Genomic DNA, 56,116 nt, shown 5'->3' with positions numbered 1-56,116 from the left:
CTGACGGTGGCCGACATCGACCTGTGGGAACTGAACGAAGCCTTCGCGGTGCAGGTGCTGTACTGCGCCGACACGCTGGGCATCCCGATGGACCGGCTCAACGTCAACGGCGGCGCGATTGCGGTCGGCCACCCGTACGGCGTGTCGGGCCAGCGCCTGACCGGTCATGCGCTGATCGAGGGCAAGCGCCGCGGCGCGAAGAAGGTCGTCGTGACGATGTGCATCGGTGGCGGCATGGGCGCGGCCGGCGTCTTCGAGGTGCTTTGACCGGCGCCTGGCCCGTGGACGCCCTGCGCACCCCGGACGCGCGCTTCGGGAGCCTTCCGGGTTTCCCGTTCGCGCCGCACTGCATCGACGACTTGCCGGCACTCGCGGGTCTGCGCGTGCAGTACGTGGACGAGGGCAGCGACCGGCCGGTCACCGCGCTGTGCCTGCACGGCAACCCGACCTGGTCGTACCTGTACCGCCGCATGATCCCGGTGTTCCGCGACGCCGGGCTTCGCGTGGTCGCACCCGACCTGATCGGCTTCGGCCGCTCGGACAAGCCGCTCGACCCGGCCTGGCACAGCTTCGAGCGCCACCTCGACATGCTGCTCGCGTTCGTCGAGCGGCTCGACCTGCAAAACGTGATGCTCGTCGTGCAGGACTGGGGCGGGCTGCTCGGACTGACGCTGCCGATGGCCATGCCCGAGCGCTTCACGCGCCTGCTGGTGATGAACACGGGCCTGGGCACCGGCCAGGTCACCGAGGGCTTCCGCCAGTGGCGCACGTACTCGAACAGCCAGGCCGACCTGCCGGTAGGCCGGCTGATCCAGCGCGGCAAACCCGACATGACGGCCGACGAGGTCGCGGCCTACGACGCGCCGTTTCCGGACGCGCGCCACAAGGCCGCGCTGAAGGCGTTCCCGAACCTGGTACCCGACGGTGCCGACGCGCCCGGCGCGGCGCTGAGCCGCGAAGCCGGCGAGTTCTGGCGCACCCGCTGGACCGGCGACAGCTTCATGGCGATCGGCATGCAGGACCCGGTCCTCGGCGAAGTGCCGATGCGCGCGCTGCAGGCCAAAATTCGCGGCTGCCCGGCACCGATGGAGGTGGCCGAGGGCGGGCACTTCGTGCAGGAGTGGGGTGCGCCGATCGCGACCGCAGCGCTGGCGCATTTCAAGTTGACGGCCCCATGACGACGATCGATCCGGCCGCGTTCCTGCAGATGGGCCGCGAGGTCATCGCGTCGCAGCCGTTCAGCGTGCTGCTCGGCGCCGACATGATCGCGCTCGAACCCGGGCGCTGCGAACTCGGCGTCGCGCTCACGCCGCCGCTGAAGCAGCAGATGGGCTTCGCGCACGGCGGCGTCGTCAGCTACCTGGCCGACAACGCGCTGACCTTTGCCGGCGGCACCGCGATGCACGTGCCGGTGGTGACGGCGGAATACAAGATCAACTACGTCCGCCCGGCGATCGGCGACCGGCTGGTCGCGCGGGCCCGGGCCGTGCACGTGAGCCAATCGCAGGCGGTTTGCCAGTGCGAGGTGTTCGCGGTCACCGGCAGCGACGAGAAACTGTGCGCGATCGCGCAAGGCACGATCGCCAGGGCGAGCGAGAAGAACGGAACCTCATGAGTTATCGACAGACCCTGGATTTCCTGCTGAACGACTGGCTGGATGTGCCGTCGCTGCAGCAACGCGCGCGTTTTGCCGACCACTCGGCCGAGACCTTCGCGTCGGTATTGGACAGCTGCGAGCGCCTGGCGCGCGACAAGTTCGCGCCGTTCAATCGGCAGGCCGACACCGAGGAGCCGCGCTTCGACGGCGAACGCGTGCACCTGCCCGCGGCCAGCCTCGCGGCGTCGCGCGCCTATGCCGAGTCCGGCATGCTCGCCGCGGCGCAGGACTACGAGATCGGCGGCATGCAGCTGCCGTGCGTGGTGCAGATGGCGGCGAACAGTTTCTTCGCGCGGGCCGGCGGCAACGTCGCCGGCGGCGCGATGCTCACCAGCGGCAACGCCAACCTGCTGATGGTCCACGGCACGCCGCTGCAACAGACGGTGTTCGCGAAGCAGGAGTTCGCCGGCCGCTTCGCCGGCACGATGTGCCTGAGCGAGCCCCAGGCGGGCTCCAGCCTGTCCGACGTGGCCACGCGTGCGACGCCCGATGGCGACGGTTTCGAGGCCGACCCGCTCGGCGCGCGCTACCGCCTGCGCGGCAACAAGATGTGGATCAGCAACGGCGAGCATGAACTTGCCGAGAACATCATCCACCTGGTGCTCGCGAAGATCCCCGGCCCGGACGGCACGCTGATCCCCGGCACGCGCGGCATCTCGCTGTTCATCGTGCCGAAGAAGCTGGTCGGCCCCGATGGCGAACTCACCGGCGAGCGCAACGACGTGGCGCTGGCGGGCCTGAACCACAAGCTCGGCAACCGCGGCATCCCGAACACGCTGCTGAACTTCGGCGAAGGCAAGTTCCCGGTTCGGGGTGATGGGTCGGGAGGCGGCCTGGACGGCCGCGGGGCGGGCGCCATCGGTTACCTCGTCGGCCAGCCGCACGAAGGCCTGCGCTGCATGTTCCACATGATGAACGAGGCCCGCATCGCGGTCGGCATGGGCGCGACGATGCTCGGCCAGGCCGGCTACGAAGCCTCGCTCGACTACGCGCGCAATCGCCCGCAAGGCCGACCGACCGGCATCGGCGGCAAGGACGCCGCGAAGCCGCAGATCCCGATCATCCAGCACGCCGACATCAAGCGCATGCTGCTCGCGCAGAAGAGCTACTGCGAGGGCGCGCTCGCGCTCGAGCTGTACTGCGCGCGCCTGGTCGACGAGCAGCGCACCGGCACGCCCGAGGCCTCCGCCGACGCGAGCCTGATGCTCGAGATGCTGACGCCGATCGCCAAGAGCTGGCCGAGCGAGTGGTGCCTGGAGGCCAACAGCCTCGCGATCCAGATCCACGGCGGCTACGGTTACACGCGTGACTTCCCGGTCGAACAGTACTGGCGCGACAACCGCCTGAACATGATCCACGAGGGCACGCACGGCATCCAGGCGCTCGATCTGCTCGGCCGCAAGGTGGTGATGCAGGAAGGCGCCGGGCTGGCGCTGCTGATGGTCCGCATGCAGCGCACGCTGGAGCAGGGGCGCGATGTGCCGGCGCTGGCCGCGCACGCGAGCGCGCTGGCCGATGCGATGGCGCAACTCCGCACAGCGACCCGTGGCGCCTGGTCGACCGGCCAGCCCGACGAGGCTCTGGCCAACGCGACGCCGTACCTGCAAGCCTTCGGCCACCTCGTGCTGGCCTGGATCTGGCTCGATGTCGCACTGTGCGCGCAGCCGAAGCTGGCTGGCGCGTCGGCCGACGAGGCGGCGTTGCTGCACGGCAAGCTGGCCGCCTGCACGTATTTCTTCCATTACGAGCTGCCGAAGATCGGCGCATGGCTGCAGGTCGTCGAAGTGCGCGACGCGACCTGCCGGACGATGGACGAGGCCTGGTTCTAGATGACCACCCCCGCGCAGCGCATCGAGAAGTGGTGCTGGATCCTGATCTTCCTCGGGATGATCCTGCTCGCGCTCGGCCTGTCGGTGCAGCGCAGCGACGTGGCGCTCGGCTGGGGCATCGCCGCGCCGGGCATCCTGATGATCGTGGCCGGCATCGTGCTGATCTGGATCCGTTCGCGCATGAAGAATTCCAAGGAGACGTTATGAGTACATCGATTAAGAAGCTTTTCGACCTGACGGGCAAGACCGCGCTGATCACCGGCGGCTCGCGCGGCCTGGGCCTGCAGATGGCGCATGCGCTCGGCGAGGCCGGCGCCAAGATCATGCTGAGCTCGCGCAAGGCCGAGGACCTGGAGCAGGCCGCCGCCGAATTGCAGGCCGCCGGCATCGACGCGCGCTGGATCGCCGCCGACTGCTCGAAGGAGGACGAGACCCGGCGGCTGGCCGATGAGACGCTGCAGCGCATGGGCGCGATCGACATCCTCGTCAACAACGCCGGCGCGAGCTGGGGCGCCCCGGCCGAGGACCACCCGGTCGCGGCCTGGGACAAGGTGATGAACCTGAACGTGCGCGGCTACTTCATCCTGTCGCAGCAGGTCGCGCGCGGCTACATGATCCCGAAGAAGCGCGGCTCGATCATCAACATCGCGTCGATCGCCGGCCTCAACGGCAACCCGCCCGAGATGAAGACGCTGGCCTACAACACCTCGAAGACCGCGGTGATCGGCTTCACCCACACGCTCGCCGCCGAATGGGGCAAGTACAACATCAACGTCAACGCGATCTGCCCCGGCTTCTTCATGACCAAGATGGCCGCCGGCCTGATCACCTCGCTCGGCGAGGAAAAGATGGCCGCCAAGGCACCGCTCGGTCGCCTGGGCGACGAGGACGACCTGAAGGGCATCACGCTGCTCTACGCCAGCGAGGCCGGCAAGCACATCACCGGGCAGTGGCTCGCGGTGGACGGCGGCGTCAGTGTGGTGCTCGGAGCGGCCTGAGATGAGCATCCCGTTCGGGGTCACCATCCCGTTCGTCGAACTGCTCGGATTCACCCTCGAGCGCTTCGAGGGTGGCGAATCCGAGCTGCACTACGCCGCGAAGCCGGAGCATTCCAACAGCTTCCAGGTCGTGCACGGGGGCGCGTGCATGACGTTTCTCGATGTCGTGATGGCCACCGCGGCGCGCAGCGCGAACCCCGAGATGGGCGTCGTCACGATCGAGATGAAGACGACCTTCATGCGGCCCGCGGTCGGCGCGCTCGTGGGCAAGGGGCGGCTGATGCACCGCACCGCCACGATGGCCTTCACCGAGGGCACGATCTACGACGCGCAAGGCCGTGCCTGCAGCCATTCCACCGGCACCTTCAAGTACGTGAAGCGTCTGCCGGTGAGCCCCAGCTCGACCAATCCGCTGCAACAGGCGCCGTTGTCGACCGATTGATCGAACGAATACCAGGAGACCCACCATGACGATGAACCAGCAGATCCACCTCGTGTCCCGCCCCGACGGCGAGGCCCGCGCCGACAACTTCAAGCTGCTCGAGGCCGAGGTGCCCGAACTGAAGGACGGCCAGGTGCTCGTGCGCCACCACTTCATGAGCCTCGACCCGTACATGCGCGGCCGCATGAACGACGCCAAGAGCTACGCCGTGCCGCAGCCGCTGAACGCGGTGATGCAGGGCGGCACGGTGGGCGAGGTGGTCGCGTCGAAGAACCCGGGCTACGCGGTCGGCGACAAGGTCGTCGGCTTCGGCGGCTGGCAGCAGTTCAGCGTCGTCGATGCGAACACGCCGGGCGTGCTGCGCAAGGTCGACACCACCCACATCCCGCTGTCGGCCTACCTCGGCGCGGTCGGCATGCCCGGCGTGACGGCGTGGTACGGCCTGACGCAGATCTGCAAGCCCGCGGCCGGCAAGACGATCGCGGTCAGCGCCGCCAGCGGTGCGGTCGGCAGCGCGGTCGGCCAGCTCGCGAAGGCGCGCGGCTGCCGCGCGGTCGGCATCGCCGGCGGCAAGGACAAGTGCGACTACGTGGTCGGCGAGCTCGGCTTCGACGCCTGCATCGACTACAAGGCCCACACCGACCCGAAGTCGCTCTACGAGGCGATCAAGGCGGCGACGCCGGACGGCGTGGACGGCTACTTCGAGAACGTCGGCGGCGCGGTGCTCGACGCGGTGCTGCCGCGCATGAACGCGTTCGGCCGGATCGCGCTGTGCGGGATGATCAGCGGCTACGACGGCGAGCCGATCCCGCTGAAGCAGCCGCAGCTGCTGCTGACCAACCGGCTGATGCTCCAGGGCTTCATCGTCAGCGAGCACATGGAGTTCTGGCCGGAGGCGCTGAAGGAACTCGGCACGATGGTCGCCACCGGCAAGCTGAAGTACCGCGAGTCGGTCGCGCAAGGCCTGGCCGCGGCGCCCGAAGCCTTCCTCGGTCTGTTGAAGGGCCGGAATTTCGGCAAGCAGGTCGTCAAGCTCGTCTGAGGCCGGCACGATGATCGCGCCGCTGGTCGGCTACGAGTTCAGCGACGGCATCGCCACGCTGACGATGGACGACGGCAAGGCCAACGCGATGAGCGTGGCGATGCTGCAGGCCCTGAACGACGCGCTCGACCGGGCGCAGGCCGACGGCGCGGCCGTGCTGCTGACGGGCAGGGCCGGCATGTTCTCCGGCGGCTTCGACCTGGCGGTGTTCAAACGCGGGCCGGACGAGCTGTTCCGCATGCTCGAGGCCGGCGCGCGCATGACCGAGCGGCTGCTGTCGTTCCCGAAGCCGGTGGTGGCGGCCTGCAGCGGCCACGCGGTCGCGATGGGGCTGTTCCTGCTGCTGAGCACCGACGTGCGGATTGGCGTCGACGGCGGCGCGCGCCTGCAGGCCAACGAGGTGCAGATCGGCCTGACGCTGCCGCACTTCGCGATCGAGGTCTGCCGCCAGCGGCTCGCGCCCGCGCACCTGCATCTCGTCGCCGCGACCGCCGCGCCGTACACGCCCGAACAGGCGCTGGCCGCCGGCATGCTGGACGAACTGGTACCAGCCGCGTCGCTCGCCGCTGTCGCGCGCGAGCGCACTGCGAAACTGCTGATGCTGAATGCCGAGGCCTTCACGGCCACCAAGCTGCGGCTGCGCGCGGACTCGCTGACCGCGCTGCGCGCCGCGATCGACGCCGACCTTGCCGACTGGTCGCAACGTTTCCGGCCCACCTGAACCATGCATACGACCGCCACCCACGAGGTGCTGAACCAGAGCGAGCCTCTCGCCGGGCACAACCTCTACACGACCGACCGCGCGCTGTGCGACGCGCTGCAGTTCCACGCGCCGCAGGCCGACGCGGCGCGGCGCACCGAACTCGGCGGACTCCTTGGCGATCCGGCGATGCAGACCCACGCGCGCCTCGCCAACATCCACAAGCCGAGCCTGCACACGCACGACCGCTTCGGCCACCGCACCGACACGGTCGAGTTCCACCCCAGCTACCACGCCCTGCTGGGCGCGGCCGTCGGCGCCGGCCTGCACGCCACGCCGTGGGCGCAACAAGGTCCCGGCGCGCACGTCGAACGCGCCGCCGGTTTCCTGATGTTCACGCAGCTCGAACCGTCCGTGCTGTGCCCGGTCTCGATGACCTATGCGGTCACGCCCGCTTTGCGCGGCAACGGCGCCGTGTTTGCCGACTGGTTCGACAAGCTCGCCAGCACCGACTACGACCCGCGCCTGCTGAACGTGCGCGCCAAGCGCGGCGTGACGATGGGCATGGGCATGACCGAGAAGCAGGGTGGCTCGGACGTGCGAGCCAACACCACGCGCGCCGAGTACGTCGAGGACACGCCCTGGGGGCGCTGCTACCGCCTCGTCGGCCACAAGTGGTTCTTCTCGGCGCCCATGAGCGATGCGTTCCTGGTGCTCGCGCAGACGCCGGCCGGGCTGTCGTGCTTCTTCCTGCCCCGCGTGCTGCCGGATGGCAGCCTGAACGGAATCGCGATCCAGCGCCTGAAGGACAAGCTCGGCAACCACGCCAATGCGAGTTCCGAGGTCGAGTTCAACGGGGCGCTCGCTTGGCTGGTCGGCGAGGAAGGCCGTGGCGTCCCGCAGATCCTCGAGATGGGCACGCTGACGCGGCTCGACTGCGCGCTCGGCACGGCCGGGCTGATGCGCGGCGCGGTCGCGCTGGCGCTGCACCATTCATCCCAGCGCCATGCCTTCGGCAAGCCGCTGATCGAGCAGCCGCTGATGAAGAACGTGCTCGCCGACCTGGCGCTGGAGAGCGAGGCTGCCACCGCGCTCGCGCTGCGCCTGGCGCGTGCGATCGACAGGCAGGACGACCCGTTCGAGGCGCTGATGCGCCGGGTGCTGACGCCGGTCGCGAAGTTCTGGGTCTGCAAGCGCGGCTCTGCGCTGGCGCAGGAGGCGATGGAGTGCCTCGGCGGCAACGGCTATGTCGAGGAGCACGGTGAGGGCACGATGGCCCGCATCTACCGCGAGATGCCGCTGAACTCGATCTGGGAAGGGGCCGGCAACATCATGGCGCTCGACCTGCTGCGCGCGATGAAGAAGCGCGACGCGAAGGGCGGCGACGTGGTGGGCGCACTCGCCACCGAGCTGGACACCGCGCGTGGCGCACATCCGGCCTACGACCGATTCACCGCGGCGCTGCTTGCGCGCTTCAACGACGCCGCCGACGGTGGCGGCGACGAAGGCGGCGCGCGCAGGCTCGCGCAGGACATCGCACTGGCGGTGCAGGCGTCGCTGCTGCAACGCCATTCGCCGGCTGCGGTGTTCGACGCCTTCTGCCGCTCGCGCCTCGGCGGCGACGGCCCGCAGGTGTTCGGCACCTTGCCGTCGACCGTCGATGTCGATTCCATCATCCAGCGCGCCCTGCCGCGCTGAACCCAAAGGCTTCCCATGTCCGACCTGATCCTGCACCACTACGCCGGCTCCCCCTTCTCCGAGAAGGTCCGCCTCATTCTCGGCTTCAAGGGCCTGCCGTGGCGCTCGGTGATCGTGCCGAACATGCTGCCCAAGCCCGACGTCATGGCGCTGACCGGCGGCTACCGCCGCACGCCGTTCATGCAGATCGGCGCCGACGTGTACTGCGACACCGCGCTGATGTGCCGCGTGATCGATGCGCTGAAGCCCGAGCCGCCGCTGTACCCGATGGCCACCAGCGGCATCGCCGACATCGTCGCGCAGTGGGCCGACACCACGCTGTTCTGGACCGCGGTGCCGTTCACGCTGCAACCGGCCGGCGCTCAGCATGTTCTGAAGGACGCCACGCCGGAGATGCTGAAGGCCTTCGGCGCCGACCGCGCCGCGATGAACCCGAACATGCGCCGCGCGACCGTGCCTGACGGCGCCGCCGCGCTCGGCACCTACCTCGCGCGCCTCGAACACATGCTGCACGACGGCCAGCCGTTCCTGCTCAGCGCGTTGCCGTCGATCGCCGATTTCTCGGCCGCGCAGTCGATCTGGTTCATCCGCCTCGCGCCGCCGGTCGCCGCGCTGCTCGAGGCCTATCCGAAAGTCCGCGCGTGGTACGAGCGCGTCAACGCGTTCGGCCAGGGCCGCTTCACGAAGATGACCGGCGCAGAGGCGATCGCCGTCGCGGCGCAGGGCGCGCACGCGCCGCTGGCGTTCACCGCCGAGCCCGGCCTGGCCGAAGGCGACGAGGTGACCGTGACGCCGACCGACTACGCGCACGACCCGGTGGCCGGTCGCCTTGTCGGCCTGAGCCGGCAGGAGGTCGTGGTCGCCCGCACCGACGAGCGCGCCGGCACCGTGCACGTGCACTTCCCGCGCATCGCCTTCCAGATCAAGAAACCGCAACCCGCCTGAAAGAGACCCGACAGATGAAGACCTTCAAGGGCCGCACGGCCGTGATCACCGGGGCCGCGTCCGGCTTCGGCCTCGAGGCCTCGCGCATCGCCGCCCGCCTCGGCATGAATATCGTGATGGCCGACGTGCAGCAGGACGCGCTCGACACGGCCGCGGCCGAGATCCGCGGACTCGGGGCCGCGGTGCTGCCGTTCCGGCTCGACGTGTCGAAAGCCGCTGAGGTGGAGGCGCTCGGCGCCGCGGCGTTCGCGCGCTTCGGCGCGCCAAACGTCGTGTTCAACAACGCCGGCGTCGGCGCCGGTGGGTTGATCTGGGAGACGACACTGAAGGACTGGGAATGGGTCGTCGGCGTCAACCTGATGGGCGTGGCCCACGGCATCCGCGTGTTCACGCCGATGATGCTCGAGGCCGCGAAGAAGGACCCGACCTACGAGGGCCACATCACCAACACCGCGTCGATGGCCGGCCTGCTGAACGCGCCGAACATGGGCGTCTACAACGCGACCAAGAGCGCGGTCGTCGCGATGAGCGAGACGCTCTACCAGGACCTGCGTCTGGTCACGGACCAGATCAGCGCCTCGCTGCTGTGCCCGTTCTTCGTGCCGACCGGCATCACCAAGAGCGACCGCAACCGTCCCGCCGAGATGACCGACACGGGCCGCAAGCTCACGCGCAGCCAGCTGATCGGCCAGGCGATGAGCGACAAGGCGGTCAGCAGCGGCAAGGTCAGCGCGGCCGAGGTCGCGCAGTTCGTCTTCGACGCGATCGCCGAGCGCCGCTTCTACGTCTACAGCCACCCCAAGTCGCTGGGCAGCGTGCAGGTGCGGCTCGAAGACATCATGACCCCGCGCAACCCGACCGATCCGTTCGCGCACAAGCCCGAGCTGGGCGAGAAGCTTCGCGCCCAACTGCGCGAAGCCGACTGACGACGCGCGGGGGCGCTGCGCGCCAGTTCCTCCAGTGTCCAGGCATGAGCGGGGCGCTCGTGCAGCTCGCTCGGCGCCTTGCCGACGATGCGGTCGCCGACGCCGGCGAGCCAGCCGGTGCGCTCGGTGTCGGGCGCGTTCATGCACAGGCGCAGCACTTCGATGAACAGCACCTCGGCCAGCTTGGCGAGCACGCCGCACGTTGACGCGCACGATCGGCGGCAGGCCGGTCAGGAACAGCCGCGCCAGGCGCGCGTCGCACGCCAGGTAGCCGCAGACGAGCCGCGTCGCCGCACCGCCGCCTCCGCAGGCGATCTGGCGCGGCGGCGCGCCAGGATCGCGTCGAGCTTGGCGCCGCCGCGGGCTGGCGGGACGCCGGGTTCAGAGGCCATGTGGTACGCGTCGCCGCGCGGGAAGACGATCGCTTCGCCCGCGACGAGCTGCATCGGCGGCTGGCCGACCCGTCGCGGCGACGGCCGCCGTGTAAGGGCTCAGCAGCCGAGCTTGAGCGCCTGCACCGGGCGACCGGTCTGCGCATCGACGACGACCAGGTTCACCTCGCGCGGATGCGCCGGGTCGGGCGCGGCGCCGGGCTCGAACGTCAGCGTCGCCGGGGCGTCCGCGCGTGCGGCCCACGCGGCCACGGGCAGGTACTCGCGCACGACGAAATCGTGCTGCAGCGTCGCGCCCTGGTTCTCGCCGGCCTGCACCGCGCTGCGGTGGCCCGATTCGGTCACGGCCCAGTACGCGGCCAGCCGCGGCGGCGCGTTCGACATCACGGCGATCGACGCGGTCACGCGCCGGCCGTCGCGCGCGAGCTCGACCTGCACCGGCGCGGTCGAACGGCTGCGGCTCGTGGCGGTCGTCGCGCGCGGCCAGTCGGGCCGGTCGGCGCCGTCGATCACGACCTGCGGGGTGTAGCTGAAGCGCGCGCCGGTGCTCGCTTGCTGCTGCGCCTGGCGCTGCGTGTAGGCGGGGCTCGCGAACCGGTCCTTCCAGCCGAGCCGGTCCCAGTAGTCGACGTGGAACGCGAGCGCGATGGCCGACGGATCGGCCTTCAGCCGCGACAGCCAGCGATCGGCCGGCGGACACGAGCTGCAGCCTTCCGAGGTGTAGAGCTCGATGACCGCCGGTGCGACGGCGCTGCTCGCGGCACGGCAACTCGGCGCGGCGATCGAGGGGACACTGGCCGCGGCAAGCGCGGCCAGCAGCGTGGCGGTCATCAGTAGGCGGTCGGCAGGCATCGGGCGCGCTCCAGGCTTCGGGTATCGACAGGGTGGGGTCGCCGCCAGGCCGGACTTCTTACGCCGCGCCTGTGCCACACTGCGCCGCCTTCGAACCCCACCCGCGCACGGACCGACACGACATGACCCTGAATTCTCCTCGCCGCGTCGCCGTCGTCGGCGGCGGGCCGGCCGGGCTGATGGCCGCCGAGGTGCTGGCCACCGGCGGCGTGCGCGTGGACCTGTTCGATGCGATGCCGTCGGTCGGCCGCAAGTTCCTGCTCGCCGGCAAGGGCGGGCTGAACCTGACGCACAGCGAGCCGCTCGACCCCTTCCTCGATCGCTACGCGGCGCGCCGGCCGGCGCTGGACCCGCTGCTGCGCGGATTCGGCCCGGCCGAACTGCGCGCATGGGCGCTCGGCCTGGGGGTCTCCACCTTCGTCGGCAGTTCGGGCCGCGTCTTTCCGACCGACCTGAAGGCCGCGCCGCTGCTGCGCGCCTGGCTGCATCGCCTGCGTGCGGCCGGGGTGGTGTTCCACATGCGGCATCGCTGGGTCGGGTGGGTGCAGGGCGACGCGAGCCCGTCGCGGCTGCGCTTCGCGACGCCGGCGGGCGAGGCGGTCGCCGAGGCCGATGCCGTCGTGCTCGCGCTCGGCGGCGGCAGCTGGGCGCGGCTCGGCTCCGACGGCGCGTGGATGTCGTGGCTGCAGGCCCGTGGCATCGATGTCGCGCCACTGCGGCCGTCCAACTGCGGCTTCGACGTGACCCCGGCCTGGACCGAATTCTTCCGCACGCGCTTCGCCGGCCAGCCGCTGAAGAACGTCGCGCTGTCGCTGGTCGGTCCGAACGGACCGGCGCATCGGCAGGCCGGCGAGTTCGTGATCACCGAGGGCGGCGTGGAGGGCAGCCTGGTCTACGCGCTCTCCGGCCCGGCGCGCGACGCGATCGCGGCGCACGGTGACGCCCTCGTGCACATCGACCTGCTGCCGCAGCGCGATGCCGCCTTCGTGCAGGCCGAGGTCGCGCGGCCGCGCGGCTCGCGCTCGCTGTCCACGCACCTGAAGAGCCGCCTCGGGCTCGATGGCGTGAAGGCCGCGCTGCTGCACGAGCTGCTGCCGCGCGAGGTCATCGCCGATCCGCTGCGATTGGCGCAGGCCATCAAGGCACTGCCGTTGCGCCTGGGCGCCGCGCGGCCCCTCGACGAGGCGATCAGCAGTGCCGGCGGGGTCCGCTTCGAGGCGCTCGATGCGGGGTTGATGCTCGGCGCGCTCCCCGGTGTGTTCTGCGCCGGCGAAATGCTCGACTGGGAGGCGCCGACCGGCGGTTACCTGCTGACGGCGTGTTTCGCCTCCGGCGTCGCCGCTGCCCAGGGCGCGCTGCGCCACCTGCGGGTCTGAGTGCGCCGGACGTGTCCTACAGCCGATTCGGCGGCGATAGGTTCGGGTCGCGCTGGCGTCCGACGTGGCCCTGACCCCATCGTGACTAGAGTCGGGCATCGATCACTCGACCCAGGACATGCCATGAACAAGACCCGTCAAACGACCCTCCGTGCCACTGCGCTCGGCTTCGCGACCGCGCTGATCTGCGGCACGGCGGCTGCCGCCGGCGCGGCGTCGGCCGACGTGCAGGCCCGCTACGAACAGGAGCGCGCGCGCTGCCTCGCCGGCCAATCGGGGCAGGTGATGGACGCCTGCATGAAGGAAGCCGTCAATGCGCGCGATGCCGCGTTGAAAGGCCAGCTCAGCGACGGCGATGGCCACCTGCGGAAGAACGCCAAGGAGCGTTGCGACGTGCTCACCGGCGCGGAGCAGCGCGATTGCGTGCTGCGCGCACGGGTGCGCGAAGGCAGCATGACCAAGATCGATCCGTCGGGCTCGACCAAGAGCGTCACGACCACGACCAGCGGCAGCGTCAAGGGCGGCGGCATCCTGCGCGAGACCGTCACGCGCGAGACCACGGTCGGTCCCGCGATGCCGGCCGCGTCGGCCCCTTGAACTGACGGGCGGTCCTCCGGCGCCTGAAGCCGCGTCGGGGGTGAGGGGGGTGTGGCACACTGCGCCGCTTCGTATTCAGCCCCCCGCCTCTTGGACAAGATCCTTCTGCAGATTGCCGCCGAACTCAAGGTTCGCCCGGCCCAGGTTCAAGCCGCCGTCGAGTTGCTCGACGGGGGTGCCACCGTCCCCTTCATCGCGCGCTACCGCAAGGAAGCGACCGACAACCTCGACGACATCCAGCTGCGCGAGCTCGAAGTCCGCCTGTCTTACCTGCGTGAGCTGGAGGAGCGCCGCGCCGCGGTGCTCAAGAGCCTTGACGAACAGGGCAAGCTGACGCCCGCCCTCAGAGCTTCAATCGACGCCGCGCCGACCAAGCAGGAACTCGAGGACCTGTACCTCCCGTACAAGCAGAAGCGCCGCACGAAGGCGATGATCGCTCGCGAGGCCGGCATCGAACCGCTGGCGGACCAGCTGTTCGCCGACCCGTCGCTGGTCCCGCTCGATAAGGCGGCCGCGTTTGTCAACGCGGAAGGCGGTTTCGCCGATGCCCATTCCGTGCTCGACGGCGTGCGGGACATCCTGTCGGAGCGCTGGGCCGAAGACGCCGCGCTGGTGCGCAAGCTGCGCGACTGGCTGTGGGGCGAGGCGCTGTTCCAGAGCAAGTTGATGGAAGGAAAGGACGGCACGCAGCCGGACGCCGCCAAGTTCCGCGACTACTTCGACTACGCCGAGCCGATCCGCACGGTGCCGTCGCACCGCGCGCTCGCAGTGTTCCGCGGCCGCACGCTCGAACTGCTCGATGCGAGGCTGGTGACCGACGAGGAAATCGTCCCCGGCAAGCCGGTCCTCGCCGAAGGCCACATCGCTGTCCACCTGAAGTGGAGCCACGCCAAGCGCCCGGCCGACGACCTGATCCGCAAGTGCATCGCCTGGACCTGGAAGGTCAAGCTCAGCCTGAGCCTGGAGCGCGACCTGTTCGCACGGCTGCGCGAAGATGCCGAGGCCGTCGCGATCAAGGTCTTCGCCGAGAACCTGCGCGACCTGCTGCTGGCCGCGCCGGCGGGCCCGCGGGTCGTGATGGGGCTGGACCCCGGCATCCGCACCGGCTGCAAGGTGGCCGTGGTCGATGCGACCGGCAAGGTGCTGGCCACCGACACCGTCTATCCGCATGAGCCGCGCCGCGACTGGGAGGGTTCCCTGCATTCGCTCGCGCGGCTGTGCGCGACCCACGGCGTCAACCTGATCGCGATCGGCAACGGCACTGCGAGCCGCGAGACCGACAAGCTGGCCGGCGACCTGATCAAGCGCATCCACAAGCTCGCGCCCGACACGAAGATCGAGAAGATCGTCGTCAGCGAGGCCGGCGCGTCGGTCTACTCGGCCAGCGAGTACGCGAGCAAGGAACTGCCCGATCTGGACGTGAGCCTGCGCGGCGCGGTCAGCATCGCGCGGCGCCTGCAGGACCCGCTGGCCGAGCTGGTCAAGATCGACCCGAAGAGCATCGGCGTCGGCCAGTACCAGCACGACGTGAACCAGAGCGAGCTCGCGAAGAGCCTGGGCACGGTGATCGAGGACTGCGTGAACTCGGTCGGCGTCGACCTGAACACCGCGTCGACGCCGCTGCTCTCGCGCGTGTCGGGCCTGAGCGGCGCGGTCGCGGCGAGCATCGTGCGCTGGCGCGACGCGAACGGCGCGTTCCGCAGCCGCAAGCAGCTTCTCGACGTGAGCGGGCTCGGTGCGAAGACCTTCGAGCAGAGCGCGGGCTTCCTGCGCATCCGCGGCGGCGACAACGCCCTCGACGCCACCGGCGTGCATCCCGAGACCTACCCGCTGGTCGAGCGCCTGCTCGCCGCGGTCAACAAGCCGGCGGCCGAGGTGATGGGGCGCAGCGACGTGATCCGTGCGCTGAAGCCGGAGGCCTTCGCCGACGAGAAGTTCGGGGCGATCACGGTCAAGGACGTACTGACCGAACTGGAGAAGCCGGGCCGCGATCCGCGTCCTGACTTCAAGGTCGCGCGCCTGACCGACGGCATCGAGGACATCAAGGACCTGGTCGCCGGCATGACGCTCGAGGGCACGATCACCAACGTCGCGCAGTTCGGCGCGTTCGTCGATCTCGGCGTCCACCAGGACGCGCTGATCCATGTCAGCCAGCTCGCGAACAAGTTCGTCAACGACGCGCGCGAGGTCGTCAAGACCGGCGACATCGTGAAGGTCAAGGTGCTCGAGGTTGACCTCGCGCGCCAGCGCATCTCGCTGACGATGAAGCTCGACGCGAAGCCTGCAGCGGGCGGCGAGCGCGGCGGCAATGCGTACCGCGCGCCGGCGCGGGGCGAGCGTGCCGCGGCACCGCACCGCGGGGCGGCCCCGGTGCCGGCCGGCGGCTCGGCGATGGCCGACGCGTTCGCGCGGCTGCGGACCAAGCGCTGAACGGGCAGGCGGCGCGGCCCGCCGCGCGGCCCTTACAGTGACGACATGAGAGCCCTGTGTGTCCATGCCGGCCCGCGCGCGCTGAAGGCGCTGCGCGAGCACGGCCTGCAGCCGCGCCACGTGCGCGCGATCCCGGCCGCCGCAGGGGGGCCGAAGGGCCTGGTACTGAATCCGCTCGACCAGTACCTGTTCGGCGAGTGGCTCGCGCCGGCGACGCAGACGATCCACCTGCTCGGCGCCTCGATCGGTGCCTGGCGCATGGCCGCGGCCTGCCTCGACGACCCGGCGACCGCGCTCGCCCAGATGGCGCACGACTACATCCACCAGGACTACGAGCACGCGCCCGGCAAACTGCCGACGCCGCGCCACGTGTCCGAGGTGTTCGGCGCCAACCTGGCCGCGCGCTTCGGCCACCGCGTTCCCGAGCTGCTGGGCAACCGGCGCCTGCGTCTGCATGTGTTCACCAGCCGCGGCCGGCACTTGATCCGGCGGCACGGTCGGGCCCTGTCGTCGGTGAGCACGCCGCTGAGTTACGCGAGCGCCTTCGCCGCCAACGCGTTCAGCCGCCGCGCGATGGGCGGCTGGTGGGAACGGGTCATCTTCTCCGACCCGCGCGACCCGTTGCCGATCCAGCTGCAGGACTACCGCACGCACACCGCGCGGTTGTCGGCCGAGAACCTCGCGCCCAGCATCCTCGCGAGCTGCTCGATCCCGTACTGGCTGGATCCGGTGCACAACATCCCGGGCGCGCCGCCAGGGGCCTACCAGGATGGCGGGATCACGGATTACCACCTGCACCTGAACTACGCGTCGATGGCCGATGCGTCGCCCGACGAACCGGCGCTGGTTCTGTACCCGCATTTCCAGCCGAGCGTGATTCCCGGCTGGCTGGACAAGTTCCTGACGCACCGGCACCGTGCGACCGCGCAGCTGTCGAACGTGATCGTGCTGTCGCCGAACCCGGCGTGGATCGCGACGTTGCCGAACGGCAAGCTGCCCGACCGCGCCGACTTCAAGCTGTTCGGCGAGGACACCGCCGGCCGCGTCAAGGCGTGGACTCGGGCGGTCGCCGAGAGCGCACGGCTGAGCGACGAGTTCGCCGACTGGGCGCGTGCCGGCCCGGGTCTTGCTGCGCAGCCGCTGGCCTGAACGGAGCGACCGATGAACCTGCCGAAACACGAATTGACGATGACCGTGCTGATGACGCCCGACATGGCGAATTTCAGCGGCAACGTGCACGGCGGCACCGTGCTGAAGCTGCTCGACCAGGTGGCCTACGCGTGTGCCAGCCGTTACGCCGGCCGTTACGTTGTGACACTGTCGGTCGACCAGGTGATGTTCCGCGAGCCGATCCACGTCGGTGAGCTGGTCACCTTCCTCGCCAGCGTCAACGCGACCGGCAACACCTCGATGGAGATCGGCATCAAGGTCGTCACCGAGAACATCGTCAGCCAGACGGTGCGGCACGCGAACAGCTGCTTCTTCACGATGGTGGCGATGGGCGAGGACCGCAAGCCGGTGGCGGTGCCGCCGCTGGCCCTGCTGACCGCCGATCAGCGCCGCCGCGACGCGGCCGCGCGCACGCGACGCGAGTTGCGCCAGGAGTTCGCGCAGCGGATGAAGGCCGCCGCCGCGCCCGGTTGAGCCCGCGCGCACGGAAATCTTCCTTTGCACTGCATCCAGTCCGGAAGGGCTGGCGTAAGGGGCTGCAGACGCGACGGGCCGAGTGCCATGCGCGTCGAGACAAGTCGACCGCAGCCGGGCACACGCCCGGCGGGCCGTGCCCAACACTTCAATCAAAGGAAGACGACATGACTGCTCAACGAACGGGCCATCCCCGCCTGCTGCCGCTGCTCGCGGCCCTCGCCACCGCCTACGGCATGGCGTCGCTGCCGGCGCAAGCCTCGAGCCACCGCGAGGCGCCGTCGATCACCGCGATGCCGAAGGTCGATGCCACCGACTTCTACATGTTCAACAGCTACGAGCCGGGCCGCACCGGCTTCGTCACGCTGATCGCGAACTACCTGCCGCTGCAGGACGCCTACGGCGGCCCGAACTACTTCAAGCTCGACCCGAACGCGATGTACGAGATCCACGTCGACAACAACGGCGACGGCAAGGAAGACATCACGTTCCAGTTCCAGTTCACGAACACGCTGAAGGGCAAGACCCTGTCGGTGGGCGGCAAGGATGTCGCGATCCCGCTGACCCAGTTCGGGGGCGTGACCGACCCGAACGCCGCGACGCTGAACGTCAACGAGAGCTTCACCGTCAACGTGGTGCGCGGCGACCGTCGCGGCGGCACCAAGGGCGCGGTCACCAACGTGACCGGCGGCAGCGCCACGTTCGACAAGCCGTCGGACAACATCGGCACCAAGACGATCCCGAACTACGCCGCCTATGCGGCCAAGCACATCTACAGCGTCAACATTCCGGGCTGCGCGACGCCCGGCAAGGTCTTCGTCGGCCAGCGCAAGGACCCGTTCGCCGTGAACCTGGGCGCGATCTTCGACCTGGTGAACGTGCCGAGCGCGGCGTTCCTGCTCGACAACAACAACCGCGATGCGGGCGAGGACTCGCTGAAGTACAAGAACGTCACGTCGCTCGCGGTCGAGGTGCCGACCAGCTGCCTGACGGCCGGCTCCGATCCGGTGATCGGTGCGTGGACGACCGCCAGCGTGCGCCAGGGCCACCTGATGAACGGCGCGCCGAAGAGCGGCTACGGCACCGCGCAGGTCGGTGGTGGCGCGTGGACGCAGGTCTCGCGCCTGGGCATGCCGCTGGTCAACGAAGTGGTGATCGGCCTGCCTGACAAGGACAAGTTCAACGCCTCGAAGCCGAAGGACGATGCCCAGTTCGCGAACTACGTGACCAACCCGACGCTGCCCGCGCTGCTCGAGATCGCGCTGGCGACGCCGAACATCGCGCCGACCAACTTCCCGCGGACCGACCTGGTCACGACCTTCCTGACCGGCATCAAGGGCGTGAACCAGCCCGCGACGGTGACGGCGTCGGAAATGCTGCGCCTGAACACCGCGATCGCCCCGACCGCCTACGCCAACCAGAACCGCCTCGGCCTGCTCGGCGGGCTGCTCGGCCCGGCGCCGCAGGACCTGGCCGGTTACCCGAACGGTCGCCGTCCGAACGACGACGTGGTCGACATCTCGCTGATCGCGGTGATGGGCGGCCTGTGCGTGGCCAACGGCGACTCGGACGCGTTCAAGCTCGGCGCGACCTGCAAGCCCTCGGCCGTGCCGCTCGGCGCCGCGGCGTACGGCCTGCACGACGGCGTCGACCAGGCGGGCGCGAAGGTCAAGGCCGCGGGTCCGCTGCTGCCGACCTTCCCGTACATCGGCACGCCGGTGCCGGGCGCGCAGTGATGCCACGCAAGGAGCACGACATGAACAAGTCATGGATGATCCTGGCGCTGGTCGCCGGCGCGGCCCTCGCGGGCTGCGGCGGTGGTGACGACACGCCGCCGGTGACCGAGGCGGTGCCGGCCAGCGCGAGCGAGTCGAGCGCCGGCTTCATGAGCTACGTGAAGGCGTTGGTCGCGTCGTCGGCGGACGATCTCGAGCCGGTCGACGTCAGCAATGTCACGCCGCCGGCCGACGACACCGGTGAGCCAGTCGCCGTCGAGTGACGTAGTCGAGGAGGGCGGCGCGCATCGCGTGCCGCCCTCCCTTATTCTTGGCCCGATGCCAATCCTCCGAATCCTGTTGTGCGCCGCGCTGCTCGTTGCGCTCGTGCACGACGCCACCGCCGCGCCGATCACGCCCAGCCGTGACGACGAGGTGATCGAGGTCCTGCCCGCGTTGCCGGGTGGCCGAGCCGAGGCCCGGCGCGTGCGACAGCAACTGGCGCAGCGGCCGAACGACCCGGCCCTCGCGCTGGCCGCGGCGAATGCCTACCTCGACCAGGCCCACGAACAGGGCGACCCGCGCTTTGCCGGCATGGCGATGGCCGCGATCGATGGCTGGCGCGACGCCGCATCGACGCCTGACGATGTGCTGATGATGCGAGCGACCCTGCAGCAATACCTGCATGACTTCGACGCGTCCGTCGGCACGCTGACGACACTGATCGCCCGCGACGGTGCGCCGCGCCCGCAGGCCTGGCTCACGCTCGCGACGGTGCGCCGGGTGCAGGGGCGGTATGCCGAATCCGATGCCGCGTGCGCCGAAGTGCTGCGCGCCGGCGCGGCCCTGCACGGCAACGCCTGCATCGCCGAGAACGCGGCCTTGCGGGGCGACCAGACGCGTGCGCGCGCGATGTTCGCGGCGCTGCTGGCCGACGCGCGCCAACCCGCCACGACCCGGGCCTGGCTGACCACGAGCCTGGCGGAACTGGAGCAGCGCGCGGGCCGCCCGGCGGCAGCCGAGGCCGCGTTCCGCGCCGCGCTGGCGCTCGATGCGGATCCGTACACGACGCTGGACTACGCCGATTTCCTGATCGAACAGAAGCGTCCGGCGCAGGCGCTCGCGCTGCTGAAAGGGCAGGCGCGCAGCGACGCCGTGCTGCTGCGGCTCGCGATCGCCGGGACCCAGGCGCGGGCGCCCGACGCCGCCGCCGATGTCGCGGAGATGCGCGAGCGCATCGCCCTGGCCAACGAGCGCCCCGACGCCAAGGTGTTCCACGGCCGCGAGCAGGCGATGTTCGCGCTGCAGGTCGACGGCGACGCCGCGCGCGCCCTCGAACTCGCGCGAGGCAACGCGGCGAAGCAGCGCGAGCCGCTCGACCTGGTCGTGCTGGCGCAGGCCGCGCGCGCCAGCGGCCGATCCGAGGCGATCGATGCGGCGCAGAAGCTCGCCGCCGACATCGGCCTGGTCGACGCGCGCATCAAGGCGCTGCGATGAGCGCGCTGTTGCGTCTGGTGCTGGTCTGCGCGGCACTGCTCGGGCTCGCGCTGCCGGCGCAGGCGCACAAGTCGAGCGACTCGTACCTGCAGATCGACGCGGGCCCGGCGGCGACCACGGTGCGCTGGGACATCGCGCTGCGCGACCTGGACGTGGCACTCGTGCTCGATGCCGACGACGACGGCCGGCTGACCTGGGGCGAGGTCAAGGCCGCGTGGCCGCGCATCGAGGCCTACGCGCTGCCGCGCCTGACGCTCGACGGCTGCGCGCTGCGGCCGACCGGCCAGGCGCTGGAGCGGCGCAACGATGGCGCCTACGCGGTGCTGCTGCTGAGCGCCGACTGCGTGCTGACGGCGCAACCGGCCATCGGCTATACGCTGTTCCGCGAGGTCGACCCGACGCATCGCGGCATCGCCCGCATCCAGATGGCCGGGCAGCCGCTCGCGCTGGCGCTGCTCGATCCGTCGCGCGGCGTCACGCTGCAGGCGGCCACCGCGACGACCGCGGCGTCCGGTCAGCCTGCATCGGCCGCGAACGCCGGCCCCTGGGGCTTCCTGCGCGAAGGCGTGCACCACATCCTGACCGGCTACGACCACGTGCTGTTCCTGCTGTGCCTGCTGCTGCCGTCGGTGATGCGTCGCAGCCCGCAGGGCTGGCAGCCTGTCGGCAAGCTGTCGGAGGCGATCTGGCCGGTGGTCGGCATCGTCTCGGCGTTCACGGTCGCGCACTCGATCACGCTGGGGCTGGCGGCGCTGAAGATCGTCTCGCTGCCGTCGGCGATCATCGAGCCGGCGATCGCGGTGACGATCATCCTGGCGGCACTGGACAACGTCTGGCCGATCTTTCCGGTGCGGCGCGTCGTCGTGACCTTCCTGTTCGGCCTGATCCATGGCTTCGGCTTCGCCGGCGTGCTGGCCGAGCTGAACCTGCCGACGGCGGATTTCGCCTGGGCGCTGCTGCAGTTCAACGTGGGCCTCGAACTCGGCCAGCTGATGATCGTCGTCGGCGTCACCGCGCTGCTGTTCGCGCTGCGCCAGTGGCCGCGCTACCGGCCGCTGGTGATCCGCGGCGGCTCGTTCGCCGCGCTGGTGATCGGGCTGCTGTGGCTGATCGAGCGCACGGCGAATGTGTCGATCCTGCCGATGTAGAATCGCACACCCAACACACAAGGACGAGAAAGGCAATGATGGTTATGACACCGCGAACTACCACCTTCTCCACGGAGGTCTAGTCGGCCGCGCGTCTCGACCTGCATTCCCATTCCCTTTCTCGAACAAGGCGCGGCTCAGTCCGCGCCTTTTGCTTTTCTGGAGTTTCAAGATGATCGCCATCCAATTGCCCGACGGCTCGAAGCGCGAGTACCCCGGACCCGTGACGGTGGCCGAAGTGGCCGCGTCGATCGGCACCGGCCTGGCCAAGGCGGCGCTCGCCGGCCGCGTCGGGCAGGGCGCCGATGCGAAGGTCGTCGACACGAGCTATCTGATCGAGCACGACTCGCCGCTCGCGATCGTCACCGACAAGGACCCGGCGGGCCTGGACGTGATCCGCCATTCGACGGCGCACCTGCTCGCTTACGCGGTGAAGGACCTGTTCCCCGACGCGCAGGTCACGATCGGCCCGGTGATCGAGAACGGCTTCTTCTACGACTTCTCGTACAAGCGCCCGTTCACGCCGGAAGACCTGGTGGCGATCGAAGCCAAGATGACCGAGCTCGCGCGCAAGGATGAAAAGGTCGAGCGCCGCGTGCTGCCGCGCGACGAGGCGGTGGCCTACTTCAAGTCGATCGGCGAGCACTACAAGGCCGAGATCATCTCGAGCATCCCGGCCGGCGAGGACGTCTCGCTGTACCGCGAAGGCGCGTTCGAGGACCTGTGCCGCGGCCCGCACGTGCCGAGTACCGGCAAGCTCAAGCATTTCAAGCTGATGAAGGTGGCCGGCGCCTACTGGCGCGGCGACCACCGCAACGAGATGCTGCAGCGCATCTACGGCACGGCGTGGGCCACGAAGGACGAGTTGCAGCAGCACCTGCACATGCTGGAGGAGGCCGAAAAGCGCGACCACCGCAAGCTCGGCCGCGAGCTCGACCTGTTCCACATCGACGAGTTCGCCCCGGGTCTGGTGTTCTGGCACCCCAAGGGCTGGGCGTTGTGGCAGCAGGTCGAGCAGTACATGCGGCAGGTCTACAAGGACTGCGGCTACCAGGAGGTCAAGGGCCCGCAGATCCTCGACAAGGGGCTGTGGGAGAAGACCGGCCACTGGGAGAACTACCGCGACAACATGTTCACGACCGAGTCGGAGAAGCGCGAGTACGCGCTGAAGCCGATGAACTGCCCGGGCCACGTGCTGATCTTCAAGTCGCAGATGCGCAGCTACCGCGAGCTGCCGATCCGCTACGGCGAGTTCGGCCAGTGCCACCGCAACGAGCCCAGCGGCTCGATGCACGGGATCATGCGGGTGCGCGGCTTCACGCAGGACGACGGCCACATCTTCTGCACCGAGGACCACATCCTCGAGGAGTGCGTGGCCTACACGGCGCAGCTGCAGGCGGTCTACAAGGACTTCGGCTTCGGCGAGATCATCTACAAGGTCGCCACACGGCCCGAGCACCGGGTCGGCTCGGACGAACTCTGGGACAAGGCCGAGCACGCGGTGATGGAATCGCTGCGCCGTTCGGGCGTCGAGTTCATCGTCGCGCCGGGCGACGGGGCGTTCTACGGCCCGAAGATCGAGTACACGCTGAAGGATGCGCTCGGCCGGCAATGGCAGTGCGGCACGATGCAGGTCGACTTCAACACCGCCGAACGCCTGGGCGGCGAATACGTGACCGAGTCCAGCGGCCGTGCCCACCCGGTGATGTTGCACCGGGCGATCGTCGGCAGCTTCGAGCGTTTCATCGGGATGCTGATCGAACACCACGCCGGCGCGCTGCCGGCCTGGCTGGCGCCGGTGCAGGTGAGTGTGCTCAACATCACCGACCACCAGGCCGAATACGCTCGCGAAGTGGTCAAAACGCTGCAAAAACAAGGACTTAGGGTGGTGTCCGATTTGCGCAACGAGAAAATAACCTATAAAATCCGCGAGCATTCCTTGCAAAAGGTTCCGTACATCCTCGTCGTGGGTGACAAGGAGAAGGCAAACGGAGCCGTTGCGGTGCGCGCCCGGGGCAACCAGGACCTCGGTGTGATGCCACTGGCCGACTTCGCACAGAAGATCGCCGCTGACATCGCCCAGAAGACTTGAAGGCGCCACTCCGGTGGCGTTGCAAGCCTGAAGACCGGCCGCACATGGGTATTTGTCGGGCTCCGCTGCCTTGGAGCCTATTGAAGGGTTTTGACCATCGCTACTTTTGCTGACCGCCGTACTCCGAACGCAGAGCGCAAGCACCGCCTCAACCGCGAGATCATGGCGCCCGAAGTCCGGCTGAACGGACCCGAGAACGAACCGCTGGGCATCGTGAGCATCACCGAGGCATTGCGCCTGGCAGGTGAGGCGGACGTCGATCTGGTCGAGATCGTCGCCCAGGCCGATCCGCCGGTGTGCCGCCTGATGGACTACGGCAAGTTCAAGTACCAGGAGCAGAAGAAGGCGGCCGAGGCCAAGAGCAAGCAGAAGGTGGTCGAGGTCAAGGAAGTGAAGTTCCGGCCCGGCACCGACGAAGGCGACTACGCGATCAAGATGCGCAACCTGCGCCGCTTCATCGAGGAGGACGGCGACAAGGGCAAGGTCACGCTGCGCTACCGCGGGCGTGAGATTACCCACCAGGACATCGGCATGCGGCTGCTGGAGCGCATCCGCGACGAGCTGGCCGATGTGTCGGTGGTCGAGCACATGCCCAAGCTCGAAGGGCGCCAGATGATCATGGTGCTGGCGCCGAAGCGGAAGTAAGAATTATCGAGATGCAGTGCGCTGGTCTGGTCGCCAGCGTGTTGTCAGAAGCCCCTCATGGCCTACAAGACGGCAAGAGCTTTGCCGGCGCCATGCAGGAGCAACCAAGAAGGAGCATCACATGCCCAAAATGAAGACCAAGAAAAGCGCCGCCAAGCGGTTTCGCGTTCGTCCAGGCGGCACCGTCAAGCGGGGCCAGGCGTTCAAGCGCCACATCCTGACCAAGAAGACCACGAAGAACAAGCGCCACCTCCGCGGCGCCGTCAACGTGCATGAGACCAACATGGGGCACATCAAGCAGATGATGCCCTTCGCTGGCCTCTAAACCGCTTCAAGGAAAGGACACAACATGCCTCGCGTCAAACGTGGTGTAACGGCTCGCGCCCGTCACAAGAAAGTTCTCGCACTCGCCAAGGGTTACCGCGGCCGCCGCAAGAATGTATTCCGCATTGCCAAGCAAGCAGTCATGCGTGCCGGGCAGTACGCATACCGTGACCGCCGGACCAAGAAGCGCGTCTTCCGTCACCTGTGGATCGCCCGGATCAATGCCGGCAGCCGCAGCCATGGCGTCACCTACAGCAAGTTCATGAACGGCCTGAAGAAGCTGTCGATCGAGATCGACCGCAAAGTCTTGTCGGACATGGCCATCCACGATCCGGCCGCGTTTGCCAGCATCGTCGAGAAGGTGAAGGCCCAGCTCGCTTAAGTCGCCACGGTGCGGTGCTCGCGCGCTGCACCTCGCGGCCAGCCCGGCCGGCAGTGATGCCGTCCGGGTGAGCTTCCAAAGGCCGACCTCGTGTGCGGCCTTTTTTGTTCCTGCCAGCAGCAACCCAGATGAACGACCTCAGCCCGTTGGTGCAAGAAGCGCGAGCCGATTTCGAGCAGGCGACCGCGCCCGCCGATCTCGAGAACGCCAAGGCCCGCTACCTTGGCAAGACCGGCCGCATCACCGAGCAGCTCAAGGCGCTCGGGGGCCTGTCGCCCGACGACAAGAAGGCCCGCGGCGCCCTGATCAATGCGGCCAAGCAGCAGATCGAGGCGGCGCTGAACGCGCGCCGTGACGCGCTGGCCGACGCCGAGTTGCAGACGCAGCTGAAGAGCGAAGCGCTCGACGTGACCCTGCCCGGCCGCAAGCGCGGCGCAGGCGGCGGCCTGCACCCGATCTCGCGCGCCCGCGAGCGCATCGAGGCGATCTTCGGCTCGATGGGCTTCGACGTGGCCGACGGCCCCGAGATCGAGACCGACTGGTACAGCTTCACCGCGCTGAACAACCCAGAGAACCATCCCGCGCGCTCGATGCAGGACACGTTCTACGTGGACATCAAGGACGCCCACGGCGCGTACCTGAACCTGCGCCCGCACACGTCGCCGATGCAGGTGCGTTACGCGCAGGCGCACGCAAGACGGTACGCCGGTCAGGCGACGATGCCCGACATCCGCGTGATCGTGCCCGGACGAACCTATCGCGTCGACAGCGATGCCACCCATTCGCCGATGTTCCACCAGGTCGAGGGCCTGTGGATCGGCGAGAACGTCAGCTTCAAGGACCTGAAGGTGATGTACCTGGAGTTCATCCAGGCCTTCTTCGAGACCACCGAGCTGAAGCTGCGCTTCCGCCCGAGCTACTTCCCGTTCACCGAGCCGAGCGCCGAGATCGACATCATGTTCGAGCGCGGCCCGCTCGAGGGCCGCTGGCTCGAGGTCTCCGGTTCGGGCCAGGTGCACCCGAACGTCGTGCGCAACATGGGGCTCGATCCGGAGCGCTACGTCGGCTTCGCGTTCGGCTCCGGCATCGACCGGCTGGCGATGCTGCGCTACGGCATCAGCGACCTGCGCGCCTTCTTCGAAGGCGACCTGCGCTTCCTCGCGCAGTTCAACTGACACGTTCCTTCCGACACTGACGAGTCGACAACGACATGCAATTTCCCGAGTCCTGGCTGCGCGAGTTCTGCAACCCGCCGATCAGCAGCGCACAACTGGCCGACACGCTGACGATGGCCGGCATGGAGGTCGAGGAGGCACGCCCGGCCGCGCCGCCTTTCGCCGGCGTGGTCGTCGGCCAGGTGCTGTCGGTCGAGCGCCATCCGAATGCCGATCGGCTGAACGTCTGCCAGGTCGATGCCGGTATCGGCACGACGCTCAACATCGTCTGCGGTGCGCCGAACGTGCGCGCCGGCATCAAGGTGCCGTGCGCGCTGGTCGGCGCGGCACTCCCGCCGGCGGAGGAGGGCGGTGCACCGTTCGCGATCAAGCGCGGGCAGCTGCGCGGTGTCGAGAGCCAGGGCATGCTGTGCTCGGCCCGCGAGCTGAAGTTGTCGGAGGATCACGGCGGCTTGCTGATCCTCTCGGACGACGCGGTCGTCGGCCAGGACATTCGCGAGCACCTGCGGCTCGACGACACGCTGCTGACGCTGAAGCTGACGCCCAACCTGGCCCATTGCCTCAGTGTCTACGGCGTCGCGCGCGAACTCTCCGCGCTGACCGGTGCGCCGCTCAAGACACCGAGCTTCCCCCGGTGTTGCCGCGCTTCGACGACAAGCTCCCGGTGAAGGTCGAGGCGCCCGACCTGTGCGGCCGCTTCTCTGGCCGGATCGTCCGCCGCGTGAACACGAAGGCGACAACGCCGGCGTGGATGGTCGATCGACTCGCGCGCTGTGGCCAGCGCTCGGTGACCGCGCTGGTCGACATCTCGAACTACGTGATGTTCGAGTACGGCCGGCCGTCGCACATCTTCGACCTCGACAAGATCCACGACAGGCTCGTCGTCCGCTGGGGCCGCGCCGGCGAGACGCTGAAGCTGCTGAACGGGTCGACCATCACGGTCGACGAGCAGGTCGGTGTGATGGCCGACGGGGTGGGGGAAACGCAGAGCGTCGAGTCGCTCGCCGGCATCATGGGCGGCGACGCGACCGCGGTGTCGGACGACACGAAGAACGTCTATGTCGAAGCCGCGTTCTGGTGGCCCGAGGCGGTGATGGGCCGCTCGCGGCGCTTCAACTTCTCGACCGACGCCGGGCATCGCTTCGAGCGCGGCGTGGACCCGGCGCTGACCGTCGAACACATCGAGCGCATCACGCAGTTGATCCTCGACATCTGCGGCGGCGAGGCCGGTGCGATGGACGACCAGGTGCTGAACCTGCCGCAGGCGAAGCCGGTCACGCTGCGCGTCGCGCGCGCCGCCAAGATCATCGGCATGCCGGTCTCGCAGGCGCAGTGCGAAGGCGTGATGCAGCGCCTGGGCTTCGCGTTCACGAGCGCACCGGGGACGATCACCGTCACGCCGCCGAGCTGGCGCTTCGACCTGAAGATCGAGGAGGACCTCATCGAGGAGGTCATCAAGGTCATCGGCTACGAGCGCCTGCCGGTCGCGCCGCCGCAGGCGGCGCTGGTGCCGCAGGTGCGCAGCGAGTCGCAGCGCGGGCTCGACGCGGTGCGCCACCGGTTGGCGGCGCTCGACTACCAGGAGACGATCAACTTCAGCTTCGTGGACGCGCGCTGGGAGCATGAGCTCGCGGGCAACGCCGACCCGATCAAGCTGGTCAACCCGATGGCCGCGCATCTCGCGGTGATGCGCTCCAGCCTGCTGGGCAGCCTGATCGGCGTGCTGCGGCTGAACCTGTCGCGCAAGGCGACGCGGGTGCGTGTGTACGAAGCCGGACGCACGTTCAGGCGCGATGCGAGCGTCGTCGACGGGCCGGTCAGCGTGGCGGGCGTCGGCCAGACCCTGCGCATCGCCGGTCTGGCCTACGGCGGCGCCGACGCGCTGCAGTGGGGGACGAAGGACCGCAGCGTCGACTTCTTCGACCTGAAGGGCGACATCGAGGCGCTGCTGGCGCCGCGCATCGCGCGCTTCGTCGCGGCCGAGCACCCGGCGCTGCATCCGGGCCGCTGCGCCCGCATCGAACTCGATGGCGTGGTGATCGGCCATGCCGGCGAGCTGCACCCGAAGTGGCGCCAGGCCTACGAGCTGCCGCACGCGCCCATGCTGTTCGAACTCGACGCGGCGGCGCTGACGGCACGCCAGCTGCCCAGCCTGACGCCGGTGCAACGGCAGCAGTCGGTCTGGCGCGACCTGTCGCTGATTGCCGGCGAGCTCGTCACGCACGACGCGCTGATGCAGGCGATCGGGGCTGCCAAGAGCGCCCGGCTGATCCGCTCGACCCGCCTGTTCGACGTCTACAAGCCGACCACGCCCAGCGGCGAGATGAAGGCCGGCGAACGCAGCCTCAGCGTCCGCCTGGAACTGCTGGACGACGAGGTCACGTTGACCGACGAGCGCATCGACGCGGCGATCGCCGAGGTCCTGTCCACGCTGGCGCAACGCCTCGGCGTGCGGCTGCGCGCCTGAGGCTGCCGATGAACGCTGCAGATCCGCACGAGCGCATCGACATGATCAACGATCCCGGCGACGACGAGCCCCCGGTCAGCCGCGTCGCGCTGCCGACGCTCGAGACGCCGACGCTGACCAAGGCCGAGCTGGCCGAGCTGCTGTTCGAGCGCCTCGGCCTGAACAAGCGCGAGTCGAAGGACATGGTCGAGGCCTTCTTCGACCTGATCCACGCGACGCTCGTGACCGGGGCGGACGTGAAGATGTCCGGCTTCGGCAACTTCAACATCCGTCGCAAGGCGCCGCGCCCGGGGCGCAATCCGCGCACCGGCGAAGCGATTCCGATCAAGGCGCGCAACGTGGTCACCTTCCACGCCAGCCACAAACTGAAGGGTGTCGTGCAAGGCGACATACCGCCCGAGGAGGAGTTCGAGTAGAGTCTTAGCTTTCTGCCCAAACCTCGTTGATTTTCATGGAGAAAGCGCTCCCAGCCATCCCCGCCAAGCGCTACTTCACGATCGGTGAGGTCAGCGACCTGTGCGGTGTGAAGCCGTATGTGCTGCGCTACTGGGAGCAGGAGTTCACCCAACTCAAACCCATGAAGCGCCGCGGCAACCGGCGCTACTACCAGCACCACGAGGTGCTGCTGATCCGGCGCATTCGGGACCTGCTGTACGAGCAGGGCTTCACCATCAGCGGGGCGCGCAACCGGTTGACCGAAGGCCCTTCCGGCCGGGCGATCGCCGAGCCCGAACTGATCGACGACAGCAGCGTCGTCAGCGCCGATGCGATCGACCTCGAGGACGTCATCGTGGCGTTGCAGTCCGACGGCGCCGCCGCGCGGCCCGACATTCCGCAGCCGGAGGTCTCGACCGTCGCGCTGTCACTGCCGCAGATGCGCCAGGAGTTGATCTCGATCCGCGGGCTGCTCGTGGTCTGACCTTATAATCACGGCTTCATCGGGGCGTAGCGCAGCCTGGTAGCGCACTTGCATGGGGTGCAAGGGGTCGCGAGTTCGAATCCCGCCGTCCCGACCAATGAAAAGACAAGGCCCAGCAGGCGATCCCTGCTGGGCCTTTTGTCCTTCTGGCTTGCCGCGGTTCAGCGTGCGGTGATCTCGACGCGCCGCGCTTCTGCATCGGCACCGCCGGCGCCGATCTCGACGAAGATCGGTGGCCGCGTCGCGATGCGGTCGGTGCCGACGCCAGCTGCCACCAGAGCGGCTTGCACGCCAAGCGCGCGGCTCTTCGCCAGGTCCTGGTTCGCCGCCGCGTCGCCGGTCTTGTCGGTGTAGCCGGTCACGTCCACCCGCGTCGTCTTTTCCCTGGCGAGCAAGCCGGCGACCGCCTGGACCACTGCGACGCCCTCCGCGCCGATCGCCGACCTGCCGGTCTCGAAATACACCTTGGCCGGCACCTTGAGGTCAAACCCGACGGCCGGCGGCGATGCCGTGGCGCCGGTCGCCCTGCCACCGGCGCCAAGCCAGGACCACAGCGCGCCGATCGCGAGCAGCGCGGCGACCAGCCACAGGAACCATCGCAACCCTCCGCCCGATGCGGCGGAGCCCGCCGGGGCGGCACCGCCGGCAGGCGCCAGTCCGGCGAGCAAGGCGGACGGCGCGGCGAGGCCGAGTGCCTTGGTCAGTGCGGGGTCGAGTTGACCGGCAAGGTGATCCCGCTGGCCGATCAGCAACTCGGCGGTGCGCGTGGCGTTCAGGCCGCGCTCGCCGATCAGCTTCTTGAGCCAGCCGAACAGCGCCGGAACGACCAGCGTCGCCAGGCTACCAGCGTTGCCCGGTTTCATGCCGGTGATGCCGGCCAGCGCCGTGCCGAGGCCGACCGCTTTGTCCGCCCCGAACACGCTGGCCAGCAGCGCATTGCCGATGCTGCCGACGTTGGCGATGGCGCTGCCGCGACCGGAGACGAGCAGCGAACTCAGTGTGCCGAGCAGGTCGGTGTCGACCCGCGGCTCGGTCAACGCCGAAAACACGCTCGACGCGCCTGCCGGGGTCGATGCTTTGGACGCCAGGCCGCCGAGCAGGCTGGGCAGCAACAGCGCAAGGCCGCTCTGTACGCCGGCCTGCGACTCGCCGAGGTGATCCGACACGGACTTCGTCGTCGCGGGCGTGATGGCGCGCATGAGCATTTCGAGCAGGTTGGTGGCCATTCGGGGTCTCCTCCAGAGGCGTCCCGACATGGGACCGGCCGCAATGTAGCGAGCCGGATCGGTGCTGGCATGCAGGTTCTGAGGGGTGGCGTGCGTCAGTTCCAACCCGCTCCCACCGAGCGTCGGATCGTCACCACGTTCGCGTGACCAGAGGCCACCGGCCGAGCGGAAAGGACAAAGGCCCGGGCTCTTGCGAACCCGGGCCTGAGCCGCGGAGGGTGCCGCGCGACTACTGCAGCGCGACTTCCACGCGCCTGGCTTCGGCGTTCCCGCCGCTTCCGGTCATCACCTCGGGCTTCTTCAGCTCGACCTTGTCGTCGGCGATGCCGGCAGCCTTCAGCGCGGCGCTGACGGCCATCGCGCGCTGCTTCGCGAGTTCCTCGTTCTTGACCGCGTCGCCGGTGGAGTCGGTGTAGCCGCTGACGACGGCCTTCTTGCCCGCCGCGACGCCCTTGGCCACGTCGGCCAGCGCCGCGTCGGCACCGGTGGCGAGATCGGCCTTGCCGCTGGCGAAGTAGAACTTCACGACGCCGTTCTCGACCTTGAACGACGCGCCGTCGGCGGCGGCCATCGGCGCGGCCGATGCCGCCATCGCGGTGGTCGTCGCCGGCGCCGCGGTGACGGCGGTGCCCGCGGGCAGCAGCGGCACGATCAGCAGCGCGACGATGTTGATGATCTTGATCAGCGGGTTCACGGCCGGGCCGGCGGTGTCCTTGTACGGGTCACCGACGGTGTCGCCGGTCACCGCGGCCTTGTGGGCCTCGCTGCCCTTGCCGCCGTGGTGGCCGTCCTCGATGTACTTCTTCGCGTTGTCCCAGGCGCCGCCGCCGGTGCACATCGAGATCGCGACGAACAGACCGGTCACGATCGTGCCCATCAGCAGGCCACCGAGCGCCGCGGCGCCAAGCAGCAGGCCGACGACGATCGGCACCACCACCGGCAGCAGGCTCGGCACGACCATCTCCTTGATGGCCGCGGTCGTCAGCATGTCGACCGCTGCGCTGTAGTCGGGCTTGCGTTGGCCGGCCATGATCGCGCCGTCCTGGAACTGACGGCGCACCTCGACCACCACCGAGCCGGCGGCACGGCCGACCGCTTCCATCGCCATCGCGCCGAAGAGGTAAGGGATCAGGCCGCCGATGAACAGGCCGACGATGACCTTCGGATCACTCAGGTCGAAGTTCACGCTCATGCCGCGGCCTTCGAGCGAGTGGGTGTAGTCGGCGAACAGCACGAGGGCCGCGAGGCCGGCCGAGCCGATCGCGTAGCCCTTGGTCACCGCCTTGGTCGTGTTGCCGACCGCGTCGAGCGGGTCGGTCACGTCGCGCACGCTCTTTGGCAGCTCGGCCATCTCGGCGATGCCGCCGGCGTTGTCGGTGATCGGGCCGTAGGCGTCCAGCGCGACGACGATGCCGGCCATGCTCAGCATCGAGGTGGCGGCCACGGCGATGCCGTACAGCCCGCCGAGCGCGTACGACGCGAGGATCGCGACGCAGACGAACAGCACCGGCCACGCGGTCGAGCGCATCGAGACGCCGAGGCCGGCGATGATGTTGGTGCCGTGGCCGGTGGTCGAGGCCTGCGCGATGTGCTGCACCGGGCTGTACTGCGTGCCGGTGTAGAACTCGGTGATCCAGACCAGCGCCGCGGTCAGCACCAGGCCCACGGCGCAGGCGCCGAACAGCTTCATGTGGGTGCCCGCACCGAGCGCGTCGGCCGGCATGAACATCGTCGTGACGAAGTAGAACGCGATCAGCGACAGCACGCCCGCGACCGCCAGGCCCTTGTAGAGCGCTGGCATCACGTTCTTCATGCCCGGCGAGGCCTTGACGAAGAAGCAGCCGATGATCGAGGCGATGATCGACACGCCGCCCAGCAGCAGCGGGTACAGCACCGCCGACATTGCCGCGTTCTTCACGACCAGCGCGCCCAGCGCCATCGTCGCGATCAGCGTCACCGCGTAAGTCTCGAACAGGTCGGCGGCCATGCCGGCGCAGTCGCCGACGTTGTCACCGACGTTGTCGGCGATCACCGCCGGGTTGCGCGGGTCGTCCTCCGGGATGCCGGCCTCGACCTTGCCGACGAGGTCGGCGCCGACGTCCGCGCCCTTGGTGAAGATGCCGCCGCCCAGGCGCGCGAAGATCGAGATCAGCGAGGCGCCGAACGCGAACCCGAGCATCGGCTTCAGCGCGGCCGACAGCGCGGACGCTTCGGGGCTGGTGCCGCCGGTGAGAAACAGGAAGAACAGCGCGACGCCGAGCAGCCCGAGCCCGACCACCAGCATGCCGGTGATGGCGCCGCCCTTGAACGCCACGTCCAGCGCGGGCCCGATGCCCTTGGTGGCGGCCTGCGCGGTGCGCACGTTCGCCTTGACGGACACGTTCATGCCGATGAAGCCGCAGGCGCCCGACAGCAGCGCGCCCAGCACGAAGCCGATCGCGCTGAGGCGATCGATGAACACGAAGATCAGGATCGCGAGCACCACGCCGACGATTGCGATGGTCTTGTACTGGCGGGCCAGGTACGCGGCCGCACCTTGCTGGATCGCGCCGGAGATTTCCTGCATGCGCGCATTGCCCGCATCCTGGCTGAGGATCCAGCTTCGTTGCACGAAGCCGTATATGACTGCAGCGAGGCCGCAGGCCAGCGCAAAGTAGAGCGCCATCGATGTCGTGATCAAGGGAAGTCCTTCCTCGTCGATTGCATGGTGGGGTTCGAGGCCGACTTCGAGCGTCGCGCACTGGGCGTTTATCCGTGGCCCGGCCTCCGCGGCATGCTGCCAGATGGAGGGTGACAAAGCAACGCTGGCGACATGGTGTTTTCCAGCGGTGCGCCGCGATGGGTCGAGCGTGTCAGGCGCGTGAAACGTCTGCGCCTAAAATCCGGGTTTCCCCGCGCACCGAAAATCCCATCATGAGCCTGCACAACGTGACCCCCGGCGCCAAGGCGCCCGACCAGTTCAACGTGATCATCGAGATCCCGATGAACGCCGATCCGATCAAGTACGAGGTCGACAAGGAAAGCGGCGCGCTGTTTGTCGACCGCTTCATGACCACCGCGATGCACTACCCGTGCAACTACGGCTACGTCCCGCAAACGCTGGCCGACGACGGCGACCCGGTCGACGTGCTGGTGATCACCCCGTTCGCGCTGTCGCCGGGCGTGGTCGTGACCTGCCGCCCGATCGGCGTGCTCAAGATGGACGACGAGGCCGGCGGCGACAGCAAGCTGCTCGCGGTGCCGATCGACAAGGTGCTGCCGATCTACACCCACTGGCAGAAGCCGGAGGACATCAACCAGATGCGCCTGAAGGCGATCCAGCACTTCTTCGAGCACTACAAGGACCTCGAGGCGGGCAAGTGGGTCAAGGTGCAGGGCTGGGAAGGCCCGGAGTCGGCGAAGAAGGAAATTGTCGACGGCATGGCTGCCTACCGGAACCAGAAGGCCTGAACGCAGTCGTAAGGCGTCCTCCGCCTTCACCGATTGCCTTCATGCACGCCACGCTGCGCTCGTTCCTCACCGCCGCTTTCCTTGTACTGACCTGCGCGGTGGGGGCGCAGCCCGCCGCCACTGCGGCGCTGCCGAACGGTGTGCGGGCCGTGATGTCGGTCGAGGGGGTCGACGAGTACCGGCTGCCGAACGGCCTGCAGGTGCTGCTGGTCGCCGACGACTCGAAGCCGACGACCACGGTCAATCTCACCTACCGCGTCGGTTCGCGCCATGAGAGCTATGGCGAGACGGGCATGGCGCACCTGCTCGAACACATGCTGTTCAAGGGCACGCCGACCCATCGCGACCCCAAGGCCGAGCTGTCGCAGCGCGGCCTGGCATTCAACGGCTCGACCAGCTTCGACCGCACCAACTACTTCGCGAGTTTCGCCGCGAGCGACTCGAACCTGAAGTGGTACCTCGGCCTCCAGGCCGACGCGATGGTCAACAGCAACGTGGCTCGCAAGGACCTGGACACGGAGATGACGGTGGTCCGCAACGAGATGGAGTCGGGCGAGAACAACCCGGCGCGCATCTTGTCGCAGCGGGCGCTGGCGCTGATGTTCGACTGGCACAACTACGGTCACTCGCCGATCGGCGCCCGAGCGGACGTCGAGAACGTCGACATCCCGAGCCTGCAGGCCTTCTACCGCCGCTACTACCAGCCCGACAACGCGACGCTGGTCGTCTCCGGCCGCTTCGACCCGACCCGCACGTTGGGCTGGATCGTCGAGTCGTTCGGCGCGCTGCCAAAGCCGTCGCGCACGCTGCCGGTGCTCTACACGCTCGACCCGACGCAGGACGGCGAACGCAGCGTGACACTGCGCCGCGTCGGCGGCACGCCGCTGCTGCTGGCCGGCTACCACGTGCCGTCGGGCTCGTCCGCGGACGATGCGCCGATCGAACTGTTGACCATCATCCTGGGTGACACGCCGTCCGGTCGGCTGCATCAGCGCCTGACGCAGAAGCAACTCGCCTCGGGCGTGTACGCCTACAGCTACGACCTGGCCGACCCGGGCGCGCTGTTCGCCGGCGCATCGCTGGCGCCGGGGCAGGACGTGGACAAGGCGCGCAGCGAGCTGCTCGCCACGCTCGAATCGATCGCGCGCGAGCCCATCACGGCCGCGGAACTGGAGCGCGCCCGGGCCAAGTGGCTGAATGACTGGGACCAGTCGTTCACCAATCCCGAGCAGGTGGGCGTGGCGCTGTCCGGGCCGATCGGCCTGGGCGACTGGCGCCTGTTCTTCCTGACCCGCGACCGCGTGCGCGACGTCAAGCTGGCCGATGTGCAGCGCGTCGCCCAGCAGTACCTCGTGCCGTCGAACCGCACGCTGGCGACCTACGTGCCGACCGAGGCGCCGGTACGCGCGCCGGCCCCGGTGCGCACCGACATCGCGAAGGAATTGAGCGCGTTCAAGCCGCAGGCGGCCGCGGCCAAGGTCGAGGCCTTCGAGGCGACGCCGGCGAACCTCGACGCGCGCACGCAGACTTTCGCCGTCGGCGGCGTCAAGGCCGCGCTGCTGCCGAAGGGCACGCGGGGCCAGGCGGTCAGCGCCGTGTTGATACTCCACTTCGGCGACGAGAACAGCCTGGCGGGACAGAACGCGACCGCGCAAGCCGTGGCGTCGCTGCTCGACAAGGGAACGACCACGCTGAGTCGACAGCAGGTGCAGGACAAGCTCGACGCGCTGAAGACCGAACTGAACATCACGAGCACGCCGGGCCGGGTGGTCGTGACGCTGCAATCGCGACGCGACCAGTTGCCGGGTGCGATCGAGCTGGTGGGCGACCTGCTGCGGCACCCGGTGTTCGCGCCCGACACGCTCGACGAATTCAAGCGTGCCGTGCAGACCGGCATCGAGCAGCAGCGCAAGGATCCGGGTTCGCTGGCGCGCAACGCGCTCGATCGGCTCGGCAACCCCTATCCGCGCAATGACCCCCGCTACAAGCCGACGTTCGACGAACTGGCCGAGGACTACCGCGGGCTGACGGTCGAGCGCCTGCGGGACTTCCACACCCGCTTCTACGGGGCGGGCCACGGCGAGTTTGCGGCGGTGGGCGATCTCGACCCGGCCCAGGTGCGCACGGCGCTGCAAACGGCGTTGGCCGGCTGGCAGCCTGGCGCGCCGTTCACGCGCGTGCCGCTGCCGTTCGTGGACGTCAAGTCCGCGCAACTGCTGATCGCCACGCCGGACAAGCCGAACGCCAACATGCTGGTGCGTCTGGCGGTGCCCTTGAACGACCTCGATCCCGACTACCCGGCGCTGACCATGGCGAACTTCCTGCTCGGCTCGGGCAGCAACGCGCGGCTCTGGAAGCGCATCCGCGAAGCCGAGGGGCTGTCTTACGACGTGCGCAGCCAGATCGACTGGTTCAACATCGACCGCAACTCGACCTGGCAGGCGAGCGCAATCTTCGCGCCGCAGAACCGTGCCAAGGTCGAGGCGGCGTTCCGCGAGGAACTGGCCCGCGCGCTGAAGGACGGTTTCACCGACAAGGAACTGGCCGAGGGCAAGGCCAGCCTGCTGAGCCTGCGGCAGTTGTCGCGCGCCCAGGACGGCGGCGTGGCGTTCGCGCTCGCCAACAACCTGTACCTGGATCGGACCTTCGCGCTCGCCGCGAAGGTGGACGCGGCCATCGGTCAGCTCACGCTCGAGCAGGTCAATGCCGCGTTGCGCAAGTACGTGACACCGGACAAGTTCGTCTCGGTCTTCGCCGGCGACTTCAAGCCTTGAACGGCAGGCGGTCGTTGAGCTCGCTGATGTAGTTCGCGACGCCGGCGCCCTCGCGTTCGAGGAAGTCACCGACCGCCTGCGCGAACTGCGGATGCGCGAGCCAGTGGGCCGACCAGGTCTGCACCGGGAGCAGGCCGCGCGCCATCTTGTGCTCGCCCTGCGCGCCGCCCTCGAAGCGTTGATAGCCGTTAGCGATGCACCACGCAAGCGGCTGGTAATAGCAGGCCTCGAAGTGCAGGCAGGGAACGTGCACCACGGCGCCCCAGTAGCGGCCAAAGGCGGTGCCACGTTCCGGGTCGATGCAGATCAGCGAGGTCGCGATGCGTTCGCCGTCCTTCCAGGCGATGAACATCAGCCAGTTCCGCGCCATCGTGCCGGCCATTCGTGCGAAGAAGTCGCGGGTCAGGTAGGGCGTGGAGCGGTGCTCGCGATAGGTCTGCGCGTAGCAGCGGTAGAAGAAATCCCAGTCGTCGGGTGTGATCTGTTCGCCCTGCAGTTCGGTGAACGTGACGCCGGCGTCCGCCACCTTGCGACGCTCCTGCTGGATCTTCTTGCGCTTCTCGCGTTGCAGGCTGGCGAGCAGGTCCGTGAAGTCGGCATACGGCCCGCCCTCGCGCTGCATCCAGTGGAACTGCACGGTGCTGCGCATCATCCAGCCCTCGTCGCGCGCGGCCTGCTGGTCCGCCTCGTCGAGGAACAGCAGGTGGGCGGACGAGAGCTTGGCGTCGCGCGCGAGCTGCTGCATGGCGCGCAGCAGCACCCGGCGAGCCGTCTCGTCGCGCGCGAGCAGGCGCGGACCGGGCACCGGCGTGAACGGCACCGCATCGAGCAGCTTCGGGTAGTAGTGCAGGCCGTGGCGCTGGTAGGCATCGGCCCAGGCCCAGTCGAACACTTATGTCGTCAAGCCGAATTCCCGGTACTTGTGTCCAAGTGAGGGTCAACGCGTGTCTGGCAGACGATGACGGTATACGTCCGGAACTGCTTTGTTTCCTGTCTTGGACTTACTTTCTCAACGTGGTGGGGCAAGCCCGCGAAGCGGGTGCGTCAGGGTATTTGTTGAATTGGGGGTGGCCAGGAGGGGGGCGCAGACTGTGGATATCTCTGTGCATAACATATGGACAACTTTTCGACGTGTTAAGGTCGGTACCAAGACGCGGCCGCAGGCCCTCTCGCAAACGCGCATCACGATTTGACCGAATGCGAGCCCCTGGCAAGCTCGCCGCCGCCGACACGCCCCCTACCGCAGCAAGCTAGGCCTTCAGCAGGTCAGCAACGTGAACGCCGAGCGCGACGGCAATACGTTCGATGTTGTCGATGGAGATGTTGCGAGCTTGTCGCTCGACGTGAGCGATGAACGTGCGATGCAGGCCAGCCTCAAACGCCAACGCCTCTTGGCTCCAACCTCGCTCGTTCCGCAAACGAAGTACGTTGACGGCCAAGAGCGCCCGCGCGCTTTCCACTTGGTATTTTTTAGTTGTCGCTGGTGAAGTCACACACCAGTCTCAACGGATGCTGCTTTTAAGTCAGCCGTGTTTGAGTCACAATCTAGGTTGAGCAGCACGTTTCCAGTCACTTTGTTCGACTCGGATTCCGAGTTCTCGCCCCCTTGCGGAAGAGGAAAAAGTCGATGAGCACAAAGAGCAGCATCAAGGCGCGTCACAGCACGAGCGAACAACCAGGTTTCCACCTCTACACCGATGTGCTCGACTCCTTGCATGTAAGAGACGGAGACCCGGAGCCGCCCGTCTACTTGCGCCTCGATGGAGTGGCGGCCCAACTCGAGACGCTGAACAACGGCGGAGCCACGGTCACCGTCGTTCTGCCAAGGGGGATGGCGCGTGAGTTGGGTCTTCTGCCTTTGGAAGACGACGTCGCATGACTCGCGACATCTAACGGCTACGACTCAGCATGTTGACCTTGCAATTGGTCTGTCGCGACGCTCGACGCGGGACGGTACGAACGCTTCGGGGCCTGATTGCCTCATCTGCCAACCATGGAGAGGTGTCCGACTACTGGGTGTCTCTCCTCGACTTCCGCCATCGACCGCTGCACCGCGCATTGCTGCGTGGATACCCAAGGTGGGCCGAAACAACAAGGGCCTTCCTGGCGCGCTGCCTAGACGCGGTGCTGGTCACGTCCGACGATTCGGCATGGTTCCCAACGGACAGCTGCGAGTTGACTGTCACCGAGTGGAGTACCCAGAGCGTCGTCGACTTAGTTTCGTTTGGCGACTTGCGCCGCGCGACTCCTGTAGCTCGAACGGCAAGCGTTCGGGGGCGAAGCGGGTGGCAGCTAGTGAGGTGGATTTGCGCTCAAGAAGCCTTTGGGAGACAAGAACTCCCGGAACCTCCTATGCCCGTGAAGCCCACGATTTACGAGCGTTCAGGAGTCAAGTACTGCCGAACGAGCGAGCTCCCGATTGAAGCGAGGGTGACATTCGAGCAATTGCAGAACCGCCTGGACCGACCATTTGTGCCAGCCGTTCCCGATGCGGTTTATCCATGGTGGCTCGATTGCTTCCTTCGAGGCGAGCTGCCTCGACACGAGTTCCCGCGCGAGCTGCGCCTAACGTGGGGTTAGGTCATGACGCTACCAATCGAGAGAACGCAAGCAGTCTTGCAGACGCGTTGCTTTCTACAGCAACTTCAGAACTGCAAAGCGTTGCCCGGTGTGCCGGAAGGCGTACGCCGGGAAGCACTAGCTTTGCTTCGACATTTTCCATCTTTGCATGACATGGAGCTAGCGCACCAAGCATGCCCAGAATGGTTCGGTTGTCCAGGGAGGGACGAGTGACGTTGCATCAGGGGGCCGCACTGACGCCACTTTCGAAATTCTTCTCGCAGGCTCAAGTACTGACCGACGCTTGGTCGACGCTCACGAGTCGCGGCAGGTCTCGAGAAGCAGAGCGAATCGTGCAAGAGCTCCGTCGCGGGGCTACGCTCCAAGAGTTCCTGCTCGTGCGCCTCGTCATCATGGAGTTGGATTCACAGTTGACGCGACTTATCGACAAGCGGCGCGAATGGGGGCCGAAGGGAGACGGTGATAAAGCTGGTCGGTCAAAAAACTTGCTAGTCACTTCTTCCAAAGACGGGCGGCGCTAGGCGTCTCAGACCCGGGCCCGGAGAGCCGGCCCGCCGCAGCGCTCGACTACGCACCTTCGAGCTGAACTTGCTGGTGGGTGCGAGCGCTACTAGCGGGGTCGTCACCGGCTCCCGCCGATGTGCTTCGCGCGCGTCGCTGCGCCCTTTACGGTTCACCCCGAACCGAAGGTGACCCTCCGGCAACCAGGACCGCGCGCTTCGCGTCGAGCGCGGCTTGAAGGCGCGCAAACACTTCGTCAGCAGGCACGGACAGACCTGTCTTCAGATAGTCCTGCCAAGCGGCCTCACCGCGACGCAGGAACTCTGTCTGAGCCTTCCTTTCCAATGCTTCCCGACAGTCGGGGTTGGGGCTTTCGTTTGATGCCATGCGCTGACTTTACAGGCGGGAGTTGCCATCCGCTAGTCCCGGCGCAACCAACGAGTTCGACGAACCAAAGGGTCGTGGTGAGCCCGAGTGCAATTCTTGGCGACCGCTGGTTCGCGCACGCCGTGTGGTCGTGGCTGTCATGACTTTGCTATCGGTTGTGGTCTTCGCTCATCCTGGCTTCATGCTCAAGCTGGTGGCTGCGACCGGAAGCTCATCTTCGTCCCGCCTGTGCGCGAGCCGATATAGGACAGGCAGCACCAACAGGGTCAGAGCGGTTGACGACAGGATGCCGCCGATAACGACTGTCGCGAGCGGGCGCTGCACCTCGGCTCCTGTACCGGTCGCTATCGCCATCGGGATGAAACCCAGCGACGCAACAAGCGCTGTCATTAGCACCGGCCGCAGGCGCGTCAGAGCACCTTCCCAAATGGCATCGTCCAGGCTCTTGCCCTGGTCGCGGAGGCTACGGATATACGACAGCATCACGAGCCCGTTCAAGACCGCGACCCCCGACAACGCGATGAAGCCGACTGCCGCGGAGATGGACAGCGGGATGCCTCGTGCCCAGAGCGAAAGCACGCCACCCGTCAGGGCAAAGGGGATGCCGGTGAACACGAGAAGTCCGTCCTTGATGTTGCCAAACATGGTGAACAAAAGGACGAAGACCATCAGCAAGGCTAGTGGCACCACCAGCTGAAGTCGCTTCGTTGCGGATTCGAGCTGCTCAAACGTTCCGCCCCACGCCGTCCAGTAGCCACTCGGCACGGACACCTTCGCGATAGCAGCCTGCGCGTCGCTCACGAACGAGCCGAGGTCGCGGCCGGTCACGTTTGCGCTGACTACGACTCGGCGCTTGCCGTCCTCCCGAGAAACCTGATTCGGACCGGGCGTCAATTCCAGGGTGGCCAACTCGCCAAGCGGCACGTAGGCGGTGGGGCTGGTTCCCTTGGGCAGCGCAATCGGCAATCGACGCAGTGCTTCCACGTCCTGTCGGACCGACTCCGGGAGCCGGACCAGGATGTCGAAGCGACGGTCCCCTTGGAAAAAAGTACCCGCCTCCCGTCCGCCGAGGGCCGTGGCCACCGTCTCCTGCACCTCATTCATGTTGAGGCCATAGCGCGTCGCCTTCGCTCGGTCCACGTTGACCGACAGCATGGGTAGCCCGGTCGTCTGTTCGACCTTGACTTCCGTCGCGCCCGGCACCTTGCCCAGCGCCTCGGCGACCTCTGCGGCGGACTTGTTGAGAATGTCGTTGTCGTCGCCGAAGATTTTGACCGCAACGTCCGAGCGCACACCTGAAATCAGCTCATTGAAGCGAAGCTGAATAGGCTGCGAGAACTCGTAGTTGTTGCCGGGGACCAGGGCAGCTTCTTCGCGCACAGCAGCGAGCAGCTCATCCCGGGTTTTGCGGGGCTCCGGCCACTTGTCGAGTGGCTTGAGCATGATGTAGCCGTCCGAGATGTTGGGCGGCATCGGGTCGGCTGCAATCTCGGCGGTCCCGGTACGGGCAAAGATGCGCTCGATTTCCGGAAACTTGGCCTTCAGACGAGCCTCGAGTTGCTTTTGCATCTCGACCGACTGGGTCAGGCTGGTCCCGGGAATGCGGAGTGCCTGGATGGCGAAGTCGCCTTCGTTCAGGCTCGGGACGAATTCGCTTCCAAGCCTGCTGGCCACGGCGACCGAGAAAACGACCGCGACGGCAGCAAACGTGAAGACCACGGGCGAGTTGTTCAAAGCGCTCTTGAGCGCAGGCTGATAGCGGCTCTTGGCCCACTCCATCAGCCGGTTCTCCTTCTCGGCGACGCGATTGCCGATGAAGAGCGAAATGGCCGCGGGAACGAAGGTGACCGACAGCACCATGGCGCCGAACAATGCCAGCAGCACCGTGTACGCCATCGGGTGAAACATCTTTCCTTCGACGCCCGTGAGCGCCAGGATGGGAACGTAGACCACCATGATGATGAGCTGACCAAACAGCAGGGGTCGTCGGGACTCTCGGGCCGCTTCATAGACCTCGTGAAATCGCTCTGAGCGCGTCAGCGGTCTTCCTCGATGGGCCTGCGCATGCGCAAGGCGCCTGATGGCGGCTTCGGCCGAAACGAGCGCGCCATCGGCGATGACGCCAAAGTCCAAAGCGCCAAGACTCATGAGGTTGGCACTGATGCCGTAGCCGACCATGCCCGTGAATGTGAACAGCATCGAGAGCGGGATGACCATCGCGACGATAAGTGAGGCTCGGAAATTGCCCAGCAGGGCGAACAGCACGACGATGACCAAGACCGCGCCCTCCAGAAGATTCTTCTGAACGGTTGCGATGGCCTTGTCGACAAGCACCGTGCGGTCGTACACCGTGACGGCCTTGACGCCCGCAGGGAGGGTCTTGTTGATGGCCTCCATCTGCTTGTCGACGGCGTGCGAGACCGTGCGACTGTTTTCGCCCATCAGCATGAACACGGTACCGAGCACGACTTCTTTACCGTTCTCGGTGGCAGCGCCAGTGCGCAGTTCGCGGCCCAAGTCCACGTCGGCGACGTCACGGACACGAATGGGCTGGCCCTGCGCCGTGCCGACAATGATGTCGCGGATGTCGTCCATGGACTTCACCTGTCCCGGAGCGCGAACCAGGTACTGCTCGCCACGCCGCTCGATATAGCCTGCGCCATGGTTCGAGTTGTTCTTCTCGAGCGCGCTCACTACGTCCGACAGGCCCAACCCGTAGGCACCGAGTCGCTCCAAGTTCGGCGCGACGACGTACTGTTTCTCGAAGCCACCGATGGAGTTGATTTCGGTGACGCCCTTGACGTTGCGCAGTTGCGGCTTGATGACCCAGTCCTGAATCTCGCGCAAGTCCGTCGACGTGTATGCCGTGCCATCAGGCTTCTTCGCGCCGTCCACCACCTCGACGGTCCACAGGTAGATTTCCCCGAGACCCGTGGAAATAGGCCCCATGCTCGGCGTGATGCCCGTGGGCAGGCGGTCGCGTGCCTCCTGCACCCGTTGGTTCACGAGCTGGCGTGCGAAGTAGATGTCGGTACCGTCCTTGAAGATGACGGTGACCTGCGACAGGCCATAGCGAGAGAGCGAACGGGTCTGTTCGAGCCCGGGCAGGCCGGCCATCACGGTCTCGATGGGATAGGTGATGCGCTGCTCGGTCTCCAGCGGCGAATAGCCCGACGCCTCTGTGTTGATGACGACCTGAACGTTGGAGATGTCGACGACAGCGTCGATGGGAAGACGCGAGTAGTTGTAGACCCCTAGCCCGGCCATGCCAAGCACAGCCAGCATGACCAACCAGCGCTGCTCGATGCAGAAGCGAATGATGCGTTCGAACATGGTTCGTCCCTGCTCAGTGACCGTGCTCGGCGCTGGCTTTGCCGAGCTCCGACTTCAGGACGAACGTGTTGGTGGCAGCGTACTTGTCGCCCGGTTTCATGCCGCCGAGGATTTCAACCGCACGACCGTCCGACCGGCCGACCTTTACAGGCCTAGCAACGAACCCCCCCGGAGCGGCCATGAAGAGCATTGGCTGCTCGTCAATGGTCTGGATAGCGTCCGCGCTGACGGTTAGGGGAACGTCCTGGTCCTCGCCGAGAACTGCGACCGTCACAAAGAGACCTGGCCGCCACGCACCCTTGGGGTTGGTCAGAGTCACGCGGGCACGTGCCGTGCGAGTTTGCTCGCCGAGCAGCGCGCCGACGTACGAAATGGTCCCCTCGGCTTTGCTGTCGAAGGCCGTCGATGAAACGATGACCCGTTGACCCACGCGCACGGCGGCCAGGTCCTTCGGAGACACCGCGAACTCTGCCCAAACGCTTGACAGGTCAGAGACCGTGAAGATGCTCGCGTCTTCCTTAACGGCTTCGCCCAGGCTCAGATGCTTCTCGACGACAGTGCCTGCGAACGGTGCCCGGATTTCGAAGCGATTGAGGCCCGTGGACGAACTCGGCGCGCCAATAGCCGCCAGCTTCTGTGAAGCGTTCCGGACGGCAATTTCCGCTTCCTGCAGAGCGCTCTGCGCCTGCTGGTAGTCCTGCTGCGCGGAAATCTTGTCTTCCCAGAGCTTCTTCTCGCGCTCGTAGGTCGATTTCGCGAGGTCCCGCCGCTTCTGCGCAGTCAGGAGTTCGCTGCGCTGCTCCGACAAGGATGTGCTCGCGACAACCGCCAACACCTGTCCCTTTTGGACCAGCTGCCCGAGATTGGCGTTCACGGACTCGGCAACGCCAGCCAGTCGGGGAACGACGTGAGTGGTCCGGTCTTCGTTGAAGCGGATTTCGCCTTGGAATTGGACAGCTGCTTGGAGCTTCGCCGGACCTGCGTCTTGCACCGTGATGGCCGAGGCCTTGAGTTGCTCCTCCGTCAGTTTGACCTGACGTTCCTCATGTTCTTCCTTCTCGCCCTCTTTGTGGCCGCCCTTCGGTTCGGCTTTGGCCTCGTGCCCGTGTTCATCCTTCTCGCCCTCTTTGTGGGCAGCTTTGCCGTCGGCAGCGTGCTCTTCCTTGTCGCTGTGGCCGGCTTCGGAGTGCCCGGCTTCATCACCGCCGGTCTTCGCGCGCTCGGACATGAGGACGGCCCCGCCGCCTAAGACGCCGACGAGCACGATGACCGCCATCGCGATGCGTTGTTTGTTGCTGATTGCCATGATGTTTGATGTGTTCGATTACCGACCGAGCAAGCGGTCGATGGCCGTGGCGGCCTGGTTGGAGGTCGACAACGCGGTCAGGTAGCGCGCGCGTGCCTGAAGCAAGGAGCGCTGAGCGTCGATGACGTCGAGAAAGCCGAACTTGCCGGCCGCGAAGCCTTTGGTGGCGGCGTCGTACGCCTGCTGCGCCGCGGGCAAGACAGTCGACTTCAGCGTGCGGGCTGAAGCGCTGGCGACCCCCAGCTGGTTCGATGCCTGCTGCAGTTCCGTCAATAGGCGGATGCGCGCGGCCTGGTACTCGTCGCTGGCCTTCTCGGCTCGCTTCAGAGCCTCGTAGGTCGCGCCTTGGTTCCGGTCGAAGAACGGCAACGGGATGGAGATGCCGACGATGGACTGGGTACGGCCGAGCTCGTTGTCGCGCTTGGCGCCGACACTCACGGTGAGGTCCGGGACGCCCTTGCTGCGTTCGATATCGACAAGCGCCCGGCGCCGGTCGACTTCGATACGACTCGTCAGCAACCCAGGCGAAGCGTCGAGTTCCCTGACGAGTTCGGAGGCAGGTGCTCGAAACGGCATCAGTTCGATGTCGCCTTGCACAGTGCTGAACAGCGGCTCGGGGTCGCCCCAGAGCGCGGCAAGCGTCTGCCTGGCGTTTTGCAGCTCGGCCACCGCCTCGGCCGCTTCGAGCTGTGCGTTCGCCTGGTCGACCCGAGCACGGGTTTCGTCCACCGGCGAGACCTTGCCGGCGGCCACCCGCTTACCGATGGCGTCAGCGCCGCGAGCCGCCAGGTCAGCGGAATTCGCCGTCAGGGCGACCCGTTCCTGCGCGACCAGCACGCCAAAGAAGGCGCGAACCACATCAGCCCGCAGGCCAGCCCGGACGTTGCCGAGTTCCGCCTGCGCCAGTTCGCGCGCCCGGCCGGCCGCGCCGACGCGAGCGGCACGCTTTCCGCCGAGCTCAATCGGGAAGTCCACCGTCGCGGTGGTCGTGCGGGTCGCTCGTTGGGTGTCCTCGACCGAAGCGCTCAGCTCGGGGTTTCGCCAGGCGCTTGCCTGGCGCACGGCGCCGTCATTGGCATCGACCTCGCGCTGTGCCGCGGTAATGGCGAAGCTCTTGGAGGCTGCGAGCGCCTGGGCCTGTTCAAGGGTAAGGACCGACGCGGGCTGTGCCTGCGCCGGAGAGAAGCAAAAGGGGCTGAGCAATATCGCCGCCAGCCCGAGCGGCAGAACGTGTTTTCGCATCGAATCTCACAAGGTTGAAACCAGGGATTCGGCGAAACGTCAGGACAGTTGGAGTTGTGTGAGCGTCTCGCCGTTCAGACGAGACGAAGCCACTGAGGGCGGTCGGGCGCTCGGGCGAGCGCCGATGTGAAAGGTGGGGAGGGGACGACCTCAGCGGAAAGCGATGTGGCTCCGAAGTCGCACCCGTCGAGCTGGGTCAGAAATGCGGCTGACGCACTCGCGTGGCATGACGCGCAGTCGGAGTCGGCCATCAGCTTGCTGTCGGACGCCTTTTTCACCTCGCCCTTGTGGGCGTGGAAGTGGTGGCCGAAGTGCTTGCTTTGCTGTTCGGAGGTTTCGTGCTGGCAATACGCTGAAGCCGCCGACCAGGCGAACTGGAGCGGCAACAGCAAAGCAACGAAGATGAGGAAGGTCCGTAGCATTGGCTGCCAGTATAGGCGCGGGTTTACGCGAGGGTCTCTGGGGACGGCGGCGCTTCAGGCTACTTTGCGCAGGAGCCGCAGGCCGTTGAAGACCACGAGCAAGCTCGCGCCCATGTCGGCAAACACGGCCATCCACATCGTGGCGTTTCCGAAGATGGCGAGCGTGAGGAACACGGCTTTGATGCCGAGCGCCAGCGCGATGTTCTGCCAGAGGACGGCATAAACGCGTTTCGAGAGTCGAATCGTCTCGGGCACGCGGCGCAGGTCATCGTTCATGATGAGGACGTCTGCTGCCTCCATCGCCGTGTCCGTGCCAGCGGCGCCCATCGCGATGGACACGTTGGCTGTCGAGAGTGCAGGGGCGTCGTTCAGACCGTCACCGACCATGCCCACTGCTTGGCCTGACGCTGCCAGTGCTTTGATGGCTTCGACCTTGCCTTGCGGCAGCAGGTTGGCGCGAACGTCGGTGATGCCGACCTGGTCCGCAATCGCCTTGGCCGTCGCTTGGTTGTCGCCGGTCAGCATCACCGAGGCGACGCCCATTCGAAGTAGCTCAGCGACCGCCTCCTTCGACGAGGCCTTGGCAGTATCTGCCACGGCGAACAATGCAAACACCCCTTGCGAGTTGGCCAGAACCGTGACCGTGCGACCCAGCACTTCGTGCTCCTGCATCCGCGCTTCGAGCTCAGCGGAGCACTGCTTGCGGTCTTCAATCCAGCGGTGGTTTCCCAGAACGTAGTCGTGCCCGTCGATGGAGCCTTGGACCCCGCGTCCGAGCTCGGCAGCGAAGCGCTCGACCACCAAGGGCTCCCCATCAAGGCCTGTCGCGATGGCCTTGGACACCGGATGGTCAGAGCGCGCCGCAAGACTGTGCGCGATGCGCAGCACCCTGTCTGCGGGCACAGCGTCGGTCAACACAACCTGGGCCACCAGCTTGGGTTTGCCTTCAGTGATGGTCCCGGTCTTGTCCATCGCAATGGTCTTGAGCTTTCGCGCTTCTTCAAGGTAAACGCCGCCCTTGATGAGGATGCCTCGCCGCGCGGCCGCAGCCAGACCACTGACAACGGTGACTGGCGTCGAAATCACGAGCGCACACGGGCACGCGATGACCAGCAGGACCAGCGCCTTGTAGATGGCGGCCATCCACGCCCAGCCGAAGAGCAGCGGCGCACCGACCGCGACGGCCAGCGCGAGCACGAAGACTGCCGGTGTGTAGACGGCGGCGAAGCGGTCGACCAAGCGCTGGGTCGGAGCACGTTTGCCTTGGGCTTCCTCGACCGCGTGGATGATGCGGGCGAGCACGGTGTCACTGGCCGGCGCGGTGACCTCGAACTCCAGCGAACCGTTCTGGTTGATGGTGCCCGCGAAGACCTCGTCGCCGGGACCTTTGTCGACGGGAACGCTCTCGCCCGTCACGGGCGACTGGTCAATCGCGCCTTGTCCTGTCTTCACCCGTCCGTCCAGCGCCAAGCGCTCACCGGGGCGCACGCGAACAATGGCGCCGACTTCCACGCTCTTGGCAGGGACAGTTGTCCAGCTGCCGTCCGCCTGCAGTACCGCCGCCTCCTGCGGCGACAGCGCGAGCAGGCCGCCGATGGCGTTGCGCGCGCGGTCGACGGCGCGGGCCTCGATGAGTTCCGCCAAGGAATACAGCGCCATCACCATCGCGGCTTCCGGCCATTGGCCGATGACAAAAGCCCCGGCGACCGCGACCGACATCAGGGCGTTGATGTTGAGCTGACCCCGAAACAGCGACGACATACCCTTGCGAAACACTGACGTGCCGGCGAGCGCAATCGCTGCTGCGGCGACGCCCATGCCGACGGCCTTCCAGACAGTGGTCTCAGGGGCAAGGAAGTTGATGAGCTCGGCCGCGACCGCAACCACCAGCGCGCCGACCAAGCGAAGCTGCTCGGTATGCTGGGCACGCGCGGTGTGTTCGGGCGCAATCGGCGCCGAAAGGGTCTCCGTTTTGAATCCAGCGGCGTTGATGGCGCCCACGATTTCCGGCCAGTCCGTAGGCGGCGCATCGACCGCGAGCGTTCGGCCGGGCAGGTCGAAGCTCAGGCGGCGGATGGTCGCGATGCTTTCGAGCGCGGCGCGAATTTGGCCTTCTTCCGTCGGGCAGTCCATCGACGGGACGCGGAGTTGCAGTGCGTCACCGGAGGAAGGAATGGTGGCCGCTGGCTGCGTCACTGGCGCTGCAACGCTGCATGCCGACCCGCAGCAGCTATCCACGGGCGCCTTGGAGGCTGCCTCCGGATGCGGGTTTTCATGACCGTGGTCATGGTCGTCGTGCTCATGTTCGGCAGAAACGTTCTGGATGCTTGTCATGGGTATCTGTTCTTGTGTGAGGACATTAAGCAACCTGTAGCTACTCCAGAGTCAAGGGCCTAGACTTAGCCTTCTGTGACCAAGGACATTCGATGAAAATTGGCGAGCTTGCTGTCGTGTCGTCGACCCCAGTCGAGACCATCCGCTACTACGAGCGGGAAGGGTTGCTGCCTGCGCCTGCCCGCACCTCGGGCAACTTTCGGGTCTACGAGGCTGTGCACCTCGACCGTCTGCAGTTCATCCGGCACTGTCGCGGGCTCGACATGTCACTCGACGAAGTGAGAGTTCTCCTGCGATTCAGGGACGCTCCGAGCGATGATTGCGGGGACGTGAACACGTTGCTGGATGAGCACATCGGGCACGTCAGCCGACGCATCAAGGAACTGCGAACGCTGGAGAAGCAGCTGAAGGAGCTTCGGCAGCAATGTCCCGCGGCGCACACTGCGGACCAGTGTGGCATCTTGGCTGGGCTGTCGGACGGTTCGAGGGGGTCGCCATCCCGCAAGCCGTCGACGCACCTTCGCTCGGTTCATTCGAGTTGACGGATGTCGTTCCTGTCAACGGTTCGCGTATGGGCCAAACGCATCAAGCGCGACGCGGTCACGCTGTGGTTCGCCTACCGGCATCCCGACACGCGTTGGCCTGTGAAGGCGCTTTGCATGTTCGTGGTGGCGTATGCGCTGAGCCCCATCGACCTCATTCCAGACTTCATCCCCGTTCTGGGGTATGTGGACGACGCGTTGCTTCTGCCGGGACTCATCTGGCTAGCCCTTCAACTGCTCCCTGATAGCGTGGTCGGCGAAAGCAGAGTCCAGGCTGACCAATGGATGACCGAACAAGGCAAACGCCCCAGGAGCTACGTCGGTGCAGCTGTCATCGTTGCACTGTGGCTGCTGCTTGGGTATGCCGGGTGGCGTTGGTGGAGTCGGTAGGTGAGCCCCTGGCGCTTACGAGTAGGCTGACCACTTTGAGGCTGAAATGAGTAGCAGCTAACGTATTAGGCGAGGTTGAAGCGCGGTATGCGTTCGGCTCCGTTCAAGGGAGGTAGGAGACCATGGAAGACGATGAAAGTGCGAATCGCACCGAGCCACGACAGCCACCGGTTGACACGTTCCCCGGCAGCAACGCAGGCGGTGGTGGCCCAGGCTTGACGCAGGGCAAGCCGCCCGACAAGGCGCTGAGCACGCCACTCCCACTTACCGACGCCGAGGTAGTCCAGCTGCAGATTCGAGTCATTGCGCTGGAGAACCTGGTTATCGCGCTTCTAGCCAACGCGCCCCAGGCGACGCGCGGCCAAGCGAGGGAACTGGCCGACTACATTTCGCCAAGACCAGGATTCACGCAACATCGGTCGACGCTCCACGCAGCCAACCAAATGGCGCATCTGATTGAGCGGGCACATCACCTGAGCGAAGTCACCCCCAAAATCGTCTAAGGCAGACTGCGCAGGCGTCTTATCGAGATGCGCGCGAACTCACCGTCCGATGGCTATCAATGCGACCGCAATGGCAACCGCTGCTGCCATCACGCCGTACACCACCTTGCGTTCGTTATTTTTCATCGGTGCCGTCGGCAACTGCCGGGCGCTCGGACGAAAGAGCTCACCATGGTCTTGCTCGCGGGGGTCGTCGGATTCGGGTTGGGGAAGGTCGCTCATGATTTGCTCGCTTGTTGAACCAGTCCAGCCGGATTCGCTGCACCTACTCCAGCTTTAAGGCTCGAAGCCGAAGCGCGTTTCCAATCACGCTGACAGACGACAACGCCATTGCCGCGGCAGCGACGATTGGCGACAACAGAAGCCCGAAGAGCGGGTAGAGAACGCCCGCGGCAAGGGGCACACCCGCCACGTTATAGACAAAACTGAGGGCGAGGTTCTGCCGGATATTGCGCATGGTGGCCTGCGACAGGGTTCGCGCTCGGACGATGCCCATCAGGTCGCCTTTGAGCAGCGTGATGCCCGCACTTTCCATCGCCACGTCGGTGCCAGTGCCCATCGCGATGCCGACCGTGGCGGCTGCAAGAGCCGGCGAGTCGTTGACGCCGTCACCGCCCATGGCGACGACCCGTCCTTCCTTCATCAACCGCTGGACGACTGCGACCTTGTCCTCGGGAAATACCTCGGCAACCACCTCGTCGATGCCGAGCTGCTTGCCCACTGCCTCGGCGGTCGTCTTGCCGTCGCCCGTCAGCATCACGATGCGGATACCCGCCGCCTTCAAGGCTTGAAGCGCTTGAGGCGTCGTCGCCTTGATGGGGTCTGCGATGGCGACGAAGCCCGCTAGCTTGCCGTCGACGCCGACAAAGATGACGGTGGCTGCTTTGGCGCGTTGCTTCTCCGCTGCCGCGTTCAGGGGCGCACAGTCGATACCACTTTCGGCCAAGAACTTCGCGCTGCCGGAGACGACTCGCCGGCCGTCGACGATGCCGACCACGCCTTTGCCGACAGGAGAATCGAAGTCCGTAACTGCCGAAAGGTTCAGCTTGCCCTCCTGGGCGGCGTTGACGATGGCCAGCGCCAGGGGGTGCTCGCTGGCGCGTTCGACGCTCGCAAGCTTTTGCAGGACGTCGTCCTTCGTGAAACCCTCGGCCGGCTCGATTTGCACGACCTTCGGTCGGCCCTCCGTCAGTGTGCCGGTCTTGTCGAGCACCAGCGTGTCAACCTTCTCCATGCGCTCGAGCGCCTCGGCGTCGCGGATGAGCACGCCGTGCTGCGCGCCCTTGCCGACGCCCACCATGATGGACATCGGCGTGGCCAGCCCGAGCGCGCACGGGCACGCGATGATGAGAACCGCCACCGCCGTGATGAGCGCATAGCTGAACGCCGGCGACGGGCCCCACACCAGCCACGCGGCGAACGTGAGGACCGCAATCAGAATGACGACCGGCACGAACCAGCCGGCCACCTGGTCGGCCATCCTCTGGATGGGCGCGCGACTGCGCTGCGCCGCAGCCACCATGTGGACAATTTGCGAGAGCAGCGTATCCGCGCCGACCTTCTCCGCACGCATCACGAAGCCGCCGGTCTGGTTCAAGGTGCCCGCGGTCACCTTGGAGCCGACCGCTTTCGACACGGGGATGGGTTCCCCGGTGACCATCGACTCGTCGACATTGCCCTTGCCTTCAGTGAGTTCACCGTCGACCGGAACCTTCTCGCCGGGGCGGACGCGCAGGAGGTCGTTGACCTGGATGGCATCGACCTGAACGGTCTCGTCCGTTCCGTCGGTCTTCACCTTCACTGCGGTCTTCGGTGCCAGTCCGAGCAATGCCTTGATGGCTCCGGACGTCTTTTCGCGCGCTCGAAGTTCGAGCACCTGGCCCAACAACACCAAGACGGTGATGACCGCGGCGGCCTCGAAGTAGATGGCAACCGCGCCATCGGCCAAGCGCAGGTTCGGGGGGAACCACTGCGGCGCCACGGTGCCGACGATGCTGTAGAGCCAGGCGGCACCCGTGCCGAGCGCAATCAGCGAGAACATGTTCAGGCTGCGATTCTTGACCGACGCCACGGCGCGCACGAAAAATGGCCAACCTGCCCACAGCACGACCGGCGTCCCCAACAGAAGTTGCACCCAATTCGAGGCCTGCTGGGCGATGAGGTGGTGGATGTTGAAGAGGTGCCCGCCCATCTCCAACGCGAAGACCGGGACGGTGAGGGCGGTTCCAATCCAGAAGCGCTTGGTCATGTCGCGCAGCTCTGGGCTGTCGCCCTGGTCGGCGGTGGCGAGCACCGGCTCCAGCGCCATGCCGCAGATGGGGCAGTTGCCCGGTCCCATCTGGCGCACCTGCGGGTGCATCGGGCAGGTGTATTCGACCTGACTCTGGTCACCTTTCGGCGCTGGTTTGGTCGCAGCTGGCGCGTGTGCGTGGCCGCTGTGGTCGTGATGAGCGTTTTCCATCACCGTGCCGTCCGGCATCACATGGGTGCCGTGATGAGCATGGTCAGTGGTCTGGGACGTATGGGACGTATGGGCTTGCATGGCGCTCTCCGGTGTTGTTCGCAGTGTGGACCTTCCCCTCGTCGGAAGGTCAAGCGCCGCACTATCGAGAGACGAAACCGACTGCAATCCAGAGGGCGAGTGCCGCCAAACTGACCCAGCATAGCCAGAACAGGATGCGCTCCCACCAAAGGGGTGGGCTTTCGCGACCTTCAAGCCGGAACTTCAGGGTCATGCCGATGCCGTGGACCAGTAGACCCAGGGCGAGAAGGGGAACGGCATAGGTGCGAAAAGCTGCCGGGGCGACCAACGCGAGGCCAGCGCCAAGAACCATCGCCCCCAAGCTGGAGGCCAGCTCGGCACTCTTGATGGCTCCCGGCGAGGTACGAAGGACTCCCATCGTCGCGAGGCGACCTAGCCCTGATTCTTGTGGAACTTGGCGTGGTCGTGCTTGGCTTTGGCCTTCGCGCCGGAGGCCTTAGAAGCGGTTGCGCAGGGCGCCGTTGCCTTCGGTGCACCGCGTTCGGCGCCGTGGTCGTGCTTTGCGACGGCCTTTGCGCAACCTTTGTCCATCATGCCTCCGGACATGGGGCCCGAAGCCGCCGCATCGGGCGCTTGTTGGGCGAGCGCAGAGCCGGCGAACGCGATGAACGCAAGGGAAGCGACGAGATTGCGTGCAGTAGACATGGTGGTGGTTCCTTCGGATGCAAAGAGGTTGGATTCAGTGGGACTTGGCGGGTGTCTGGCCGCTGGGTGGGCGGTTCCCGAGCCGCGGCCAGAAACGCGGCGTCACCGCGGCGTAGGCGCGCCAGGCGTCGCCGAACGCGGCCTCCGAGTCGTTCTCTTCCGATATCGCCAGACGCACGTACATGACGACCAACACCGGGAACATTGCCAGCGTCAGCAGCGTCGGCCACTGCAGAAGGAAGCCGAACATGATGAGGACGAAGCCGATGTACTGAGGATGGCGCACCAACCGGTAGGGCCCTGACGTCGCGAGCGCCTTCCGTCGTTGCGCGTGGTACAGCACATGCCACGCCTTCGACAGGAGCATGAAGCCGGCGAAGAGCGCGACGATGCTCAGGATGTGCAGGACATCGAAGTGCGGGTTGCCGTGCTGCCCAGTCAGCAGCCACCACAGGTGCCCGGCGTCGTGACCGAACAGGTTGACGCCCGGGAACTTCGTGCCCAGCCATCCCGACAGCAGGTAGATGGTCAGCGGGAAGCCGTACATCTCGGCGAACAGCGCCACGATGAAGGCCGAGTACGCGCCGAAGCTGCGCCAGTCGCGAAGGGTGGTCGGCTTGAAGAAGCTGTACGCGAACCCGACGAAAATGACCGAGTTCACGACCACCAGCCCCCAAAGGCCATAGGCGTTGTCAGCGGAGTTCATCGTTGCCTCGCTCACTGTGGCGGTGACCACCGTGGTGGTGACCATGGTGCATGAACACGTGCATCAAGGGGCACGCCAGCACGAAGGCGAACGGCAACAAACCCAGCACGTGCGCGCGATGCTCGGTGAACAGAAGAAAGCCGCCAACCGCCGCGACGATGAGAAGCGCAACTCCCCCACGCGAACGCCAGAACGGCGGGGGTTCGTGGTCGGTCATGTCCATGTCGATGCTCCAGCCAGACGCAGCGCTACTTGGGTGACGGCGCCTTCATGGCCTCGCGGTCCATCATCATCTGCATCATCATTTCCATCATGTCCATGCGCTTGCTCATCATCTCGGGAGTCATGGGCTTCGCGCCTTTATCACTGGGCGCTTTCATCTCACCCATCATCGCCATGCCGCCGTGCATGGATTTCATGTGCTCCGACATCAGCGCCTGGCGCTCCTCGGGCGTCTTTGCGGCCATCATCTTTTCGTGCATCTGCTGCATCGACTTCATCTGCATGTCCATTTGCGCAGGCGTCGCTCCACCCGCGCCCGGCGCTGCGGGAGCACCTGGTGCCGAGGCGCCTTCAGGGTGATGAGCTGCGTGCTCCTTGTCGGATTGGGCCAGCACGCCCGTTGAAAGGGCGGCAGTGAGAGCGAGAGCGAGGATGGGACGCATGGAGAACTCCTGAGTTTCAAACAAGCTTCACACCGCAAGTCGACGAACGCCTTGATGTAGGTCAACGCAGCCGACCGCCTCGCGCCTAGATTTGAATCTTCGAAAGGAGGACGCCATGGGCACCACCACGCTTTCAAGTCAGCACACGGCCACCTTTCCCGCGGCGCTACGTACCGGGCTGGCGCTGGCCGCGACGGTCGCCGTTTTCTATACGCTGTGCGCCCTGGTCTGGCTCGCAGCGCCTGGCGCATTTCTGAACTTCATGAACGGCCTGTTCCACGGCATGGACTTCAGCGCGCTCGTCCGACCCGCGCCGTTCTCCTGGCCAGGCTTCCTCGAAGCGCTGGTCGTCATGAGCGTTTGGGGCTTTCTCGCGGGCTCGTTCTTCGGGTGGCTACGCGACCTGCTTGGCGACTGAACGGGCGCCGGCGCCGCACCCATTGCTGCTGCTGCCGCAGCAACATCCCCTGCGCGGCGCTGCGGGCGTCGACTGGGCCTCATCGCCGGCAACTGCAACCGGCGTGTATCCAGCCACCTTGATGGCATCGCGCAGGACTTCCGCAGTCGCCGCGGCTGCCTCGACCTGCACGCGGTGCGACGCCAAATCCACCTGCACCTTGGCGAGTGGGTCGGCAAACGCAATCGCCTTGATGATGGCGCCGGCGCAGTGGCCGCA

At 67.0% G+C, this 56,116-nt stretch carries 55 protein-coding genes, 1 tRNA gene and 1 pseudogene (2 of these 57 running past the window's edge); 39 read left to right on the top strand and 18 right to left on the bottom strand.

Features of this window, described 5'->3' with window-relative positions:
* The 13 genes in view from ACWH49_RS24320 to ACWH49_RS24260 are tightly spaced (at most 44 nt apart) and all read left to right on the top strand, a layout consistent with a single transcriptional unit that may run on beyond the window.
* Positions 1-267 carry the 3' end of an acetyl-CoA C-acyltransferase gene (locus ACWH49_RS24320; RefSeq protein ID WP_448173775.1) on the top strand. The gene continues 909 nt to the left of window position 1, outside the view, so 267 of the gene's 1,176 nt are visible here — the last part of the coding sequence; the start codon falls outside the window, past its left edge; its stop codon occupies positions 265-267.
* A gap of 14 nt (positions 268-281) precedes the next feature.
* On the top strand, positions 282-1,178 hold the full coding sequence (locus ACWH49_RS24315; protein ID WP_448173774.1) for a haloalkane dehalogenase: 897 nt from the start codon (positions 282-284) through the stop codon (positions 1,176-1,178).
* Complete coding sequence (locus ACWH49_RS24310) at positions 1,175-1,615, top strand: PaaI family thioesterase (RefSeq protein WP_448173773.1); 441 nt, start codon at positions 1,175-1,177, stop codon at positions 1,613-1,615. Before ACWH49_RS24315 ends, ACWH49_RS24310 begins: the two co-directional genes overlap by 4 nt.
* Positions 1,612-3,486, top strand: coding sequence for an acyl-CoA dehydrogenase (locus tag ACWH49_RS24305; RefSeq protein WP_448173772.1), 1,875 nt, complete (start codon positions 1,612-1,614; stop codon positions 3,484-3,486). Before ACWH49_RS24310 ends, ACWH49_RS24305 begins: the two co-directional genes overlap by 4 nt.
* The gene (locus ACWH49_RS24300) at positions 3,487-3,693 is read left to right on the top strand and encodes a hypothetical protein (protein WP_448173771.1); all 207 of its coding nucleotides are present in this window, start codon (positions 3,487-3,489) and stop codon (positions 3,691-3,693) included.
* Entirely contained in the window at positions 3,690-4,484 is a 795-nt protein-coding gene (locus tag ACWH49_RS24295; RefSeq protein WP_448173770.1) for an SDR family oxidoreductase, read from the top strand. The genes ACWH49_RS24300 and ACWH49_RS24295 overlap by 4 nt, the downstream gene beginning before the upstream one ends.
* Before the next feature lies 1 nt (position 4,485).
* Positions 4,486-4,926, top strand: coding sequence for a PaaI family thioesterase (locus tag ACWH49_RS24290; protein ID WP_448173769.1), 441 nt, complete (start codon positions 4,486-4,488; stop codon positions 4,924-4,926).
* Between the two features lie 25 nt (positions 4,927-4,951).
* Positions 4,952-5,968 carry an NADP-dependent oxidoreductase gene (locus ACWH49_RS24285; RefSeq protein ID WP_448173768.1) on the top strand — a complete coding sequence of 339 codons (1,017 nt, stop codon included), beginning with the start codon at positions 4,952-4,954 and terminating at the stop codon, positions 5,966-5,968.
* Positions 5,969-5,978: 10 nt separating this feature from the next.
* Positions 5,979-6,689: a crotonase/enoyl-CoA hydratase family protein gene (locus tag ACWH49_RS24280; protein ID WP_448173767.1), complete on the top strand. Its 711-nt coding sequence runs from the start codon at positions 5,979-5,981 to the stop codon at positions 6,687-6,689.
* Between the two features lie 3 nt (positions 6,690-6,692).
* Positions 6,693-8,366 (top strand): isovaleryl-CoA dehydrogenase, encoded by a 1,674-nt coding sequence (locus ACWH49_RS24275; RefSeq protein ID WP_448173766.1) that lies wholly within the window; start codon positions 6,693-6,695, stop codon positions 8,364-8,366.
* Between the two features lie 15 nt (positions 8,367-8,381).
* Positions 8,382-9,311, top strand: coding sequence for a glutathione S-transferase family protein (locus ACWH49_RS24270; RefSeq protein WP_448173765.1), 930 nt, complete (start codon positions 8,382-8,384; stop codon positions 9,309-9,311).
* A gap of 14 nt (positions 9,312-9,325) precedes the next feature.
* Complete coding sequence (locus ACWH49_RS24265) at positions 9,326-10,237, top strand: SDR family oxidoreductase (protein ID WP_448173764.1); 912 nt, start codon at positions 9,326-9,328, stop codon at positions 10,235-10,237.
* 44 nt (positions 10,238-10,281) lie between these two features.
* Positions 10,282-10,443 (top strand): hypothetical protein, encoded by a 162-nt coding sequence (locus ACWH49_RS24260; protein WP_448173763.1) that lies wholly within the window; start codon positions 10,282-10,284, stop codon positions 10,441-10,443.
* A 24-nt stretch (positions 10,444-10,467) separates the two neighbouring features.
* Here the strand turns inward: ACWH49_RS24260 and ACWH49_RS24255 are convergent, their stop codons facing one another.
* Positions 10,468-10,683: a hypothetical protein gene (locus ACWH49_RS24255; RefSeq protein WP_448173762.1), complete on the bottom strand. Its 216-nt coding sequence runs from the start codon at positions 10,681-10,683 to the stop codon at positions 10,468-10,470.
* 45 nt (positions 10,684-10,728) lie between these two features.
* The gene (locus ACWH49_RS24250) at positions 10,729-11,481 is read right to left on the bottom strand and encodes a DUF1223 domain-containing protein (protein ID WP_448173761.1); all 753 of its coding nucleotides are present in this window, start codon (positions 11,479-11,481) and stop codon (positions 10,729-10,731) included.
* A gap of 122 nt (positions 11,482-11,603) precedes the next feature.
* Between ACWH49_RS24250 and ACWH49_RS24245 the strand changes: the two genes are divergently transcribed.
* From ACWH49_RS24245 to ACWH49_RS24160, 18 genes and pseudogenes are all read left to right on the top strand, one after another.
* Positions 11,604-12,857: a TIGR03862 family flavoprotein gene (locus tag ACWH49_RS24245; protein ID WP_448173760.1), complete on the top strand. Its 1,254-nt coding sequence runs from the start codon at positions 11,604-11,606 to the stop codon at positions 12,855-12,857.
* Between the two features lie 123 nt (positions 12,858-12,980).
* Positions 12,981-13,454 (top strand): hypothetical protein, encoded by a 474-nt coding sequence (locus ACWH49_RS24240; RefSeq protein ID WP_448173759.1) that lies wholly within the window; start codon positions 12,981-12,983, stop codon positions 13,452-13,454.
* Positions 13,455-13,544: 90 nt separating this feature from the next.
* On the top strand, positions 13,545-15,884 hold the full coding sequence (locus ACWH49_RS24235; protein WP_448173758.1) for a Tex family protein: 2,340 nt from the start codon (positions 13,545-13,547) through the stop codon (positions 15,882-15,884).
* Between the two features lie 45 nt (positions 15,885-15,929).
* Complete coding sequence (locus ACWH49_RS24230) at positions 15,930-17,033, top strand: phospholipase (protein ID WP_448173757.1); 1,104 nt, start codon at positions 15,930-15,932, stop codon at positions 17,031-17,033.
* A 12-nt stretch (positions 17,034-17,045) separates the two neighbouring features.
* Entirely contained in the window at positions 17,046-17,528 is a 483-nt protein-coding gene (locus tag ACWH49_RS24225; RefSeq protein WP_056470462.1) for an acyl-CoA thioesterase, read from the top strand.
* Positions 17,529-17,695: 167 nt separating this feature from the next.
* On the top strand, positions 17,696-19,264 hold the full coding sequence (locus tag ACWH49_RS24220; RefSeq protein WP_448173756.1) for a DUF4331 domain-containing protein: 1,569 nt from the start codon (positions 17,696-17,698) through the stop codon (positions 19,262-19,264).
* A gap of 20 nt (positions 19,265-19,284) precedes the next feature.
* A complete protein-coding gene (locus ACWH49_RS24215) occupies positions 19,285-19,527 on the top strand; it encodes a hypothetical protein (RefSeq protein WP_448173755.1) in 243 nt (80 codons plus the stop codon).
* A gap of 55 nt (positions 19,528-19,582) precedes the next feature.
* On the top strand, positions 19,583-20,740 hold the full coding sequence (locus tag ACWH49_RS24210; RefSeq protein ID WP_448173754.1) for a hypothetical protein: 1,158 nt from the start codon (positions 19,583-19,585) through the stop codon (positions 20,738-20,740).
* A complete protein-coding gene (locus ACWH49_RS24205; protein ID WP_448173753.1) occupies positions 20,737-21,888 on the top strand; it encodes a HupE/UreJ family protein in 1,152 nt (383 codons plus the stop codon). Before ACWH49_RS24210 ends, ACWH49_RS24205 begins: the two co-directional genes overlap by 4 nt.
* A gap of 172 nt (positions 21,889-22,060) precedes the next feature.
* A complete protein-coding gene (gene thrS / locus ACWH49_RS24200; protein WP_448173752.1) occupies positions 22,061-23,980 on the top strand; it encodes a threonine--tRNA ligase in 1,920 nt (639 codons plus the stop codon).
* 90 nt (positions 23,981-24,070) lie between these two features.
* A complete protein-coding gene (infC, locus tag ACWH49_RS24195; RefSeq protein ID WP_371262157.1) occupies positions 24,071-24,625 on the top strand; it encodes a translation initiation factor IF-3 in 555 nt (184 codons plus the stop codon).
* A 121-nt stretch (positions 24,626-24,746) separates the two neighbouring features.
* Positions 24,747-24,950, top strand: a complete 204-nt coding sequence (gene rpmI, locus ACWH49_RS24190; RefSeq protein ID WP_056470442.1) for a 50S ribosomal protein L35 — start codon at positions 24,747-24,749, stop codon at positions 24,948-24,950.
* A 24-nt stretch (positions 24,951-24,974) separates the two neighbouring features.
* The gene (gene rplT / locus ACWH49_RS24185; RefSeq protein ID WP_056470439.1) at positions 24,975-25,331 is read left to right on the top strand and encodes a 50S ribosomal protein L20; all 357 of its coding nucleotides are present in this window, start codon (positions 24,975-24,977) and stop codon (positions 25,329-25,331) included.
* 128 nt (positions 25,332-25,459) lie between these two features.
* The gene (pheS, locus tag ACWH49_RS24180) at positions 25,460-26,506 is read left to right on the top strand and encodes a phenylalanine--tRNA ligase subunit alpha (protein WP_448173751.1); all 1,047 of its coding nucleotides are present in this window, start codon (positions 25,460-25,462) and stop codon (positions 26,504-26,506) included.
* A 35-nt stretch (positions 26,507-26,541) separates the two neighbouring features.
* A pseudogene (gene pheT / locus ACWH49_RS24175) lies at positions 26,542-28,973 on the top strand (phenylalanine--tRNA ligase subunit beta).
* 41 nt (positions 28,974-29,014) lie between these two features.
* The gene (locus ACWH49_RS24170; protein ID WP_157615927.1) at positions 29,015-29,389 is read left to right on the top strand and encodes an integration host factor subunit alpha; all 375 of its coding nucleotides are present in this window, start codon (positions 29,015-29,017) and stop codon (positions 29,387-29,389) included.
* A 35-nt stretch (positions 29,390-29,424) separates the two neighbouring features.
* On the top strand, positions 29,425-29,892 hold the full coding sequence (locus tag ACWH49_RS24165; protein WP_448173750.1) for a MerR family transcriptional regulator: 468 nt from the start codon (positions 29,425-29,427) through the stop codon (positions 29,890-29,892).
* A 20-nt stretch (positions 29,893-29,912) separates the two neighbouring features.
* Positions 29,913-29,989, top strand: a tRNA-Pro gene (locus ACWH49_RS24160).
* Between the two features lie 64 nt (positions 29,990-30,053).
* Here the strand turns inward: ACWH49_RS24160 and ACWH49_RS24155 are convergent.
* Together ACWH49_RS24155 and ACWH49_RS24150 are read right to left on the bottom strand one after the other, a co-directional pair.
* Positions 30,054-31,223: an OmpA family protein gene (locus ACWH49_RS24155; protein ID WP_448173749.1), complete on the bottom strand. Its 1,170-nt coding sequence runs from the start codon at positions 31,221-31,223 to the stop codon at positions 30,054-30,056.
* A 124-nt stretch (positions 31,224-31,347) separates the two neighbouring features.
* Positions 31,348-33,795, bottom strand: a complete 2,448-nt coding sequence (locus tag ACWH49_RS24150; protein ID WP_448174392.1) for a sodium-translocating pyrophosphatase — start codon at positions 33,793-33,795, stop codon at positions 31,348-31,350.
* A gap of 236 nt (positions 33,796-34,031) precedes the next feature.
* On the opposite strand from ACWH49_RS24150, the gene ppa reads away from it, so the two are divergent.
* Both ppa and ACWH49_RS24140 read left to right on the top strand, forming a co-directional pair.
* Positions 34,032-34,568 carry an inorganic diphosphatase gene (gene ppa / locus ACWH49_RS24145; RefSeq protein WP_448173748.1) on the top strand — a complete coding sequence of 179 codons (537 nt, stop codon included), beginning with the start codon at positions 34,032-34,034 and terminating at the stop codon, positions 34,566-34,568.
* Positions 34,569-34,609: 41 nt separating this feature from the next.
* On the top strand, positions 34,610-37,342 hold the full coding sequence (locus tag ACWH49_RS24140; RefSeq protein WP_448173747.1) for a M16 family metallopeptidase: 2,733 nt from the start codon (positions 34,610-34,612) through the stop codon (positions 37,340-37,342).
* Here ACWH49_RS24140 and ACWH49_RS24135 read toward each other — a convergent pair.
* Together ACWH49_RS24135 and ACWH49_RS24130 are read right to left on the bottom strand one after the other, a co-directional pair.
* The gene (locus ACWH49_RS24135) at positions 37,332-38,234 is read right to left on the bottom strand and encodes a GNAT family N-acetyltransferase (protein ID WP_448173746.1); all 903 of its coding nucleotides are present in this window, start codon (positions 38,232-38,234) and stop codon (positions 37,332-37,334) included. The genes ACWH49_RS24140 and ACWH49_RS24135 overlap by 11 nt on opposite strands.
* A gap of 358 nt (positions 38,235-38,592) precedes the next feature.
* Positions 38,593-38,802, bottom strand: a complete 210-nt coding sequence (locus tag ACWH49_RS24130) for a helix-turn-helix domain-containing protein (RefSeq protein ID WP_448174391.1) — start codon at positions 38,800-38,802, stop codon at positions 38,593-38,595.
* Between the two features lie 167 nt (positions 38,803-38,969).
* On the opposite strand from ACWH49_RS24130, the gene ACWH49_RS24125 reads away from it, so the two are divergent.
* Entirely contained in the window at positions 38,970-39,221 is a 252-nt protein-coding gene (locus tag ACWH49_RS24125; protein WP_448173745.1) for a hypothetical protein, read from the top strand.
* A gap of 704 nt (positions 39,222-39,925) precedes the next feature.
* Complete coding sequence (locus ACWH49_RS24120; RefSeq protein ID WP_448173744.1) at positions 39,926-40,135, top strand: BPSL0761 family protein; 210 nt, start codon at positions 39,926-39,928, stop codon at positions 40,133-40,135.
* Positions 40,136-40,978: 843 nt separating this feature from the next.
* Here the strand turns inward: ACWH49_RS24120 and ACWH49_RS24115 are convergent.
* The 5 genes from ACWH49_RS24115 to ACWH49_RS24095 form a co-directional block, all read right to left on the bottom strand.
* Positions 40,979-44,143: a CusA/CzcA family heavy metal efflux RND transporter gene (locus ACWH49_RS24115; protein WP_448173743.1), complete on the bottom strand. Its 3,165-nt coding sequence runs from the start codon at positions 44,141-44,143 to the stop codon at positions 40,979-40,981.
* Between the two features lie 13 nt (positions 44,144-44,156).
* Complete coding sequence (locus tag ACWH49_RS24110; protein ID WP_448173742.1) at positions 44,157-45,449, bottom strand: efflux RND transporter periplasmic adaptor subunit; 1,293 nt, start codon at positions 45,447-45,449, stop codon at positions 44,157-44,159.
* Between the two features lie 18 nt (positions 45,450-45,467).
* Positions 45,468-46,691 carry a TolC family protein gene (locus tag ACWH49_RS24105; protein WP_448173741.1) on the bottom strand — a complete coding sequence of 408 codons (1,224 nt, stop codon included), beginning with the start codon at positions 46,689-46,691 and terminating at the stop codon, positions 45,468-45,470.
* A gap of 74 nt (positions 46,692-46,765) precedes the next feature.
* Entirely contained in the window at positions 46,766-47,113 is a 348-nt protein-coding gene (czcI, locus tag ACWH49_RS24100) for a cation efflux protein, CzcI family (RefSeq protein WP_448173740.1), read from the bottom strand.
* A 54-nt stretch (positions 47,114-47,167) separates the two neighbouring features.
* Positions 47,168-49,447: a heavy metal translocating P-type ATPase gene (locus tag ACWH49_RS24095; RefSeq protein WP_448173739.1), complete on the bottom strand. Its 2,280-nt coding sequence runs from the start codon at positions 49,445-49,447 to the stop codon at positions 47,168-47,170.
* Positions 49,448-49,539: 92 nt separating this feature from the next.
* On the opposite strand from ACWH49_RS24095, the gene cadR reads away from it, so the two are divergent.
* The 3 genes from cadR to ACWH49_RS24080 all read left to right on the top strand — a co-directional run bounded on the left by cadR (position 49,540) and on the right by ACWH49_RS24080 (position 50,882).
* The gene (gene cadR, locus ACWH49_RS24090) at positions 49,540-49,989 is read left to right on the top strand and encodes a Cd(II)/Pb(II)-responsive transcriptional regulator (protein WP_448173738.1); all 450 of its coding nucleotides are present in this window, start codon (positions 49,540-49,542) and stop codon (positions 49,987-49,989) included.
* Between the two features lie 3 nt (positions 49,990-49,992).
* Positions 49,993-50,379, top strand: a complete 387-nt coding sequence (locus ACWH49_RS24085) for a YkvA family protein (RefSeq protein ID WP_448173737.1) — start codon at positions 49,993-49,995, stop codon at positions 50,377-50,379.
* Between the two features lie 122 nt (positions 50,380-50,501).
* Positions 50,502-50,882: a hypothetical protein gene (locus ACWH49_RS24080; protein ID WP_448173736.1), complete on the top strand. Its 381-nt coding sequence runs from the start codon at positions 50,502-50,504 to the stop codon at positions 50,880-50,882.
* Positions 50,883-50,921: 39 nt separating this feature from the next.
* Here the strand turns inward: ACWH49_RS24080 and ACWH49_RS24075 are convergent, their stop codons facing one another.
* The 6 genes from ACWH49_RS24075 to ACWH49_RS24050 all read right to left on the bottom strand — a co-directional run bounded on the left by ACWH49_RS24075 (position 50,922) and on the right by ACWH49_RS24050 (position 55,440).
* The gene (locus tag ACWH49_RS24075; RefSeq protein WP_448173735.1) at positions 50,922-51,104 is read right to left on the bottom strand and encodes a hypothetical protein; all 183 of its coding nucleotides are present in this window, start codon (positions 51,102-51,104) and stop codon (positions 50,922-50,924) included.
* Positions 51,105-51,147: 43 nt separating this feature from the next.
* Entirely contained in the window at positions 51,148-53,424 is a 2,277-nt protein-coding gene (locus ACWH49_RS24070; RefSeq protein ID WP_448173734.1) for a copper-transporting P-type ATPase, read from the bottom strand.
* Between the two features lie 372 nt (positions 53,425-53,796).
* Positions 53,797-54,069 carry a hypothetical protein gene (locus tag ACWH49_RS24065; RefSeq protein ID WP_448173733.1) on the bottom strand — a complete coding sequence of 91 codons (273 nt, stop codon included), beginning with the start codon at positions 54,067-54,069 and terminating at the stop codon, positions 53,797-53,799.
* Between the two features lie 34 nt (positions 54,070-54,103).
* Positions 54,104-54,775, bottom strand: a complete 672-nt coding sequence (locus ACWH49_RS24060; RefSeq protein WP_448173732.1) for a methyltransferase family protein — start codon at positions 54,773-54,775, stop codon at positions 54,104-54,106.
* Positions 54,762-54,998 carry a DUF2933 domain-containing protein gene (locus ACWH49_RS24055; protein ID WP_448173731.1) on the bottom strand — a complete coding sequence of 79 codons (237 nt, stop codon included), beginning with the start codon at positions 54,996-54,998 and terminating at the stop codon, positions 54,762-54,764. The genes ACWH49_RS24060 and ACWH49_RS24055 overlap by 14 nt, the downstream gene beginning before the upstream one ends.
* Positions 54,999-55,023: 25 nt before the next feature.
* Positions 55,024-55,440: a hypothetical protein gene (locus ACWH49_RS24050; protein ID WP_448173730.1), complete on the bottom strand. Its 417-nt coding sequence runs from the start codon at positions 55,438-55,440 to the stop codon at positions 55,024-55,026.
* A gap of 115 nt (positions 55,441-55,555) precedes the next feature.
* Between ACWH49_RS24050 and ACWH49_RS24045 the strand changes: the two genes are divergently transcribed.
* The gene (locus ACWH49_RS24045) at positions 55,556-55,858 is read left to right on the top strand and encodes a DUF5676 family membrane protein (protein WP_448173729.1); all 303 of its coding nucleotides are present in this window, start codon (positions 55,556-55,558) and stop codon (positions 55,856-55,858) included.
* Here the strand turns inward: ACWH49_RS24045 and ACWH49_RS24040 are convergent.
* Positions 55,835-56,116, bottom strand: partial view of a heavy-metal-associated domain-containing protein gene (locus ACWH49_RS24040; RefSeq protein ID WP_448173728.1) — the 3' portion only. Its footprint extends 30 nt past the window's final position; the window shows 282 of its 312 coding nt (coding positions 31-312); its start codon lies off the right edge, out of view; its stop codon occupies positions 55,835-55,837. The genes ACWH49_RS24045 and ACWH49_RS24040 overlap by 24 nt on opposite strands.

This window comes from Rhizobacter fulvus, assembly GCF_964020785.1.
This window is presented reverse-complemented; position numbering and strand designations above follow the sequence as displayed.

Excerpts from the sequence above, each read along its gene's own strand:
- czcI (WP_448173740.1), bottom strand. The coding sequence starts at position 47,113 with ATGCTACGGACCTTCCTCATCTTCGTTGCTTTGCTGTTGCCGCTCCAG.
- ACWH49_RS24295 (WP_448173770.1), top strand. The coding sequence starts at position 3,690 with ATGAGTACATCGATTAAGAAGCTTTTCGACCTGACGGGCAAGACCGCG.
- ACWH49_RS24065 (WP_448173733.1), bottom strand. The coding sequence starts at position 54,069 with ATGTCTACTGCACGCAATCTCGTCGCTTCCCTTGCGTTCATCGCGTTC.
- ACWH49_RS24275 (WP_448173766.1), top strand. The coding sequence starts at position 6,693 with ATGCATACGACCGCCACCCACGAGGTGCTGAACCAGAGCGAGCCTCTC.
- rplT (WP_056470439.1), top strand. The coding sequence starts at position 24,975 with ATGCCTCGCGTCAAACGTGGTGTAACGGCTCGCGCCCGTCACAAGAAA.
- ACWH49_RS24245 (WP_448173760.1), top strand. The coding sequence starts at position 11,604 with ATGACCCTGAATTCTCCTCGCCGCGTCGCCGTCGTCGGCGGCGGGCCG.
- ACWH49_RS24210 (WP_448173754.1), top strand. The coding sequence starts at position 19,583 with ATGCCAATCCTCCGAATCCTGTTGTGCGCCGCGCTGCTCGTTGCGCTC.
- ACWH49_RS24120 (WP_448173744.1), top strand. The coding sequence starts at position 39,926 with ATGACGCTACCAATCGAGAGAACGCAAGCAGTCTTGCAGACGCGTTGC.
- ACWH49_RS24125 (WP_448173745.1), top strand. The coding sequence starts at position 38,970 with ATGAGCACAAAGAGCAGCATCAAGGCGCGTCACAGCACGAGCGAACAA.
- ACWH49_RS24310 (WP_448173773.1), top strand. The coding sequence starts at position 1,175 with ATGACGACGATCGATCCGGCCGCGTTCCTGCAGATGGGCCGCGAGGTC.
- ACWH49_RS24225 (WP_056470462.1), top strand. The coding sequence starts at position 17,046 with ATGAACCTGCCGAAACACGAATTGACGATGACCGTGCTGATGACGCCC.
- ACWH49_RS24215 (WP_448173755.1), top strand. The coding sequence starts at position 19,285 with ATGAACAAGTCATGGATGATCCTGGCGCTGGTCGCCGGCGCGGCCCTC.
- ACWH49_RS24205 (WP_448173753.1), top strand. The coding sequence starts at position 20,737 with ATGAGCGCGCTGTTGCGTCTGGTGCTGGTCTGCGCGGCACTGCTCGGG.
- ACWH49_RS24240 (WP_448173759.1), top strand. The coding sequence starts at position 12,981 with ATGAACAAGACCCGTCAAACGACCCTCCGTGCCACTGCGCTCGGCTTC.
- ACWH49_RS24305 (WP_448173772.1), top strand. The coding sequence starts at position 1,612 with ATGAGTTATCGACAGACCCTGGATTTCCTGCTGAACGACTGGCTGGAT.
- ACWH49_RS24170 (WP_157615927.1), top strand. The coding sequence starts at position 29,015 with ATGATCAACGATCCCGGCGACGACGAGCCCCCGGTCAGCCGCGTCGCG.
- ACWH49_RS24255 (WP_448173762.1), bottom strand. The coding sequence starts at position 10,683 with ATGCAGCTCGTCGCGGGCGAAGCGATCGTCTTCCCGCGCGGCGACGCG.
- ACWH49_RS24060 (WP_448173732.1), bottom strand. The coding sequence starts at position 54,775 with ATGAACTCCGCTGACAACGCCTATGGCCTTTGGGGGCTGGTGGTCGTG.
- ACWH49_RS24075 (WP_448173735.1), bottom strand. The coding sequence starts at position 51,104 with ATGAGCGACCTTCCCCAACCCGAATCCGACGACCCCCGCGAGCAAGAC.
- ppa (WP_448173748.1), top strand. The coding sequence starts at position 34,032 with ATGAGCCTGCACAACGTGACCCCCGGCGCCAAGGCGCCCGACCAGTTC.
- ACWH49_RS24105 (WP_448173741.1), bottom strand. The coding sequence starts at position 46,691 with ATGCGAAAACACGTTCTGCCGCTCGGGCTGGCGGCGATATTGCTCAGC.
- ACWH49_RS24045 (WP_448173729.1), top strand. The coding sequence starts at position 55,556 with ATGGGCACCACCACGCTTTCAAGTCAGCACACGGCCACCTTTCCCGCG.
- ACWH49_RS24250 (WP_448173761.1), bottom strand. The coding sequence starts at position 11,481 with ATGCCTGCCGACCGCCTACTGATGACCGCCACGCTGCTGGCCGCGCTT.
- ACWH49_RS24140 (WP_448173747.1), top strand. The coding sequence starts at position 34,610 with ATGCACGCCACGCTGCGCTCGTTCCTCACCGCCGCTTTCCTTGTACTG.
- ACWH49_RS24110 (WP_448173742.1), bottom strand. The coding sequence starts at position 45,449 with ATGGCAATCAGCAACAAACAACGCATCGCGATGGCGGTCATCGTGCTC.
- ACWH49_RS24260 (WP_448173763.1), top strand. The coding sequence starts at position 10,282 with ATGAGCGGGGCGCTCGTGCAGCTCGCTCGGCGCCTTGCCGACGATGCG.
- ACWH49_RS24055 (WP_448173731.1), bottom strand. The coding sequence starts at position 54,998 with ATGGACATGACCGACCACGAACCCCCGCCGTTCTGGCGTTCGCGTGGG.
- ACWH49_RS24050 (WP_448173730.1), bottom strand. The coding sequence starts at position 55,440 with ATGCGTCCCATCCTCGCTCTCGCTCTCACTGCCGCCCTTTCAACGGGC.
- ACWH49_RS24265 (WP_448173764.1), top strand. The coding sequence starts at position 9,326 with ATGAAGACCTTCAAGGGCCGCACGGCCGTGATCACCGGGGCCGCGTCC.
- ACWH49_RS24080 (WP_448173736.1), top strand. The coding sequence starts at position 50,502 with ATGGAAGACGATGAAAGTGCGAATCGCACCGAGCCACGACAGCCACCG.
- ACWH49_RS24230 (WP_448173757.1), top strand. The coding sequence starts at position 15,930 with ATGAGAGCCCTGTGTGTCCATGCCGGCCCGCGCGCGCTGAAGGCGCTG.
- ACWH49_RS24095 (WP_448173739.1), bottom strand. The coding sequence starts at position 49,447 with ATGACAAGCATCCAGAACGTTTCTGCCGAACATGAGCACGACGACCAT.
- cadR (WP_448173738.1), top strand. The coding sequence starts at position 49,540 with ATGAAAATTGGCGAGCTTGCTGTCGTGTCGTCGACCCCAGTCGAGACC.
- ACWH49_RS24220 (WP_448173756.1), top strand. The coding sequence starts at position 17,696 with ATGACTGCTCAACGAACGGGCCATCCCCGCCTGCTGCCGCTGCTCGCG.
- ACWH49_RS24115 (WP_448173743.1), bottom strand. The coding sequence starts at position 44,143 with ATGTTCGAACGCATCATTCGCTTCTGCATCGAGCAGCGCTGGTTGGTC.
- ACWH49_RS24070 (WP_448173734.1), bottom strand. The coding sequence starts at position 53,424 with ATGCAAGCCCATACGTCCCATACGTCCCAGACCACTGACCATGCTCAT.
- rpmI (WP_056470442.1), top strand. The coding sequence starts at position 24,747 with ATGCCCAAAATGAAGACCAAGAAAAGCGCCGCCAAGCGGTTTCGCGTT.
- ACWH49_RS24285 (WP_448173768.1), top strand. The coding sequence starts at position 4,952 with ATGACGATGAACCAGCAGATCCACCTCGTGTCCCGCCCCGACGGCGAG.
- ACWH49_RS24290 (WP_448173769.1), top strand. The coding sequence starts at position 4,486 with ATGAGCATCCCGTTCGGGGTCACCATCCCGTTCGTCGAACTGCTCGGA.
- pheS (WP_448173751.1), top strand. The coding sequence starts at position 25,460 with ATGAACGACCTCAGCCCGTTGGTGCAAGAAGCGCGAGCCGATTTCGAG.
- ACWH49_RS24270 (WP_448173765.1), top strand. The coding sequence starts at position 8,382 with ATGTCCGACCTGATCCTGCACCACTACGCCGGCTCCCCCTTCTCCGAG.
- ACWH49_RS24165 (WP_448173750.1), top strand. The coding sequence starts at position 29,425 with ATGGAGAAAGCGCTCCCAGCCATCCCCGCCAAGCGCTACTTCACGATC.
- thrS (WP_448173752.1), top strand. The coding sequence starts at position 22,061 with ATGATCGCCATCCAATTGCCCGACGGCTCGAAGCGCGAGTACCCCGGA.
- ACWH49_RS24300 (WP_448173771.1), top strand. The coding sequence starts at position 3,487 with ATGACCACCCCCGCGCAGCGCATCGAGAAGTGGTGCTGGATCCTGATC.
- ACWH49_RS24085 (WP_448173737.1), top strand. The coding sequence starts at position 49,993 with ATGTCGTTCCTGTCAACGGTTCGCGTATGGGCCAAACGCATCAAGCGC.
- ACWH49_RS24280 (WP_448173767.1), top strand. The coding sequence starts at position 5,979 with ATGATCGCGCCGCTGGTCGGCTACGAGTTCAGCGACGGCATCGCCACG.